Source organism: Spirosoma oryzae (assembly GCF_003002825.1).
Taxonomy (GTDB): Bacteria; Bacteroidota; Bacteroidia; order Cytophagales; family Spirosomataceae; genus Spirosoma; species Spirosoma oryzae.
In genome coordinates, this window is record NZ_PVTE01000008.1 from 57,672 (window position 1) to 115,342 (window position 57,671).

The following is a 57,671-nucleotide window of genomic DNA, read 5'->3' on the forward strand; positions in this document are numbered from 1 at the left end:
AACCAACCCATTCAGTATATACTCATATCGACCAATTTTATACTTGGTAACTATTCGCACTCAAAAACAGGTTACATCGACCTCAAAGTAGTTTTACAACAGCCTTTAGCAGACAGGCTATACATACTTTTACAAGACCGCCCGTAATGCATTTAGCAGTACGTTGATCGTTACCAGACGATCAGCGCATCGGCAACGACGTAACTTGTTACTTTTTTGAACCTATGAAACACGTGTACTCAATAAAGTACATGCAGCTACTAGTATGTCTGCTCCTAACGGTGCCCGTATTAAGTCAGTCTGTTGATCTGACCGAACTAAAAAAGGTAAAGTTGTCGGGAGGGCTATCGGTCAACACCCTCTACAACTCGTACAACCCAACCGGAGCCGATCCATTGAGCTACTTCGTTTCCGGCAACGTAAATGTACAGGCACTCGGTACCACCATTCCGGTTACGCTTTCCTATTCCAGCCGAAAGTTTACCTATAGCCAGCCCTTTTCGTACAATCAGATTGGCATTCACCCAACCTACAAGTGGGCGACGGCGCACATCGGCATGTCGAATATGACATTTTCGCCGTATTCGCTCAGCGGACATCAGTTTAGCGGAGTAGGATTCGACTTGGCACCCGGCCGGTGGAAAATCAGCACTATGTACGGTCGGCTTGTGAAAGCACAGGAAGCAACCGAAACCACACCGGCCGCTTTTCAGCGTACTGGCATGGGTTTCCGAGTAGGGTGGCAGGGCGATAAATTAAGAGGTGGCGTAACGACCTTCTACGCCCGCGATAATCCAAACTCGGTTACGATTCCGGTTCGTCCTGATACAGCAGCGCCTTTCGAACAGCCAACCCCACTGGCAAACCTGGTCGTGGGCATCAATTTTGGTGCGACACTGTTCAATTTTCTTCAGTTTGACGTCGAGTATACAAACAGTGTATTGGAGCGCAACCGAACGATTACGGCGAAAGGAGCGCTCACCGCACCAGCGGCTCTGTTATGGCATCCAAACGCGACGGCGGAATCATATGGTGCGGTAAAAAGTACGCTGAACGCCGTCATGAAACGTACGAACACGGTCATTGGCGTAGGCTACGAGCGTGTCGATCCAAATTACCTAACGCTGGGCGGGTATTTTTTCACCAACGATTTCACCAACGTAACGCTGAATTTTTCGCAACCTTTCTGGGGCGGCAAAATCAACAGCAGCGGCTCAATTGGGGTACAGTGGGATGATTTGAAAAATGTAAAAACTAGTTCTCAGCGCCGGCTGGTGGGTAACCTGAACGTCATTGCCACCCCTTCCCCCCGACTGAACCTGAGCGCCAGTTATTCCAGTTTTCAAGCGTACACGTTTATCAACAATTCGATCCAGAACATTACGCGACTATCACCCCTGGAGCAGATCGACACGCTGAATTTTACTCAGATTACTCAGAATGCGTCGCTCAACGCGGTCTATCAACTCCGAACGACCGAGTCGAACGTACAAAGCCTTATGGCTAACGTTACGCTGATGGGTGTAGCCAACAAGCAAGGCGATATGGTTCGTCGGGGGCAACTGTCGGAAATTTTCAACGGTACAGTCAGCTATTCGTACGGATTACCCCGGCAGGCGCTGACGCTGACAACCGGCGTCAACGTAATGGATAGCTACATCAGTCGTAACCGGTTCAACTCCGTCGGCCCGACGGTTGGCCTTAACAAGGCGTTCCTGAACAATACCCTGCTGGCCGCCCTGACCAGTTCGTATTTGTACGCTACGGCAGAAACGTCGACCAGCGAAATTACCAACGCCCGGCTAACGCTGAATTATACGGCCCTACAACGGCACAACTTCACGTTTCTGCTGGCTAGTCTATGGCAGTCGACCCAATTGACTGCCACCGGCAATTTTATCACGGCAACGCTCGGTTACACCACCCGCTTCTAACGGCTTCCACGCCAACACACCGGCTGGTCCGGTCGTGACTTCATGCCCCTACACAGATGAGACGTACACTTCTACCGTACCTGATTAGTAGCCTTTTGTTACTAGCCTGCCTACCCAGTCATGGCCAGAACTACCCGGTACAGATACAGGCGCTGGCGAAACCGCCCTACACAACGTATCTGGCCGATCTGTCGAGCCCGACCAGCGAACAGCTTTATGTAACGCTGATGTTAAAAGACTTACAGCTGGCCAATCGGCAGGTCCGACTGAAAACGTCTATCGAGGGACCCGGTACCCGGATCATGGGAATGGACAACGTGGCCGCCCCACCGATCAACTTACTGCCCGGTTCGATGATTCAGCTGACAGGCAGCGACCTGGCCGTGTATTTCCGGCCTGAGAACCTACAGATTCAACCCGCACAGTACGCCCGACCCCTTCCGGAAGGCCTGTACCGCTTCTGCTTTACCGCTTTCGATTACCAGACGAATCAGCAATTGTCGGCAACGGTCTGCTCCAACTATGCTTGGCTACAGCGCAGCGATCCACCCCTCGTAGTGCTGCCCTCCAGCACGCAACCGGTTCCGGCTCTACCCGCCCAGCAGGTGCTGTTTCAGTGGATACCCCGCCATAGCCAAGTTAGCGCGGTCGACTACGAGGTAACCCTGACCGAGATTATCATTCCGCAGGGTTTCGGCGGTAATCCACAGAACCTGTTCTTCGCGCAGCCACCCTTTTTCACCACCCGCACGTCGGGCACTACCTTCCTGTACGGTCCGGGGAGCCCTCCGCTTACACCCGGTCGACTCTACGGATACCGGGTGCAGGCCGTACCTAAACCGGGGCAGGAAGGCCGGGTAGCCTTTGTGAATGATGGCTATTCCCAGGTTGGTTTCTTTGCTTACGGTGCCAGTGTTACCCAGAACGCGTTTACAACTCTCCAGAATTTACAAAAGCAATACACCAAGCCAACCCCTCCCGAAAGCATTGCCAAAACCATGAAGGGCCGGGTAGTCTGGTCATTCAAAAAAACCGAACTCGAACCCGATACCGCTCAGACAGACTGGGTCGTAAAAACAGCGGCCCGGGCCTATGGCGAAGTGACGCGCCGGGTGGCGTCGCCCGGCGAAAAAAGCAGCGTTGCCAACCCACTCGAAAACGCACAGGTAAGCGTACTAGCCAACGGTCGACTCATCGGCACCGCCAAGACGGACAAAGACGGCAACTACGTACTGAATGGATTCAACCCCGACGTGTTGGCGGGCGTATCAACACTGACGGTACGGGCTACATCAACGGACGATTTCGCCCCCCTCACTCGCATCGTATCAATTCAGCGTGGACAGGCTAACTATGATCTGGGACAAAGCACGCTGATTGCACAAACTTTTCGGTTTGCATCGCAACTGGTGTCGGCCAATATTCCCAAGGAAGACCTTAGTATACGGCTGCTGCGTCGGAAGGACATCGTTGCGCGCCTGCCTTACTTGGTCAGAGAAGGCAGCGACAGCCGTGAGGACGTAACATACAACGGTCAGTCGTACGTCAGCATCGCGACATTGACCTCGGCGCGGGCGGCCCGGCGTATCTTCTACAATACCACCGGGGGCGATCAGTTGGTCGTGCAGGTACAGGCCAGAGGAAAGTCGCCAATGTATTTTCCGCTGAGTCCGTTCAACGAAACGGCCGGGCCAGACGGCAACAAGCCCTTGCTGTATCTGAAGCGGAACTACACGTATAAAAGCACGATAACACTGGCGGGTAAAGTGGGCACGCGATCACCCAGTTTCGTACCCCGTGAAGGCGTTCGCGTTACAGTCACCATCGCGCAGGCCGACCGGCTTGATGGACTCAAAGGCGACTTTACGAAAACCGTCACGACCGACCGAACGGGACAGTATACACTAGCTGAACTACCCTTGCTTCGGAAAAACGGGCAACTAGCCCTCCAGGCCGTCGACAATACACTGTCGCCGACCCCGCAGACCGAAACAATGTCCTTCACGGGTAATGAGATACTGGAGAAAGACATTACCCTACGTTCGACGGTTTCGCTGGTAGCCGGTGTGCTGAACGATCAGTACGGCAAGCCCGTCAGTGGTGGTCTCGTCAAGGTACAGGCAACGGGGCAACTCATCCGTACCAACGAATACGGCTTTTTTATCGTCAAAGCCTACGGCACCAGCCCTGTATCGATTCAGTTGGCGGCACCCGGCTTCGATCAGCAATCGGTAACGTACCAGGCCGGACGATTCAGTTGGAACGAGCGTAATCCCGGCGAGAACAGCCGCACCTGGGAACGCACGCTGGGCGGCTACAAAAGCGTGAGCCAGCTATTAAACGCTGCCGGCGCATCGACATTATCGGCCAGCCTGCTGGGATATGGCGACGAAACAGTAACCAGTGTGTACGAGCGGCTGGTGCTACCCAACGAACAGCTGGGCAGTATGACCGATGCTGGCGTTGTCACGATTCGGAATCAACAGGGGATCGTCCAATTCGTAACCACCCTGAACGGTAGTCCTACAGCGGCCCGGATCGAAATCAGTGATGGTAAATCGGGCGAAACCGGTGCGAACGGCTGGGACTATTCGGGCGCGGGCGATGTCATCCGCTACAAGGTTGTACCCGTCAGTAATCTGACGCCTTACCTGCCCATATCGGGTGAAGTGACGGTTACGGCCGGCGAGAAAAAAACAATTACTATCGCGCTGGAGAAAGCGGTCGTTCTGAAAGGAACGATCACGCAGAAAAGCGACAAGAAACCGGTTGCTGAGGCTACAATCGAAGTCGATGAGCTACCCTACAGCACTACGTCCGGTGCCGATGGTTCCTACAAACTATACCTGCCTTATAACCGCGAAATGCGGGTCAAGGCAAAGAGCAAAACGCACAATACGACCGCTTTTTCGACAACGTTGCTCGACACGCGCAACTACGATTTCGTACTGGACGAGCGCGACACGACGCTGCCTGAATTAAAAACTATTCTGGGCTACACCATCGACGCGGAGAAGCTGGAACGTATCTCGGAGAAGACGGTCAGAGTCTCGGGGAAGCTTACATTGCCCACGGGTATGGCGTTCGAGTCCGCCGGTGCAAAAACACTGACCTTTACCAACGTCCTTGTCGACGTCGACGAGGAAGGCGACAGCCGTCCCCAGCGAGAGATTGTCTTCAAGGAGACAGAGCTGGAATTGAAAGCGTTCAAGTTTGCGCCGGTTATACTGGAAAGCCGGGCCGGATTGACCCTTCGACGCTTCGTAGCGGAGGAAACGGTCGGTTTACTTGGCGGTAGCCGGCTGCGCCTGAATACAGACCGGCTTCAGGATGCTGGTGGGTTTACGCTTAATCTATTACCCCGTACGACACTGACGTTTGTCGACCCCAACGACGAGCGGGGCAAACTCAGTGAATTACTGGCCGGTGAGCTAAAGGACTTTGCCCCGGCTTTCTGTAATCTCAAATCATTCCCGGCCGTGCTGTCGTCGGCCAAGTACAAGCTTGCGTTTGACCTGAAGACAACCCCGATTACCGGTTTATCCAAGGAAGCGAAAGACCGACTCGAAAAAGATAGCGAGAAGTTTTTCCCATTTCAGGTCACGTTTCTGACCTTTCTCTTCGACAAAGAGAAGTGCGCGCTTACGGAGAAAGGTATTGAGTTTGTTGGTAAGGTGCGGCTTCCGCAGGCAGCTAGATTTAAGTGGCTGAACGACGATGTCGAGATCGAGAAACTCACCATCGGCACCAAACTCGAACTTAAAGAACTAGCACTTAAAATCACCGACAAATCCCCCCTGGAAGCCAAAATGGGCAGTTGGCGGGCCCGGCTTAACCGACTGATTATCTACGACAACTTCAAGGGCGTTGGTTTCGGCGGCCGCATTGCCACAACCGACAACAAGGATAACGACCTGATTATCGACAAGTTGTACTATGTAAATCAAGGAAGCGGCCTTAAGATCGGGGGTAAGATTACGCTCCCCAAAGACGGCTATAAAGTAAGTTCACTGAAGTTCACGACGCCGAAAGGCTTCGAAGTAGCGTACCTGTCGGCGAAGAAAGCGTTCGAGATCGACGGCACACTTAAAATCGACTACACCGGCACCGCCAAAAGTTCAATCTTTACGCTGTTTCCGCTGGAAGTACAGCGCTTTACATACCGGAGCAGTCAGGAAATGCTGGTGGCGATCAAGGCCAACGCCAGCCTGATGCTGGGTCCGGTGAAGGTTAATATCCGGCGGTTTCTGTTTAACCGGGGCATAAAGATGACCGTCGATGAGATGAACACGCTCATGCAGCGGGACTCGACGGAAAACGCCAGTCTGGCCAGCAACAGCCGGTTCAGCGCCCCGGAATCGAGAGCCAGGGACGCGGTTGGCGAAGAAAGCCTGCAAGCGTTCGACGAACTAGGGGCCAAAGACGAAGATCGGGAAGTACCCTTTGCCGAATCGCAGGTGTCGTGGGGCATTGGTGTGGCCGGGGGCGTTGAACTCGATGTCCGATCGATGCAGGTTAAAAGCGACGCGTCGGTACTGGTTGTCGACAACGCCGGTTCCGTACAGGTTCGCGTCAACGAGTTTTTCTTCCTGATTGATAACAGCAGTTTTAAAGCCGAAATCCGCGCTAAAACCGTCAACACCGACGTTCGGCAGGGCTTCGAAGGGTCGGGCAATTTCGAAACTCTCTCGCGCAAGTTTGCCTGTAGTTTCAAGTATTACAAAGTGGGCCCGGCGGCATCCGACCTCGAACTCGGACTGGCCTTGATTGCCTCAACGCAGATTCCGATGGGCTCGGTTACCTGGACACAGCTCGGCGGGGCCATCGACTTCAACATCCGGGAGAAAAAGTACTACGTCGCACTCATGGGGGCCCTGACTCCTACCGGCGTCGACAAGAAGCTGGTTGAGTTCGACCGGGTTAAAGTCAGTATTCTGTTCGACCTGATCGAATGCGGGGCCAAACCCGTCATCAAAGGATCGGCCGGGGCTAAAATCAACCAGACCGACTGGGGCGTTGCCACTGTCACGCTTGATTTCTGCCGGACGCGCCTGATCGTGGACCTCAACAGTGACGTCGAGATTCTGAAAGGGTTCGCCAAGCTGCGCGTCAATGCCTTGCTGTACGCGAAAACCAACATGGCGTTTTTCGGCTGCAACGCCCGGCTTAACATCCCTAAAATCGGCGACGCTAACGTACTCATTGCGATCGGCATCAGCGCCCGCCGGGATCAGATTCCTGAAGCCGCAGCCATCTGGCGGCAGGTATCCAGTTACGCACTCGACGACAATGGGCAGTACTTCAACGGAGTCAATGTCCGGGGCGACGCCAAGATTGCCCAGCAGGAAGGCGGCTACAGTATCAATCTGGGTATCGGCGACGCCAGCTTCCGGTACCGGTACTGGGCCGACGCGTCGCTGGAGTTTTACGGGCGCTTCGCACGGGCTGAGTTTGGTGTCTACGGTCGCGTTCGGGCCGGCGGCAGTGCTTCGGTCAACCTGCTGGGGGCCGGTTTCAATGGTGGAGCCGACGCGAGTGTCGAAATCAGAGGGGGCTACGGCGAATCGCAGGGCTGGTATTTCAATGGCGAAGCCATGCTCCGGTTCTACCTCGACAACGACAGCGGACGGGGTTGTAACTCCGCCGGGATGCGCTGGTGTTCGAAAGAAATCTGCGTCGGCTATCCCTGCGGTTGGGGCGATTGGTGCCATAAATGCTGGGGCGTCCCCTACCCCTGCGGTTTTTCCTTCAAACTCTGCCGCGATGTCAAAACCTCTTTCAACTGGCATTCACGGTAATCATCATTCTCCGGACCGAGTAGTATGCGAACACGATTCATTTTTTTTATAGGATTACTCCTGCTGATGAGCCCAAATCTGCGGGCACAGAACAGCGACACGAAACAGGGGCTGTTGATTCTTCCTTCACCAAGAGGCAACTACCTGGTCATAACGTCAATGCAACCCAAACGTGAGGACGCATCGCTGCTGGCCAGTACGGCTTATTTTCAGATCGAGCGCACGGAATTGACCAACAAAATACTGGAAAAAGGGGCCACCAAGGGGAAGGAACTAGGTTCCGATACCGTGGGGCGAAACCCGACCCGTGAACTACTGAAAACGCAGATGATCACGAAGTTCAGCCGACCGAAGACGATCGCTGACCTGCGCCGGCTGGTGGGTGACGAATACCTGAAACTCCTCCGGGAGGCAACAAAAACGACCACCGATGAGGCCCTGCTCGCTTACCTGGCAACCCACGGCAATCCGGAAGACTACAGCTGGCTAGCGGGTAGCATCGACCTGCAACTAGTGCTGGGCACGGTGTTTCTGGACAAGGACGTCAACGCCGGGCTGGTCTATTACTACCGCATTACGCAGGTCGACAAATCGGAAAACCGGCTACCCTGGAGCGAAGGGTTTACCGTAGCCGGGGCCGAAAACACGGCGCTCAAACAACTCAAGGCCCAGACAACGCAGATCGTCGGGCAGGACAGCCTGGTGGCTATGACCTGGAAACTACCCGTCAACCAGTTCAAACCGGCGCAGCCCGCTACGATACCCACAACCATCAACGTCGATGATCCGCAGTTTCGCCAGGCCATAGCCGTCCACCTGACGTCCCCGGAACTGGTACGTGCCTCGGTTCGGATGTACACGGGTACCGAGTGGAAAGCCGGGCCAACCCTGATCCCGACGCTGACAGCCAAGGGTGATACGCTGGTTTTTTACTGGCAGAAAAACTGCGTACCGGAAGAAGCCGTACGCGCCTGCATCATTCCGCAGGATCTCGTCTACAACACCGGATCGCCGTCGGATACGGCGACAGCCGTCGCTATTAGCCAACAGAACCTGGTGTTGCTTTACGCAGCTAAATCGCTGGACACGACCGACGCCGTTCGGGTTAGCTGGGCCCGACTACCGCAGAAACCGTACTACACGGGTATTGAACTGATGCGCGACAACGGAGCCGACAGCACGTTTTCGATCGTGGCCCGGCTAACGGCGCAGGATTCGCTTTTCTACGATTATACCGTACGGCCCGGTATTAACTACACCTACCGCCTACGGCCGCTATTTATTCCACTACAAGGCTTAGAGCAGTCTGTTGCGGCCGAAACCGTGGGTTCTTGTACCAAGTTCAGCCGACCACTGCCCGTTTCCGATTTACAGGTTCGTACCGAAGGGCCGCACGTACGGGTGACCTGGAAAGGAGCCACCAGCCCCAGTCTGTTTGGCTACTATGTCTACCGGGGTACCGCGAAAGACAGGTTGTCGCTGGTTAGCGGAACGATTCGCAACGCCACAACCTACCTCGACACGGCGGGTGTACTGAGCGGTCGAACGGAGTATTTCTACAGCGTGATGACGATGAATCTGACCCAGGATACCAGCAACCTGGTCCCACCGGTATCCATTCGGCCTACGCGGTACATCGAAACGACATATCCTAAGATCGTCGATGCATCACTGATTAACAAAGCAGCCTGGCTGAGTTGGAACGACGTACGGACGCAGGATAATATTCTGATCGGCTTCGTCGCCCAACGGCGAATCGGATCGACGGGTGCATTCCAGTCGGTGAGCAGCCAGCTATTGACCCAGCCCTCCTTTACGGACACCACGCTACAGGCCGGCCAAACGGTCTGGTATCGGGTAGCGGCCGTGACAGCATTCGGCGATACAACAACGTTCTCCGAGCCAACGGAAGTCGTCGTTCCCCGCCCGGCTCCCGATCCGGTCTTTACGTTCTACGCCCGCAATGTCACCCAGGGCGTAGAAGTTAGCTGGCCCGGCGTATCGAACGGATTGCGGCAGAAATACGGCATCTACCGCCGGAATGCCGATAGTGATGACTTCGTCAAGATTGGCGAAGCCGAGGGCAGCAGCACCCTCTTTATTGATACTCAGGTGAATAGCGGGATCAAGTATGTGTACTCAATCACGGCCATCGAAGCCGCCAACCGTGAAAGCAAACGCGTGAAATCAGTGGCCGTAATCCGGGACTAGTCCCTCAGTCAGCATCATGAAAAAACTAGCTACTTATCTCTGCCTGTCACTTCTGGCCCTGTTGCTGGCCCTACGCTCGTCGTACGGACAGGTAGCGCTACCCGCCGAAATAACCGAGTCAAACTGTAAGGCTAAACTAGTCCCCGACAAAACGTACACGCTATTCAACCAGGACGTTCGGTTTCGATTTTTCTTTCCTCGTAATGGCAATAACAATCAGTTGTCTTTTGCGGTGACGTCCAATATGTTTTTTGTCAAGGTGTCAAAGGGGGGCTCCATCACCATGACACTTGACGAGGCAGACAACCCCAAAAAAAATAACCTGGACTATATACTGTGGGGGCCCTACGACAATTTAACTGATCCCGGCACTAAGGTACTCGACAAGCCGGTCGATTTTGTCAGTTCGTCAACTTACCCGTACAACAACGGAACCAGCGTACAGACATTCAACCTGACACCCCGTACGGGCCAATACTACCTGCTGTTCGTCGACAATGTCGACAAACTGGCGCGTACGTTTAAAATGACCTACGCATCCGGTGATGGAGGGGCTATCGATACCAGTCCCATCGGCGATACGCCAACCATCAGTGGTCAGCCCAATGCTGGTGCCGTTTGCGCCGGAGGCACCTTATCACTGGCCGTTACGGCAACCAACGCCACATCTTACCAATGGCGATTGAATAATAACGTCATCAGCGGAGCGACCGATGCCACCTATACCAAAACTAACTTTACTAACAGCAATGCCGGGCAGTACGACGTAATTGTCTACGGTAGCACAGGTTGTTATGCGCTCAGCAACGCCATCACCGTCAATACGACGACAGGCGGGGTACCGTCGATTACGAGTCAGCCGGGGGGCATCAACACCTGTACAGGGCAGTCGGCCACGTTCAACGTCACGGCCAGTGGCAGCAACCTGACGTACCAATGGCGCAAAAATGGCGCGCCGATCAGTGGCGCAACCAGCGCCAGTTATTCACTGGCTGGCGTTACCACCAACGATGCGGGTCAGTACGACGTAGTCATCAGTACGGCCTGTGGTACCGTCACCAGCAGTTCGGCAACGCTCACCGTACAGGCAGCAGCGGTCATCACGAGTCAGCCCACGGCGCAGCAGCGTTGTTCGGGCGAATCGGCAACGTTTCAGGTTGTCACATCGGGCAGCGTAACGGGGTATCAGTGGCGCAAAAACGGCACACCTATCGAGGGGGCAATCAACGCGACCTATTCGCTCGCGAACGTTACCAGCGATAATGCGGGGCAGTATGACGTACTAATCAACGGCCCCTGTGGTACACAGAACAGCAGTCAGGCCAGCCTGACCGTCCGTACCCCCATTTCGATTGCCAACCAACCCGCGTCGCAAGCCGTCTGTCCAGGAGGTTCGGTAACACTTCAGGTAACAGCTACGGGCGAAATCACGGGCTACCAGTGGCGCAAAAACGGCAACCCAATCAACGGAGCAACGGCTTCCTCGTTAGCATTGTCCAACCTGACCAACAACGACTCGGGATCGTACGATGTCATCGTTCAGGGCCCCTGCGGGACTGTGACCTCGTCGGCCGCTACACTTACCGTTCCCACCGACCTACAACTGACACCAACGGCAACATCGGCAACCTGCTTTCAGGGTAGCAATGGACAGGCCAGCGTAGTCGTAAGTGGAGGAACCAGTCCGTACACGTATCGCTGGAACACGAACGCAACAACAGCTGCCATCGACGGCCTGACCGCCGGCACCTACTCTGTCGTCGTTACTGACGGAATCGGTTGCTCGAAAACAGCTAGTGTAGCTATCGGTCAGCCGACGCAACTGGTTCTGGCGACGACCAGCACGGCCATTAAATGCGCGGGCGGTACTGACGGTAGCGCCACCGTCACAGCCACCGGTGGTACCGCTCCCTATACTTACCGCTGGAATAACGGGGCCACCACCGCTACCGCCAGTGGACTGATCGCTGGGGAGTATCAGGTTATCGTCACTGACGCCAACGGTTGTCAACAACAGATCAGCGCGTTCATTAGCCAACCCAGCCCACTGGTGCTGACCACGACCAGCACCGCCATTAAGTGTTTTGGGGGCAGCGATGGCAGCGCCACCGTCACGGCCACCGGCGGTACCGCCCCCTACACCTACCGCTGGAGCAACGGAGCCACAACACCCACCGTCAGCAACCTCACCGCCAGCGACTATCAGCTTGTTGTCACCGACGCCAACGGCTGTCAACAGACAACCTCGGTAGCCGTTGCGCAACCCGCCACGCTGCTAACGCTGACCAGTGCCAACAGCCCAGCCAAGTGCTTCGGCAGCAGCGATGGCTCAGCCACCGTCACCGCCACCGGGGGCGGCACCACCTATTCTTACCAGTGGAGCACCGGGGCCACCACCCCCACCACCGCTGGACTAGCCGCCGGCACCTATCAGGTCTCCGTCACCGACAACAACGGTTGCCTAAAGACCACCAACGTCACCATCGCCCAGCCGACGCAGCTGGCTCTGACCACAACCAGCACCGCTGTCAAGTGCTTTGGCAGCAACGACGGCAGCGCCACCGTCACGGCCACCGGCGGTACCGCTCCCTACACCTACCGCTGGAACAGCGGAGCGACTACCGCTACCGCCAGTGGACTGATCGCTGGGGAGTATCAGGTTACTATCACCGACGCCAACGGCTGTCAGCAAGCCACCAGTCTACAAGTTACCCAGCCGACTCAGCTGGTGTTGACCACTAGCAGCACCGCTGTCAAGTGCTTCGGGGGCAATGATGGCACAGCCACCGTCACAGCCACCGGTGGTACCGCTCCCTACACCTACCGCTGGAGCAACGGAGCCACCACCGCTACCGCCAGTGGACTGATCGCTGGGGAGTATCAGGTTACTGTCACCGATGCCAACGGCTGTACAAAAACAGCCAGCGTCACCGTCATCCAGCCGACTCAGTTGGTGTTGACTACGAGCACTACGGCCGTTAAATGCTTTGGCGGCAGCGACGGCAGCGCCACCGTCACAGCCACCGGCGGTACCGCCCCCTACACCTATCGCTGGAGCAACGGAGCCACAACACCCACCGTCAGCAACCTCACCGCCAGCGACTATCAGCTTGTTGTCACCGACGCCAACGGCTGTCAACAGACAACCTCGGTAGCCGTTGCGCAGCCCGCCACGCTGCTAACGCTGACCAGTGCCAACAGCCCAGCCAAGTGCTTCGGCAGCAGCGATGGCTCAGCCACCGTCACCGCCACCGGGGGCGGCACCACCTATTCTTACCAGTGGAGCACCGGGGCCACCACCCCCACCACCGCTGGACTAGCCGCCGGCACCTATCAGGTCTCCGTCACCGACAACAACGGTTGCCTAAAGACCACCAACGTCACCATCGCCCAGCCAACGCAGCTGGCTCTGACCACGAGCGCTACAGCCGTCAAGTGCTTTGGCGGCAACGACGGCACGGCAACTGTCACGGTCACCGGGGGTACCGCTCCCTACACCTACCGCTGGAACAACGGAGCGACTACCGCTACCGCCAGCGGACTGATCGCTGGGGAGTACCAGATTACTGTCACCGATGCCAACGGCTGTCAGCAAGCCACCAGCCTACAAGTTACCCAGCCGACGCAACTGGTGTTGACCACTAGCAGCACCGCTGTCAAGTGTTTCGGGGGCATTGATGGCACAGCCACCGTCACGGCTACGGGCGGTACCGCCCCCTACACCTACCGCTGGAGTAACGGAGTCACCACCCCCACCGCCAACGGTTTGACTGCCGGCCCCTACTCAGTTACCGTCACTGACGCCAACGGCTGTACCAAACTCATCGATGTACAAGTTATCCAGCCGACTCAGCTGGTGCTGACTACGAGCGCTACAGCTGCCAAGTGCTTCGGGGGTAACGATGGCAGTGCAACGGTCACGGCCACCGGGGGAACCGCCCCCTACACCTACCGCTGGAGCAACGGGGCTACTATCCCCACCGTCAGCAACCTCACCGCCGGCCCCTACTCGGTTACCACCACCGATGGTAACGGTTGCGCAAAAACCAGCACTATCGACGTTGCGCAACCCGCCACGCTGCTGACCCTAACGACCAGTACTACAGCTACCAAGTGTTTCCTGAGTCAGGACGGCAAAGCGACGGTCGCCGTCGCAGGTGGTGGAACGAGCTACACCTACCAGTGGAGCACCGGGGCCACCACCCCCACCGTCGAAGGGTTACCGGCGGGAACGTACTCAGTGCAGGTAACCGACAATGTAGGTTGCGTCAAGACGGCCAGCACCCAGATCAGTCAGCCGGCAGTACTCGTGTTAACCACCGCCAATACCGCTGTCAAATGCTTTGGGGGCAACGACGGCACCGCGACTGTCACCGCATCGGGTGGTACCGCTCCCTACACCTACCGCTGGAGCAACGGGGCAACAACGGCGAGCATCACTAGCCTGACAGCAGGCAGCTATACCGTGCGGATCAGCGACGCCAATGATTGTCAGCAGACCGTCACCGTTACCGTTAGTCAGCCAACGAAAGTAGGGTTGACGCTGCAAAAAGACGACGTCAAGTGCTTCGGGGGCAGTGATGGCGCGATAACGTCGGCACCCACGGGCGGTACCGGCGCATACAGCTATGCCTGGAGTACCGGCGCAACGACACCGACCCTGAATGGGCTGGTAACGGGTGCTTATCAACTAACTATCACCGACGGAAACACCTGTGTACAGACAGCCGGCATACAGGTTGACCAACCGACCCTCGTTGTTCTTACCAGCAGCAGTACGCCCGTCAAATGCTTCAACGGTAGTGACGGCGTAGCAACAGTGGTTGCGACGGGCGGCAAAGGTGACTACACCTACCGCTGGAATAACGGCGCGACCGTAGCGGCAGCGAGCGGTTTAGCCGCCGGTACCTACTCGGTCAACGTAGCCGATGCCAACGGTTGTACCAAAACCACCAGCATCGACGTTACGCAGCCAGCCGCCATCACCCTGACCCCCACCATCACGGCTGCCAACTGCTTCAGCAGCAGCGACGGTAGCGCAACCATAGTGGCCACCGGGGGCGTGGGCAACTACACCTACCGCTGGAGTACGGGCGCTACCACACCGGTACTCCGGGAGGTGTCGGCGGGTACGTACTCCGTGGTCGTAAGCGACGGCAATAGCTGCGTAAAAACGACCAGCATCACCGTCACCCAACCCACCGAACTCATCCTGACAATTGCCAGTACCGCTGTCAAGTGTTTCGACGGCACTACCGGCACGGCCACCGTCACGGCAGTCGGCAGCGTGGGCAATTATACGTACAGCTGGAACACGGGCGCTACAACGAGCGCCATTGCGAGTCTTACGGCCGGCACCTACCAGGTTACGGTTAGCGACGCCAACAATTGTCGACAGAAAGCCAGCGTCGAAGTCAAGCAACCCGACCAATTGCGGTTTACACTGCAAAAAGAAAACGTCAACTGTTTCGGTGGTAGCGACGGTACCATTTCGCTCAGCGCCAAGGGCGGTACCGGTGCTTATCAGGCCCTTGTCAACGGCACAGCGACTGCGTTCTCGGCGGGCGAACAGCACCGGATAACCGGACTGGTTCCGGCAACATACCAGCTGACTGTGGCCGATGCCAATGCCTGTCAGACCACCGCACAAACGGCCCTCATCGAACAGCCCAAGCAGCCAGTAACCGTCGCCCTGACCACCGCCACTAATCCACGCGGCTTCGGCCTGACCGACGGCTCGATCAGCGTAGCCATTGCGGGGGGAACCCCGCAGTATCAGACCCTGTGGACAGCAGGTGCAGGCGGTAGTGCCGGAGCCGGTCAGTCGACAAACGGTGGTACGGTTAACACGATCACGCAAATCGGCGACGACACCTACACAATTACCGTACAGGACGCCCGGTACAGTGCAGCTACCCAGAAAGAAGGCTGCATGGCAACGCTGACCCAACGGCTCACTCAACCGCCTAAGCTGACGCTGACGCTGACAGCGACGCAGCCCGTTTCCTGCTTCGGCCGGCGCGACGCCCGGATTCTGGCGACCGCTGATGGTGGCGTACCGTTGGCAACAGCCGACAAGTACACCATTCGGTGGCAGCAGATTGCCGGTGGTACGACTGTCCCACTCAATACGGAGGGATTAGCTATTCAAAATCTACCCGCCGGTACATACCGGTGCATCATCGCGGACAAAAATGGCATTACCCAACAGGCGGACCTCGTACTGACTGAACCAGCCAAGCTGGTCGCCGATGCGACGGGTATTACCAACAACCTGTGCTACAACGACCAGAAGGGCACGGCTACGGTACAGATACAGGGGGGAACCTCACCGTACCGGGTCGACTGGAGTACGGGGGCGACGGGTATATCGCTCACTAGTCTGAAAGCGGGCCGTTATCTGGCTATCGTCAGCGATCAGAATGGCTGTTCGGCCGAAGTACCGGTTCGTATTCAAGAGCCCACGGCGCTGGCCGTCTCAGTTCTTGATAAGCTAAACCCTACGTGTGCCGGTCGCTGCGACGGGCGCATTCAGACAACCGCTAAGGGCGGAGTACTACCGTATACGTTTAGCTGGAACACGGGCCCGGCAACGGCGTCGCTGGTAAACCTCTGCGGGGGTGACTATGCCCTGACGGTGCGCGATGCCAACGGCTGTCGGGTAACGACGCCAACCGTGGCACTGGTAACACCGGCCTCTAAGACGCTATCGGTATCGGCCGATCGCACGATCTGTGAGGGCCAAACGCTGCAACTTAACGCTACGCAGCCCGGCACGAACACTTACGCCTGGACCTTACCCAACGGAACGACATCGGCCAACCCCCGACAAGCCATTGCGCAGGCAGGCCCGTACCAGATCACTGTGACTGATAGTGTGGGCTGCTCAGCCAGCAACGCCTTCACCGTTCGCGTAACGCCGATGACGGCGCAACTTACGTTTATCATCGCCAGTCAGGGCATCGTCGGTGACACGATTGTGGCCGTCAACGTCAGCGACGGCAACGCTCAGTTTGAGTGGATTCTGCCCGCATCGGCACGTGTACTAAGCAAGACCAGTTCACTGGTCACGTTCATCTGTACGCAGACTGGGGCTTACCAGATCGGCCTACGCGGATCAAACGGCACCTGCGAAGCGGAGGTGTACAAGACACTCACGATCAAACCCGAATCCGGCCGCAGGGCCGCGCCGGCCGAGCCAACCCCGACGGCAGTCATCGTGTACCCTAACCCAACCGCCGGGCAGTTTCGGGTACAGGTCGATTTCGGTAGCGTCACGACGGCGCGCCTGTCGGTAATCGACTTACGGGCGGGCCAGTCGGTCTACACTACACAGTTGGCCGGTCAGTCGACGTATGATCAAGCCATCGACCTGCCCGACCTGCCCGCCGGCTCGTATATCGTCCAGATCAGCACGGCTACTCAGCAAGTCACCAAACGTATTATTATCAACCGCTAGACGGTTCCTCATTTATGAAAGCTACCCTGGGTTTTTGGCTCCTGAGTCTCGCTGCGCTAACCAGCAGTGCCTGTTACCGGGAAATGAGTATTCCTGTCAAGGCCGACTTTTCGATAAAAGCGACCAACGATAACTTCACGCCCCCGGCGTCGATTCAATTCACCAACCTAACCACTGGAGCGGATGCCTACCAATGGACGTTTCCGGGGGGAACTCCCGGTACGTCGACGGACAAAACACCCGCCCCTATCCGGTACACAACTGCCGGCTCGTACACGGTAAAGCTGGTTGTCTCCAACGTCGACGGTGAGCAGGGCACGAAGGAACTGACGTTGAAAATCGGGGATAAACTGGTACCGGCGTTCCAGGCCGAGGTGGTTGGCAATTTATACCCGCCCGCCACCATCAACATCAAAAACCGGTCGCTGGGGGGCGACCGGGTTGTGTGGACGTTCGATGGTGGATCGCCCGCGACATCGACGGATGCTAATCCCAGCGTGACGTTTGCTACCCCCGGCCCGCATAAAGTGTCGCTGCAGTTGTTCTACGGCAGCTTCGCCCAGCAAAAAGATACGACCATTGTCGTGGCACCCGACCTGGCACCCGCCTTCACCTATCAGTTATCGCCCGAAGACTACGATGAAGAAGCCCCCCTGACACTGACAACGCAGAACCAAACGGTGGGCGGGACATCGTATACCTGGTCGGTGGAAGGCGGTACCGTTGCCAGCCCAACGGCTAAGGAAACGGCCATCACCTTCGCGAAAGAAGGCACATATACCATTAAACTCGACGCTGGCAATACCAAGAAAAACCAATCGGTCAGCCGTACGATCGTGGTGAAACCCAATCGTAACCTGTACACGCTGACTGATGTAAAATTGGGTATCAATGCGGCTCAGAAAACAATCGGCAGCTTTCTGTCGACGAGTCAGAACCGAGTTTTCAAAGCGGATGAGGTGCTGACGGCCAAAGACGGCGCATCGATTGACGTGGTATTTTTCGGCCTGAATCCGTCGTTTACCTACAACCGTTTCGTGTCGCCGACTGACGCAGGCAATCTGACGTTCGATGATATTCCGGGCGCGCAGGCCGTGCGGTTCGTCAACCTGCTGGAAAACTGTCAGACCTGTTCGACCATAACGGCGACGCAGTTTGAGCAGATGACTGACGATACGTGGCTACGGACGCTACCGATTCCTGAGCAGGGCGAAACGGTTGGCTTTTCCAACAAACAAGTTCCCCGGTTTGTGCTTTTTCAGACGCAGCAGGGCCGTAAGGGTATTATCCAGATCTCCCGATTTGTCGAAGCCGGGGAGTCATCGTACGTACTGTGTTCGGTGAAAGTGATGAAAGAAACCCGCTGACAGACGAGCGATGTTATACACGTATTGTACATTACAGCCTTATTAGCATACCATCATCTGCCCACCCGGCGCTCACCCTCATTCATGAAGTGGCTTTTACGGAGTACGCACATATTGTTGATCACCTGGCTGATGTCCTGCCAGCAGCCAGCCAAGCCCGCAGCGGATCAGCGCGCCCGTTTTCTGGCCGATAGTGCGACACAGCTACGGTTCATATGGGCGGGTAATGAGGAGTACCAGCAGAAAAAAGGCTTTGCGTCGTTTGCCAGAAGCCTTGCCTATTATGACAGTGCACAGGCCATTGCCGACCGCTGGAAAAATCGCCGGATGCTAGCCAGGGCCGTCAATGCCAGGGGCCGTGTGTACGATGCCTGGGACAAAGAGCCGCAACGAACGATCTATTACTACGGGCGGACATCCGAACTGTACAAGCCGATGGCCGACGAACGATACCGCTATCTGTACACGACTCATTTGTTGGCACACGCCTACGAAAAAGCGCGGGATACCCTCCACACTACGGCGGTGCTCAACCGCTTGTACGACGAAATGCAGAGCCAGGATACGGCCCTACTGAAGACCTACACCTTCATCCCGGAAATGGCCCACATCGCCACGGGTGTAGGAGCCTATGCGCTGGCGACCAAGATTCTGACGAACCTGACCCGTCGCGCCTGGATTGCCAATGATTCCTCGACGTATAACTTTTTGGATCATTATTATTTGACGCGGAGCCGAATCGATGCGTTTACGAAGCAGCGACGGTCCTCTCCGTACGTCGATTCGTTGACCAATGTATTCAGCCAGAGTCGTAACCTGCTCGACAGTCTTTACTACGCCGAAAACCTGGCACGGATACACCGGCAGCAGCAACACCACGAAGCAGCCAGTCAATACTACGCGCTCGTTAATGATCTTACCCATCGACTTAACAATTCGGGTGCCGTTGCGCAGATGCAGGACGCCCTTGTCAGCAGTGAACTGCTGGTAGAAAAAAACAAAATGGCTTACCAGACTGCCGTACGCGAGGCCCGATGGCAAACCATCTGGGTCTTATCTGTACTGCTGATAGTGATCAGCCTGCTGAGTTTCTACCTGTACCGCCGGAACAGACTGGTCGAAACGCAGGCGAAGCGGTTGTCGCAGTTGAATGAGCAACTCGACGAGCAGGTTGTTCAGGTTCAGTTGCTCAACAAGGAGATTCAGCACCGGGTGAAAAATAACCTGTCGATGATTTACAGCCTGCTGCGAATGCAGGAGCGCAATACCGACCACCCTGAAACCCTGATCCAGTTGCAACAGGCCCGGCTGCGGGTTGAATCCATCGCTACGCTCCACAGTCAGTTGGTCGGTGACGAAGGACCCGTCGATTTACACCGTTACATCAAAACGATGCTCGATTCCGTTGTGGGCTGCTACGACAAAGCCGTTACCACGAACTTCGCCATTGCACCGGTTTCGCTGCCACCCAAATGTTACCTGCCTCTCGCCCTCATCCTGACCGAATGGGTCACGAATTCGCTCAAACACGCGGTTCCGCGCAAGCCCATCGACACGCTGTATATTAACATCGCGCTCGATCAGGACAAAGATGCCCTACGGGTTGAGTATAGCGATAACGGACAACTCACTGGTCAGCCAGCGATGCCGGGCCTGGGTATGGACATCATCGGCTTGCTGGTTCGGCAGATCAAAGCGACGTTAACGACCCCACCCACCCACCCTTACCACTATAAACTGACACTCGTCTGTGGTTGATTCATTCGCAATATTGATCGTGGAAGACGAACTGCTGATAGCCGAGACGTTGCGTTACAGCCTGGAAGATTTGGGGTTCAGCGTCAGTGGCGTTGCCAACACGTACGATCAGGCCATTGCCTTTATCGACCAGTTCCGGCCAGACCTCACGCTGTTAGACATCAATCTTAATAGTGAGCAGCCCGATAACAATGGCCTTGCCCTAGCCAGTCAGCTAGCCAATCAGTACCGGTTGCCGTTTATCTTCCTGACGGCTTATTCTGACCGCGATACCATCTTGCAGGCCACCCGTCTACGTCCCAGTGGCTACCTAATTAAACCCGTTAGTCCGGCCGCATTATTTGCGACCATCCAGACAACCATTGAACATCAGCTTGTTCCTGCCCAATCGATACAATCAGTCCCGCAGCTGGGCGAACAACCTGACTTCTTTTTTGTCAAAGTAGGTAACCGCAACATAAAACTACACTGGCAGGACGTATACTGTCTGGAAGCCAGCAAAAATTACGTTCAGATTCGGGTCATCGGTACTTCGGTGACGTATACGATCCGGGGAACGCTGAACTTTGTTTGTCACCAGTTGATCCCGACCTCGATTCAGCCAGGTTTCCGGCAGTTTAATCGAAGCACCGTCGCCAACATCAAACACCTGACTCACTTCGACCAGGAAGCTGTCTATTACAATCAGTTCCGTATCACCAACACACGATTCAGCCAAAAGGAATTACAGTCGCTGCTCGCCTACAGCTGATCATCACCTCAGCGACAGCGTCTACGGTCGCCCCCATTACTTTAGCCCCTGATTCCCCGGCAATCGAACGCCGTACGGGAGTCAGGGGCTGACTTTTTTGGTTGTAAATCGTTATATTTGGTAAACTGACTGCTACCCATGGACCAGCAATTGCGCACGCTGCACCCACCGCACGACTACCGGTTTGACGACGAGTTCTTCTTTGCCCTTTGTCAGGCCAACGAAACACTCCGTCTGGAACGCGATGCCAGCGGAAACATCCTATTTATGCCACCCACCGGAACAGAAACAGGACGTTACAATCTAGAACTGGCTATAGAGCTGGGCATCTGGAATCGACAAAAACAATTAGGTGTCACCTTTGACTCATCCACAGGCTTCACGCTACCCAATTCAGCCGTGAGGTCGCCGGACGCGTCCTGGGTCGCTAAAGAACGATGGGATGCGCTGACCGAGCGTGAACGCCAGGGGTTTGCTCCCATTTGCCCGGATTTTGTGATTGAGGTTCGCTCAAAAAGCGATGATCTCAAGGCAAAAATGAAAGAATACCGGGACAATGGCACACGGCTGGGCTGGCTCATCGACCGGGCGGGGCAGCAGGTATTCATTTATCGCGAAAACGGCTCTATCGAGATTAAACAGGGCAGTTCCGTGACCCTGTCTGGGGAAGACGTTCTCCCAGATTTTTCCATTTCGCTGCCCCTGTAGCCCTGCCGAACAAATCCGAAAAACGCACTGTTCTCCTCCTGACCACGCCTTCTCCCTCATTCAATCATTCCAGCAGTCGACAACTCAATCATCGATACATGAAAGGCTTTCAATTTTCAGATTACGTACCGCCCGAACAGCAGGGGGGCAGTGACTTCGACAAGTTGCTGAACATATTCCAGCAACTGCTGCTGCTGACTTCAGGCGATGTTGAACAGGCAATGTCGTGGATGAGTCAGCTCGACCGGCAGTACGGCCTAACCGACGATAAATACGGTATCGGCAACTTCTTCGACGATTTGAAGGAAAAGGGTTACCTGACCGAGAAGAACGAAGAAGGCAAGATTATGATGACGCCCAAAAGCGAACAGACCATCCGTCGGTCGGCGCTGGAGGAAATTTTTGGCAAGCTCGAACGGTCGAAGTCGGGCGGTAATCACAACACGCCCTACACGGGTTCCGGCGACGAGCTGAGCAGCGACCTGCGGACGTATCAGTTCGGCGATACGCTGGAGCAGATTTCAATGACGGAATCCATCAAAAACGCGCAGATCAATAGTGGCGTCGATGAGTTCCGGTTGATGGAACGTGACCTGGAAGTCACCGAAAAAGAGCAGAAAACGCAGACTTCGACGGTGCTGATGATCGATATCAGCCACTCGATGATTCTGTACGGAGAAGACCGGATTACGCCCGCCAAAAAGGTGGCCCTGGCGTTGACAGAACTCATCAAAACCAAGTATCCGAAAGATACACTCGACATCGTCGTGTTCGGCAACGACGCCTGGCAGATTCAGGCCAAAGACCTTCCCTATCTGGAAGTCGGGCCCTACCATACCAACACAGTCGCCGGTCTGGAACTGGCGATGGACCTGCTGCGCCGTCGGAAGAACAAGAACAAGCAGATCTTCATGATTACAGACGGCAAACCGACCTGTTTGAAAGAAGGGATCAAATACTACAAAAACTCGTTTGGTCTCGACCGTAAAGTAGTCAGCAAGACGCTGACGCTGGCGGCACAGGCGCGCCGGCTGGAGATTCCGATTACGACGTTCATGATTACGTCTGACCCGTACCTGAAGCAGTTCGTACAGGAGTTTACGAAGGTCAACAATGGCCGGGCCTACTATAGCGGGCTACAGGGCCTTGGGAACATGATGTTCGAAGATTTTCAGCGCAACCGCCGGAAAAACATCAAGGGATAAGGCGTTCTCTGGTCTACATTATGGTCGCTAAACGGCGGCTAAAAACGGCAGGTAAGTCAGGCTTACCTGCCGTTTTTAGTTTCCTGACACAAACGCACCTAGATAGGCAACTATACCTTCACTTACCGGCAACTTTACCTATTTTTGTTTTGTTACCAACTAAATACAAGTTATGAAAGCGTCGAACCGCGTCGACAATACGATAATCAGGGATGTTCCCAGCCATATCAACGATGGTGAGGTTTTGACCTTTCTGTACACAAAGGACATCAATTGGCAGCATGTCAACGCGATAAAAACGCTGACCAATTTCAATGACGAAGTCATTTCGGACTGGCTCAATGTCAGTGTCAAAACATTTCGGGAATACAAGAAGCCACAAAACGTGTTTAGAGACAACGTTAAAGAACAGGTTCTGCTGTTGCTGTCGCTGATCAAACACGGACTGAATGTATTCGGCTCAGCACGTGCGCTGGACCAATGGCTAAATCAGCCCAATTTTCTCTTCGACAATCGTAGCCCCAACGATTACCTCAATACAGTGACAGGCATCAAGTTCGTCGACGACCGGCTAACCGCAATGGAGTACGGCGATAACGTGTAGTGCATGGAAGTTTTTCGCATTAGCAAAGAAATCCACGCGCAGACGCTACGGGCGTCCGGGAGTGCCAATCGCTGGAATGTACAGGGGCAATACGTCATTTATGCCGGTTCATCACGCTCGTTGGCCTCATTGGAATTGGCCGTTCATCGCGGTTCCGTTCAGCCCCTGAACAGTTACAAAACAATGGTTATCTCCATCGCGGACGAGGACTATTTATTCCGGCAAATTAGCCGCAACGAATTACCGGATAACTGGCGTACAGTGGCAGGTTACTCAGCACTGCAACGTATCGGTTCGGCCTGGTACACAACGCAGGAAACGTTGGTGCTCAAAGTACCATCGGCGGTGATTCCGTATGAATACAATTACATGATTAATACAGAACACCCTGATTTTAGCAAGTGCGTGCAGCTGGTACGTACGGAAGCTTACTTTTGGGATACCCGATTATTATAGGCTGTCATGCTATTCGTATCTGCGTTCGTTCAAAAAGTTAGAACGGCAATTCCGACTTTTCTTTTGGCGATGACACTGACCAGTTGTTTTGCACAGACAGATGCTGTTCTGACCAAGTCTGTTACTCCTTACCTGCACACCCTACCGGCGTCGGTAACGGTCAGTCTGGCCGTACAGTCACTGACGGATAGCAGCGTAGCCATGTCTGTAAACGCAGAAAGACCGGTCCCCTCGGCGAGTGTGATTAAGTTACCGATTATGGTCGAAGTGATGGAGCAGGTGAAAGCCGGAACGCTTGATCTGTCAGAAATTCATATTCTGACCGACTCGGAAAAGGCAGGGGGTGATGGTGTACTGAAAAACTATTCGCACCGGAGCCGGATCAGCTACGCCGACTTACTGCGCCTGATGCTGGTGTACAGCGACAACACAGCCACCAATATTTTTATCAACGAATTGGGAATGGCTGCCATCAATGCCCGCATCAGGGCTATGGGGCTGACTGGCACACGACTGAATCGGGTAATGATGGACACAGTAGCCGCCCGGCAAGGCCGCGACAACTACGTCACAGCAGCGGACATGAACCGCTTGTTGAGCCAGCTATATCGGCATCGACTGGCAACACCGGCACTATGCGAACAGATGCTCGACATCCTGAAACAGAATGAAGACACCCTGACCATTCCCCGGCTGTTACCCAAATCGGTTGTCGTTGCGCACAAAACGGGCACGCTTGCCTACGTCCGGGCTGATGCGGGCATTGTCTACGCCAGGCAACCTTTTTTGCTGACTGTACTGATTCAGGGCGCACCGACACCCGACGCGGAACGTATCATCGCGGAGCTGGCACTCATTTGCTATAATGCGTTTCGCTAACGCTTGTCCGAGCGTATCAGAATAGAAGTAAACAGGCGGCTGGCACCAGAACTAGCGAGATGATCGACGAGAACGTGACGAGGATCGACGCATCTTCGGTTTCGGTGTCGATGTAGGTGGCAAAGACAACGAGGTTAGCGGCAATCGGGAATGTCGCCATCAGCAGCATCAGCTTCTGTTCGTCACCTTCCAGTTGTCCGATCACAAGTGATTCAAGCCAGACAAGCAGGCCGAGGATAAGCGCAGCCGCCACATAACGTACAGCCATTATCTTGCTGAACTGAGCGTAGGCAACGTTTTTCACGTCAACGGCTGTCAGCGTGACGCCAATAATGATCATACCCAACGCCGACAGTGTCCAGCTGGCTCCTTTCATCACTGGCTCCAGCGATTCGGGCATTTTTACGCCATACGCATTGGCAATGATGGCGGCAATCAGCGCATAGATGGCCGGAATCTTCAGTACGTTTTTGATCGAGTCCTTGACATCCATGTCTTTGCTGCGCGAGACCAGGTAGTACCCCACCGTGTCGCCATACAGTACGTTGCCCATGTACGCGCTGATAATCAGCGGCATCTTGGCTTCGCCAAACAACGCCATGACGACGGGAATCCCGAACCAGCCGATGTTGAAGTACGAAAACGAGCAGCGCACTAAGTCGGGGTGAACGTTGCTGCCGAAACGCCGGTTGACCAGTGCCGCCGGAATATTCATCAATGCAGCCAGCAGAAAAACGATCGACATAGCCGTCGCCAACTGAGCCGGTTCGGCTTTCAGGATATTGTCGAAGATAACGACCGGAATCAGCACGTACAGCAGTAGGCTGGAAATAGGCTTGCTTTTCAACCCGAGCCACCGACTGGCGACATACCCAAGTATGATGAATCCGTACAGGGGTACGACGTTAGTGAGCAGCTCGTTCAGTACGTTCATGTTGGAGTCGTTTGATGATAGCGGTAGTCAGCGGATCGACGCGTTCGACGTTGAACCAGACGGCGTTGGTATCGAACAGTTCCCCGACAAGAACATGGCCAATGCCATACACCGGTGCGTCTTCGATCTCGGGTACGCAAAGCTGCATGGTGTTGACATCGGCCTGAAAACCACCGGCTTCGCAGGGCAGCAACTGCTCTTTTTCGAGTAGCTTTTCCAGAATGGGCACCCGCATTTTATCGGCTTTCGTAGCCGGGCCGGTGGCGTTGATTACATAGTCGGCCGTGTCGACATAGCCTTTTTCAGTCGTCAGGGTATACGTTTTAGTCTCGTCATTCCATTCCACCTTGTCCGAATAGGCCGTTACCGATAGTTGTCCGGAGGCCAGCAGGTCACGAATTTTCTCGCCGTTTTTGAGTGGCATGGCGTGGCGGTTTATATCCGAGTACGGCTTCAGCCACTTGGTGAACCGGATTCGCTCGTCCGGCGGCAGCAGTTGCCAGATAGCAAAGGATATATGTCGGGTTGAGTACAGGATGTTCTGGAAGATGCTGGCGTACCGTTTCGCCAGTTCGATGTCCTCCGTCAGCAGATCGAGCTGATTTTTGCCAACGCGCTTAAACGATTTCCAGTCCTGCGGACCGATTTCCCGCTCGACTTCGGCCCGGAACAGGCGGAACAAATCACTGGCTCGTAGCGTCCGTTGCTGCTCCCGCATGATTCTTCGCACATTGGCCATCGTCAGCACCTGCCGCTCGAACGGCTTTTCTTCGGGCGACTGCACACGCGGGATAAGTCCGTCTTTCGAATACAGCTTGATTGGCCCCTGATGCCCGTTGTTGACCAGCGTAATCACCGCGTCGATAGCGGTCAGACTAGCCCCCAGCACGCAAACCGACGCGTCTTTGTCGGTGATCGTTTTCAGAATATGACCAGCGGGCCAAGGCGAATCGAGGTAGTTAGGCGACGATTCGAGTTTGTTGAAATTATTGGGCTTGGGTGTACCCGTTGCCAGCACCAGCACGTCGGCTTCGATGCGCTGCCCGGATTCGAGCGTCACAGTAGCGCCTTCTTCGGTGATCGTTGCGTCGACGGCCAGTTCGTTGTATAAATCAACCGTCATGCCGTGCTGCCGGGCCAGATCGACGTATTCTTCAAATACGCTGTTGAGGTAGATGCCGTACAACTCACGCGGTGGATAACTGTTAGCGTTGATAGCTGTATCGGGGTACTCACGCTCGACGATGTCGCGGTGTTCGAGCATCCAATCGACAAAGTGGTTGGTTTCTTCAGCGAAGATGCCCATCAGGCCAGCCGAGGTATTGAGCAGGTGCCCTTTCTGTCCGGTATCGTAGGCCAAACCCGGACCGATTTCGTCGCGCGGCTCGATAACGGCAAACGCGATTGGTTCCGGCTCCGGCGCAACAATCAGTTTCAAGACAAGGTGAATAAAGGTGGCCGTTCCGCTCGCCCCCCCTCCTACTATCGCAATCGTTCGTTGGTCCATTAGTACGTTAAAGAAAGGGGGTATCAGACCGGCGTCGGCCCGCCCACCCCCTTTCTTTAACCTCGTTTTAATGGTAATGTTACGGCCTTTTTGCTCCCGCGACATTCATTTTCAGCGTGTATATCGATTTCGACGCGGTGATAAACAAGGTGCGCTGATCGACATCGGCGAAACAGATATTTCCGGTCCATTCTTCATCGACCGGAATCTGGGCGATCTTCTCACCAGTCGGGCTGTAAACGGTCACACCGTCGCCCCCCGTCAGGTACAGGTTACCGCGCTCATCCAGAATCATCCCGTCGGACCCCTGCTCGACAAACAGCTGTCGGTTGCTCAGACTAGCGTCGGGATTGATGTCGTAGCGGTAGGTTTTGTCGGCACCGATATCGGCTACGTACAATTGTTTCCCGTCGGGCGTGCCGATGATACCGTTTGGCTTTTCGTACGCTTTATCAATGACTTGCGGCTGCGTGGCTTCTTTGGGTAGAAAATACAGGTATTCGCCGAACACCTCCGGTCCGCCATGCCACCAGTATTTGCGCTCGTAGAAAGGATCAGTAAAATAAATGTTGCCCTGTGCATCGACCCACAAATCATTGGGGCCATTGAGTCGGCTTCCTTCGTGATCGGTCATCAGCACGATTACCTCACCCTGCGGGCTGATCGACCAGATTTCGTTTTTCTCGTCAGCACAGGTTACCAGGTTTCCGTCGGGATCGAAGTACATACCGTTCGACCGGCCAGCCTGCTCCATGAAGACAGACAGCGATCCATCGGTACCGTACCGCCAGATTTTGTTGTTTGGCTGATCGGTGAAAAACACGACACCGTCCGCATCAGCGGTAGGGCCTTCGGTGAAATCAAACTGATCGGAGACGCAGGTTAGAACGGCACCGGGTGCGATAAGAGTAGTAATATCGAACGCAGTAAACGTCGCTTTTTCGGATTGGGCCATCGTGGTTTAGCTTAGTAGTACGTGTGCAGAAACAACCGACCCAACTGTCGGCTTGTTCACAGGAATACACTTAACATGCTATTTATAAACCACTTATCGCCAACATTATTCGTCTAGTTTATCCATGAATCCGGCTCACGCAACAGCACTAAAATCAGACGAAGCGAGTATAAGCGCTACGCCGTTTTGCTTCCCCTGTTAGTCCATACATATCCTTCCTCCACTATGAAAATTCTGCTAACCATCAGTGCGTTACTCCTCGTTTCCTGTGCGTTTGGTCAGTCGTTGAAAACGGTGAAAGCTAAAAGCCGCTATCTGCTGGAACAGTATGAAGTACGCGCCGACAACGATACGTTACGGACTGGCAGCTATCGAAAATACCTGCGTGACGGAAACGTTTTGCTGGAAGAAGGTACTTACGCCGATAATAAACGAACGGGTGTCTGGACCTTTTACGACGACAAAGGCAAGCCAGAACTCGTCTATGATTACTCAGCCAGTAAAGTCCTGGAAAATCACCGTGTGACAGCTGATAGTCTGGGCGTTGTTCAGCAGGATGGCAAGGCGACGATTGTTCGACTAACCCCGCCCCCGACCTTGTTGGCCAGTACGTATCAGATTTCGGCGATTCTGGTACGGGAGTCGCGGTTTCCAATGCATCTGATGCAGGCTGGCCTGCGGGAACTGTCGTACAAAGTAGCCGCAACGGTTTCACCTACCGGAACCCATTATCGGATTGTCGCATCGAATCCTGACAAAAAATTTACGCAGGACGCCCAGAAATGGACCGCCCTGGCATTCAAAGATACACAGTGGCTTCCCGGCTCGTACGACGGGCAAGCCGCAACCGCTATGTACCTGCTACCGGAAATCGTACTTGTCGGTTCGGCAGTTATTAGGTAAATAACCAGCCATGAAGACGTTCGCCGATAAAGCCATTGCCTATTACCAGTCGCTGACGGCTCCGTCCAGCCTGCCGCCGGGTGTGGGCGTTATGAATCCGTACGAGCAACCCGCCGTCCGGGCCATTGTCGAGCAGTTTTACACCCGCTTCTACATGGATACGCAGCCGCGCGTTTTCGTGCTGGGTATCAACCCGGGGCGGTTTGGTGCGGGCGTAACCGGCATCTCATTCACCACGCCCCAAAACCTGCGCCGGTACTGCGGCATCGACAACGACCTGCGTGACACCCCTGAACTGTCGAGTCGTTTTATCTACCAGGTTGTCGAGGCTTTTGGCGGAGCTGCTGCCTTTTACAACCGCTTCTTTCTGACGTCGCTCTTTCCCCTCGCCCTGACCAAAGAGACGACCAACGGTGGCACGGTCAACTACAATTTCTACGACGACAAACAAACGACCGCAGCGCTGTGGCCCGCGATTACGGAAGCCGTTCGCACACAAATCAGCTTTGGTGCCGACCGACGCGTGGCCGTATGCCTGGGTCGCAAAAACGAAACGTATCTAAATCGACTCAACGAGCAACAGGGCTTCTTTGACCGGATTGTTACGCTCGACCACCCGCGCTACATTCTGCAATACAAGAGCAAAGCCCTGTCAACCTATCTGGATCAGTATATCTCGACGCTGTACGACTGCCTAGCGAAGCCTTGACCTCGGCGCAGACCTGACAGGTTTTGGAAACCGGTCAGGTCTGTTGGACAGCGGTAATCTTAGTGTCACCAAAAGTAAAACCGAGTTGCGCATAGTCTTTATAGCGCAGTCAATTCCCCCATTCATCATGCGCATTCTTTCGCTGCTATTCGCCAGCCTGTTCCTGTCTTCGGCATGGGCACAAACCGGTTACCAACCCACTGCCGAGAACCTGACGGCTCGCAAAACCTTTCAGGACGACAAGTTCGGTTTGTTCATTCACTGGGGTGTCTACAGTCTGCTTTCGTCGGGCGAATGGGTGATGAACGATCGGCAGATTCCAGTCCACGATTACGAAAAGCTACCCGCTTTCTTCAACCCAACTGCCTTCGACGCAAAAGCCTGGGTATCAATGGCGAAGAATGCGGGCATGAAATACATTACCATCACGAGCAAGCACCACGACGGCTTTGCCATGTACGACTCGAAAGTATCCGACTACGACATTGTAGACCGGACACCCTACAAAAAAGACGTACTGAAAGCACTGGCCGACGAATGCCGGGCACAGGGAATCAAGCTGTTCTTCTACCATTCCCACCTCGACTGGCACAGCCCCGACTACTACCCACGCGGTCGTACGGGACAAAATCTCGGCCGGCCCGACTCCGGCGACTTCAACAAGTACCTGACGTACATGGACACGCAGCTCACCGAGTTGTTGACCAACTATGGCCCTATTGGTGGGATCTGGTTTGACGGCTGGTGGGATCAGCAGGCTGGTGACAAAGCTGACCCCCGCAAAACCAAACTCGACTGGCATCTCGATCGCACGTACTCGCTGATTCACAAGTTGCAGCCAGCTACTCTGATCGGTAACAATCACCATGTCGCCCCGTTTCCCGGTGAAGATTTTCAGATGTTTGAGAAAGATCTGCCGGGTCAGAACAAGACGGGTTTTAGCGCCGAGTCGGAAGTCAGTCAGTTGCCACTGGAAACCTGCGAGACCATGAACGGCGCGTGGGGGTTCAACATCAACGACCGCAAATACAAAAGCACCAAAGACCTGATCCAATACCTGGTGAAAGCAGCCGGACACAACGCCAATTTTCTGCTGAATGTCGGCCCCATGCCCGACGGACGAATACAGCCGGAGTTTGTGAAAACGCTGGGCGAAATGGGCCAATGGATGCAGCAGAACGGCGAAACCATCTACGGTACGCGGGGCGGTCCGGTAGCCGCCCACGATTGGGGCGTCAGTACAGCGAAAGGCAACAAAGTATACGTCCACATTCTCAACTGGCCGGATAAACAGCTGTCGATTCCCGCCCTGTCCGGCAAAATCAAATCGGCCCGGCTATTCGCCGACAAGCGTCCGGTCAAGATTAGTCAGTCAGCCGAAGGAATTGTCCTGACCATGCCTGCTGCCCCGGCCGACGACGCCATCGATACCATCGTTGAACTGGACATGTAATCTGTAGCCAACCTGCGTAGCCCAGATGTCCACATCTGGAGGGCGCGACAGCGACCAAGAAAGCTACCACGTAGCCGAGTTGGCCTGACGGCCTCCAGATGTGGACATCTGGGCTACACATTACTACACCCACCCAACACTATGACACTCCGACTAACCCGGCAGCTGTTTTGTCTGCTTTTGCTTATTGGTGCGTTCAGTTTTCGCGCCCCACAACAAATGACGTGGGTCGCGATCGGCGATTCGATCACCTACCTCAACGACCATCCCGAACAAACCGGCAACCGCATCACGAAAGGCTACATGACCCGCGTCGTGGAGAAGCTCCCGTATATCAAATTCGTCAATCAGGGGCACAACGGCTGGACAGCGATCCGCATCGCGCAGCAGATCGATTCACTGGGATTGACCAAAGCCGACATCTACTCCGTCTTTCTCGGTACCAACGACTGGTGGCACAGCAAACCACTCGGCCACTTCACCGACTATCAGCAAAACACCGGCACCGGCACAGTCTACGGCTCATTTCGCATCATCCTCGACAAACTCCGCCGACTCAATCCGCAGGCGCGTCTGTTGCTGATTACGCCCATGCCCCGCACTGATTTCGTGCAGATCAATAACCCGAAAAATAACGCCTACGGCTCGTACAAACCCAAGACCGGGCAGACACTCGAATCGTTTGCGCAGGCCATCGACTCCATTGGCCGCGCCGAGCAGATACCGGTCGTGGATCTGTACCACCTGCGCAGTCTGCGGGTGGAGAGGCTGGTGAAGTTCAAACGTCTGAAAAACCCCGCTACCGGTCAGTATGTCGACTACCGTTACCCGGATTATACCACTATCCCATTCAACCCGGCTACTGACGAGTACCCCTACCCGCCCGCTGCTATCGACCGTACCTACGACGGGCTCCATCCCTCCGACGAGGGGTACGAACTCATCACCCGGCAGTTAGTCAGACGGTTGAAAGCATTTCGATAGTCGAATTAAAAACCGGTAAAAAAATCCGGTAAGTTTCGCAAACGGCGTTGCAACTATTTAGAGCAGGTAGCTAGATTTACCAGTTTAGTAACAGCTGTTCATTTATCTATGCGCCAACTTTTTACCGCTTTATTCGTCTGTCTATTTTTATCCTCCGCCGTCGCGCAATCCATCGTTTACGTCACGCCGACCGGCTCCGGCAATCAATCCGGCGGCTCCTGGAGCGATGCTCTATCCGGAACGCAGCTACAAAGTCGCCTGGCATCTGCTTCGGCGGGAACGCAGTTCTGGATTGCGGGAGGACGCTATAAACCAACGGCTGGTACAGATCGAACCGCTAGCTTTGTCGTTCCTTCTGGTGTTCAGGTATATGGCGGCTTTATCGGTAACGAAAACACACTGAGCAGCCGAAAAGTAACCCGCCCCTACATCACCATTTTCACGGGTTATTTGGTCGCAGGTACCGATGAGCTTAGCAGTTATCATGTGGTAACGTTTCGCAACGCCAATGCAGACACCCGATTGGACGGCGTGAGTATTATTTACGGTCGGGCCAATGGTACTAGTAATTTCAACAATGTCGGCGCGGGTATTTACAACGATGGCAGCAATGGCGGACGGAGTGAGCCCCTTCTTGTCAATTGTGAGATCAGAGACAACAGGGCAGATTCGCACGGTGGAGGTGTGTACAACAATGGACAGAGCGGAGTATGCGCCAGCCGGTTCGTAAACTGCTCTATTGAGGGTAATACCTCTATCAGTGGGTACGGCGGAGGCATGTATAACAATGGTGTTCAGGGCGTTTGTAGCCCTCAGCTTACCAACTGTATTATTGCAAGCAATAGAGCAGTTCAAGGTAGCGCCATGACGAGTGATGGGTCGCAGGGAATTTCGTCACCCACGTTAGCAAACTGCGTGTTTAAATATAATCAGGGGGGAAGCGTTCTTCACGGCAGAGGATTAAATGGCAATTGTCAACCAAGCATTGTCAATTCTATTCTGTGGACTAATTCGCGGCCGTCGTTCTACAATGAATCGGCCAATCACACAGTCACATATAGTGATGTCGAAGATGGCTATTCGGGTACTGGCAACATTAGCCAAGACCCCCAATTCTTCAATTACTACACCAACGATTTTCGTTTACTGAAAACCAGCCCGGCCATCGACGCAGGTAATCCGGCCAGTACTACAACATCTGTCTCAGCTACTGATTATGAAGGTAAATCTCGATTTTATAACAACCGGATCGATATGGGTATCATCGAGTACGTTCCTAACTCAGTGACAGGAATCGTCAGAGTTACCATCACCGGCTCAGGGGACAATGTGTCAGGCAGTTCCTGGGACAATGCACTGAACGGGTATACGATGCGCGCAGCCTTATCCGAAGCCGCGCCAGGCACATCCTTCTGGGTAGCCACAGGGCGCTATTTCCCGTCGTTCACTGTTGGCGATCGTTCGTCTTCGTTCGTCATTCCACCCGGTGTAAAAGTCTATGGTGGTTTTACGGGTAATGAAACAAATTTCAGTAGCCGGGCGCTGACGCAGCCACTTAGTACAACATTGACAGGTGATGTCGGTGTTACCAATGATAACAGCGACAACAGCTATCGCGTCGTTGTACTGAAGAACGCAACAGCAGAGACAGTTCTTGACGGGTTTGTAATCACGGGCGGTAATGCCAATGGGAGCACTTTAGATAATCCCAGCAGTGGAGCAGGTATTTATTGTGACGGGCGTGGGCAAAACAACAAAAGTGAACCTAGAATAACTAACTGTCTCATTACTGGCAACGTTGCTCGTTACTATGGGGGAGGTATACACGCCGACGGCAACTTCGGCAATGCATCCCCAGTTCTAACCAACTGCCAATTCGTTCAAAATACAGCTTTATCGGGTGGCGGAGCTTTCAACGGTGGGTTGCCAGGAATATGTAGTCCCACGTACATCAACTGCACCTTTCTCAATAACACAGCAAGTGGTCAGGGCGGTGCCATCTATCACTACACTTATTTTAGACCAGCTGATAACACGCTTAGATTAGTCAATTGCAGGATTAGTCATAACCAGGCCAATGAAGGAGCAGGCCTTTACTGCGGAAATTCATCGGATGCATACCTAAGCCTACTACTCACAAACTGTCTGATTGATCGAAACACCGCTGTTGATCTAGGGGGCGGTATATCGCTGTACCGAGTCGGCCGCTCTACCATAGAAGCTGCCATTACAAATTGTACGATTGCGAACAATCGCGCAGGTAGTGCAGGTGACAATATTTTTAACCACACGGGTGCCGATACGAAAGGGCGATACAACATCAAAAATAGCATCGTCAAAAATGGCGGCTTTGGTTACCGTGACGATGGTAGCGGCAACACAGTTTATCCTCCCCTGGATATTACGTACTCTAACGTTCAAGCACTTGCTGTCGGCACCGGTAACATCGACGCTGATCCACAATTTGTCGATGCAGCCAACGGCGATTTTCGGCTGAAAGCAGGGAGCCCATCCATCAATACAGGTGATCCAGCTAGCACGACGGCGACGGTTTCGGCGACCGACCTGGACGGTAATCAGCGGGTTGCGGAGAACCGGATCGATATGGGCGCTTACGAGTTTCAGGTGTCGGCCGTGACAGGCTCAGACCTGAGTCTGCGGCTCAATGTCGACAGCCGGACGCCGGGTACCAATCAGGCAGTGACGTATCAATTGACGGTAACGAACGACGGCCCACTCAAAGCGACGGGCGTCACGTGGCAGAATCGCCTGCCCGATAACATGACGTTCGTAGGTGGCAGCAATCTATCGCTGAATAACGGCGTGCTCAGCGGTTACGTAGCCTCGCTGGAACCGGGGGCCTCCAACACGTTTACGTACCAGTTGCAGCCGACACAGACAGGGCAGTACATCAACGCGGCACAGATTACGACCGCCGACCAGCCTGACCCCGATAGCCAGCCGAACTCCGGCACAGGCGACGGACAGGACGATGCGGCTCAGGTCGATATTCGGGTAGGTGGTGCCAGTAGCCCGGTGTATGCGTCGGCCAACCCTAATCAGGTGCCGCTCCCACCCGTTCAGTCGAATCAGCCTACGCCCGACCCCAGCAAGGTAGACCTCGCGCTGAGTATGTCGGTAGATAACCGCGTTCCGAAAGTGGGTGATCTGCTAACCTACGTATTAACCGTCACCAATCAGGGTGGCGCTACGGCCTCGAACGTACGCGTCACGGCTTATCTGCCCGATGGTCAGCAGTTCGATAGCAGCGCCGATGGTATGAGCGTTAGCGACGGGGGCGTTTCGGGTGGTACGGCATCGATACCGGCGGGTGGCCAGACCAGTGTCCGGTTTACGGCGCGGGTGACATCGGCGAAGATGGGCGTTACGAAAGCGCAGATTCGTCAGGCCAGCCCTGCTGATGTGGACTCGACACCCGACAACGGAACCGACAACGGCGAAGACGATACCGCACAGGTCGATTTGCGGTCGCAGCCGGGGCTGTAACGGTTATAAATCGGGCGTTGGCTACTATCTTGCCGAAACAACCTTTTTCTTCTATGCTCATAACGACTACGTCTTCCGTTGAAGGCAAACGCATTACCCGCTACATCGGCATCGTCAACGGCGAAGCGATTATCGGGGCCAACATCGTCAAAGACTTTTTCGCGGGTATCCGCGACGTGGTGGGCGGCCGATCGGGCGCGTATGAGCAGGGATTGCGCGAAGCCAAAAGCATTGCGCTGAAAGAAATGACCGACCAGGCGATTCGGCTGGGAGCCAACGCGATTATCGGCGTCGACCTCGACTACGAAACCATCGGTGGTAATGGTTCGATGCTTATGGTTTCCGCCAATGGTACGGCTGTCGTGCTGGAATGACAGCCCGGCGCACCAGCTACTACCACGCCTTACAGCGTTACTCTTTTTTAATCACCTTTTCAGATAGCATAGCTAGACTTTTTGCTGTACAGGGGGTTATACCAACAATTCAACGTATAACTCAACATCATGAAAAAGGTCATCTTAACCAGTCTATTTGTGCTCGGCTTAGCAGCACTTAGCGCCCAGGCGCAAACGGGTTCAACAGCAACCGGTAGCAGCGGCAGCAGAGGCTCTAATTCGAGTACTGGTGCCAGCAACGGCACGATGGGTAGCAACAGCAACAACAGTGGCTCGGGTATGAGCACAACCGGTGGCAGCACGATGAGCAGCGGCTCGACAGACAATCAAAGTGGTTCTATGTCGGGCATGAAACGGAGTCGGAAGCAAAGCGGTTCATCAATGTCGGGTCAGTCAGGCAGTAACGACATGAACATGAACGGTGGAAGTGGTCGTCGTAACCGCAAGGGGGGCAGCAATTCGACAATGCCCATGAGCACAACATCGTCTCGGTAAGCTACAGCTGGCTTTCCATCAAAACGTCCTGCTTTGTTAATCAAGGCAGGACGTTTTGTTTACAGACGCTGCGACCGATCACTGGAATCGTGGTCGCGCTGAACGACCGGAATTAGTTCGGCCGATATAACTGATGTAGGAGTCAGTACTACCTGCCCGGTCCGTTTCAGCACACCCCACGACGCGACCTCACCCCGGATTGCATTCAGGTATGAACGCAGCAGCACCCAGAACAATAGGTACCGCCAGGCGATTCGTTGCGGCAACAGCCACCACAGCGTATGCAGGGACCGTTCTTCCAGCCTGTAAGCCAGTATCGCCACGAGCGCGTCGACACCCATAAACAGCAGGAAATAGGTCAGTACAACGCCCCAGGTACCGGTCAGAAACGAAAGCGCCAGTTGCAGCTCAGCGACTAGTGTAAGCAGCGGAAAGCCAAACTGAAACAGTACAAGGCTCGGTAAAGCCAGCCAGCCGACAGCCGCGCCGGCTCCCCCCGCCCGCCCCCGGCGAAACAGCAGGTCGCGGTGTTTCCAGACGGTCTGCATCACGCCGTAACACCACCGAACACGCTGTTTGATGAGCATTGGTACCGTTTCAGGGGCTTCGGTCACGGCGATGGCGTCGTTACAGGCATCGACGCGATACCCCTGTCGCAGCAGGCGAATCGTGAGGTCGCAGTCTTCGGCCAGCGTGTCGGTCGTAAAGCCCCCGACTGCCAGTAACGCCGATCGGCGGAACGCACCGATAGCGCCCGGCACAACGGTAATGCAGTTCAACACAGCATAGGCCCGGCGGTCGAAGTTCTGACTCGTCGTGTATTCGATGGCCTGAAAACGAGTCAGCCAGTTACGCTGATTACCTACCTGCACATTACCGGCAACGGCACCGACGATCGGGTCTGTAAAGCGGGCAACCAGTTTCTCAACCGCATCGGGCATCAGCTGTGTATCGGCATCGATACAAACGACTACGGCTCCTTTGGCCCGACTGATACCGACGTTCAATGCCGATGATTTCCCGCCGTTCGGTTTGCTCAGCACCTGCACGCGACTATCGCCAGCAAAGCGAGCCTCCACCATGTCGTATGTTCTATCCGACGACCCATCATCGACAAATACGACTTCCAGGTTGGCGTAGGTACTGGCCAGTAAGCTTTCGACCGTCAGAACCGCGCTCAGTTCTTCATTATACGCCGGCACAATGACACTGACCAAGTCCGTATACGGATTGACTACCGGCCGTTGCCGCTTTTTCTGCCACAACGCCAGACCAGCCAACAGTAGCACCCGGGCTATTGCCAGTAGAATGCCGACCAGAAATAGCCATGTCAGCGCGCACTGTCCGTAGTAAAGCAGTTGAACCAGCGACCGATCAGTGAGTAATGCTGCCTGTTGAATCGGTGCGGGCGGCATGAGTTCCCGGTCGGGTCGGTGCATCAGCTGGCTCAGCGTAGCGAACCGATACCCCCGTTGTTTATAGTAGTGAATAAGCGCCGGTAGTGCTTTTACGGTAGCTGAACGGTCGCCCCCGGCATCGTGCAACAGGATAATATTACCCAGACTATCCTGCTGCCTGACCCGGCTCAGTATCTGCTGTGGCGTTACGCCGGCCTGCCAGTCGAGCGGGTCGATCGATTCGCCAATGGTGTAATAATGCTGCTGTTCGGCCAGCGCGATCGGGCGCAGTTCACTACCCGAGTTAGGCTCACTGTCGGCATTGTACGGTGGCCGGAACAGAATGGTCGACCGGCCGGTGATACTCTCGATTAGCCGCCGACAGGTATTCAGTTCGAAGAATAACCGGCGCGGACTTACGTGCGTCAGGTCGGGGTGCAGCGTGGTGTGGTTGCCGATTTCATAGCCGGCGCGAGCCATCCGCTGTAGCAGCGGCAGGTTACGCTGGGCGTTCAGGCCGATCACAAAAAACGAGGCCGGTACGTGCTCGCGTTCGAGGATATCCAGAATCTGTGGCGTATACGTCTCGTCGGGCCCATCATCGAACGACAGGACCATCGTTTTGTCGGCCTTCCCTACTTTGCGAACCACGTACGACGTAGGCAATGTCAGGTACTGCTCCTCGCTGATAAGCTGATCGGTCGAATCGTACTCCAGTTTGAGTCGGCCATCGTGTGGGGTGGCTTCCACATCCAGAATATCGCCTTCGCCCTGATAGTCGACGCTGGGTAGTGCCGGTACATGCTGTAACTGCTGCCAGTCGATTGGTTGATGCGCCAGCGACGACGCCGACAGGTCGCGGGCGTAGTAGTCCCAGGTCCGGACGTCTTCCGATCCCAGTCGCCAGATAGCCGCACCCCCCGTTTCGTAATCTTCCGTTGCCCGCAGTACGTTGTACGCCGACGCAGCATCGTTGAACCAGACCGTATGGGGGGTACCGGCATCATCCTGATAGCGAAACGACAGGTTATAGGTCTGATTGTCGTATTGAACGGGCGTGGCCGATTTCCGGTTGGCGCGGGCCATGGCCTGCTGATACGTAATATCGACGCCCTCCCCTTTCTGCGGCCAGTCGTAGCCGTAGCCAGCTACCCCCACAATCACCTGCTCCGACGGGAGTTGCTTGCAGGTCTGCTCCAGTACATACTCGATCCAGGGATACGGAGCCACCGGGCCGGGGGCCGACGTACTGAAATGCTGATCGTACGCCATCAGCACGATATAGTCGACATAGGGCTGCAACGCGGGCAGGTCGTAGTCGGGATTAAGCGGAGCCGTGTCGATGGTTACGAGGTAGCCTTTTGGATGCAGAGCCGCGTGCAGTTCACGGACAAAGTCAGTCAGGGTCTCGTTGGTCTCCTCGTTCAGCTCTTCAAAGTCGATGTTGACACCCTGAAAGTGGTGTCTGTCGAGCTGGGCCGCGACCTGCGCGATAAATGCCCGTCGACGGATTGGGTTACTGAGCAGCCGATGCACATTTTTTCCCCGCCAGTTGCCCTGATAAAAATTCGAGATCATCGGTACAACGGCAACACCCGGATGCGCTTTCAGCAGCGAGTCGGCCTGCGCATCGATGTCGGTTTGTAACTCGGCCTTGTTTCCGACAAACAGCCATTCGGGCATGACCATGTTCAGTTGCCCGATATGGTCGCGCAGGGTCTGGTACGACTGCGCATCCCAGTTGACGTAAAAACCCGCCCGTACTGCCGGGCGTTTGGCGGTTGCATGGTGCGCTGGCAGATGCCGCCGGAATCCCGTTGGGACGCCCGAGCGGGTATCGCCATCGGCTTGACTGCTATCAACGACCGAGAGCGTACGAAACGCGGTTTCGTTGTCCTGTAGGCGGGGCAACGACGGAAACGACTGTTCGTCGACGCTCAGAATGGCCAATACTACCACCGCACTGAGGAGTAGCAAGCTCCCCAGTAACGTACCCCGGAAAAGCCGCCACCGATGGCGGGAGGGCGTGTAAAACACCTGTTTATCGGGCTTGTCCATGTGATGCAGGCAACTGAAGTGAATACGTGATTGTCGCGACAGCGTAGAAAAATGGCTTTGTTCGCTCGCCCGGCAGTGTGTTGTATGGCTGCGCTATACGCGGATCGACCAGCAGCGACCAGCGGGGCAGTTGCAGCGTGATCGGCAGATTGATCTCGGCGTCGACCAGTCCAAACGGTTTTGTATTCGAGGCAACTGCCTGGAGGGGACGCCCCCGCCGGTCGAACTGTGGCTGGTAAATACCGTTGACAAGCGTGTTCTGATTGGCAAACACCGCCTTTACCAGCGGCTCGGCAAACAGCGACCAGTTGTCGCGTTCGATCAGGCCAACGTACCGGCTCAGTTGCAGGTCGGTTTGCAGCAGCTTTTCGGAACCGAACATGTAGTACGTACCAATTGCCGGCGACCAGTCGTGCCAGTCGTAGGTCAGGTATATTTCGGTGAAATTGGTCAGCGGTTGCTGCTCGTCGGGCTCGGCGGCCGGAAAAAACCAGCGTTCGTACCCCAGCGTATACGCCAGGTGCTTACCCAGCGTACCTTCCTTCTCGACTCCTAAATCGATCTTGCCGAAGTTCGACTCCTGAAAGTTGTTCCAGATATAACCAACGCCATAGAAATGCCAGTTGGTCGCTGTCTGGTAGGTAAGCTGTGGCATCATACCAAACTGATGCACCCCAAACGTGCGGCCCCGGTAACTGACAGGATTCATATACGAATAGCTGAAGGAGAGCGACCGAACCGGTTTCTCACTGACGGAATCAGCAGCGGACGCAGTTTCGATGGGTTGTGCCAGTAGTGACGGACCCGCCAGCACTAGCCAGCCGCCAACCAGGAGTAGACAAAAACGGAAGTACATGGTACGGTTGATAGAGCGATCGGCGAGCCAGTCAGAACGTCATGCTGTTGATCTGTTTCTGATTGACGTAATCATACTGGTAGGTCGACAGGCTGCTGTCGTGCTGCTCTACCACCCGATACCCCCGGTACGCCGTTCCCCAGCTACTACCAAAGTGTGCGTCGAACAGCAGCGCTGCCTGCCCGTAAAACAGACCCATGTCTTTGGTATGATCGTGGCCATGAAATACCGCCCGGATGGCGGGGAAGTCGTTCAGTACGTTGATAATATCCCCGCAGACGTCGGTACCCTGCGCGTTATGAATGAACGGGATGTGCATGAACAGAAACACGGGAATTCCGGTCCTGACCGTGGCCATCGCCTTGCGTAACCAGACGGCATCACCACACAGATAAGCCCCCGTTTCGTCGGACGTGTCGAGCAGGACCAGTGTTGCCTTTGGTAACTCCACAACGTGATTGGTCGGGTATCCCCACAACTGCTGCCAGGTCGTCAGGCTCACCTGATCGTGGTTCCCGCGCGTGACATAATACCCAACCGGTAGCTTGTCGAGGTACGCTTTGGCCGCCGGCAACAGCCCGTTGTTACCCGTATGAATCAAGTCACCGTTGATGACGACGAAATCGAGCGGGCTGTTCTGGTGGAGCCTGGTCAGCGCGGCTACCAAATCCGTGTAGTAGGTATCGGATGGAGTGTTCGGCTCACCAAGGTGCCCGTCTGATGCCACGGCAAAGCGTAACGCAGGCACCGGATCGCTGGACTGACATTGGCTCAAAAGTCCAACAGCGGCACTGCCCAGCGAAATTTGTATAAACGTACGTCGGTCAATAGCGATCATGAGGGAGTACAGTTCGGATAAACAGGCCGACTGAACGCCCCCAAAGGACGTATTAGTACCTAAAAATGAAATTAATGGCTAGTTAAACGTCGATTAAGGGTCGCTTCACCGTACAAAAAAGAAAAGGCTTGTTTGTCAGCTAGTTGCCAACAAACAAGCCACGTTGTATAGCTACCCTACGGGTAAGCCTGCAACCGTTGCCGGCGGCTGTACTTACCTAGTAACGATCATCGTCGTCTTCCTCCTCTTCATCGTCGTCCTTGCCGAAAGCCGAGTCAGCATTGAACATCGATCCAAGCAAGTCTTTGAACGACTGACCAGTATCCATAGCCTTCTTGCCGACCAGCGAATGTTCGGCGAGCCCGTGCAACGCGAACTCCATCATAAACAGTTTTTCGCCTTTGCCCAGCCGTGGGTGGAACTGATCGACCAGGTCGTCGAGTCCGTCGATGGTCTTCATCCGGGCTTCGTAATCGCGGTTGCTCAGGTCGTTCAGGATATCCATCGTGTTCCCGTCGCCGAACCAGTCGGTGATTTTCCGGTACGGGTTCCCGCGCTTGTCTTTCTTTGCTTTCTCCGGATTGGGAAAATACTGCAAAAACTGATTCCGAATGGCTTTCCCGATCAGGCTCTGCGCAACGATCACCGGCCCTTCGACTTCGCCTTCGTATACCAGCTCGACCTTACCACAAATGGCCGGGACGACCCCGTACAGATCGGCCACGCGTACCTGCGTCTCTTTCTCGCTGTTGAGCAATGCCCGGCGCTCGGCCGACGACAGCAGGTTTTCGTAAGCCGAAATCGTCATACGGGCCGATACACCCGACTTGGCATCGACATACTCACTCTCGCGCGCTTCCATCGCGATCTGCTCAATCAGGTCGGTAACGAGTTCGTTGGTTTTCACCATGCTCTTCTGCTCATTTTTCACGATGGCTTCCTGCATGGTGATCTTCTTGCCGATTTCAATCGATTTCGGGTAGTGCGTTACGATCTGCGAATCGATCCGGTCTTTTAGTGGTGTCACGATGCTACCCCGGTTCGTATAGTCTTCCGGGTTAGCCGTAAACACGAACTGAATATCGAGCGGTAGCCGCAGTTTGAACCCCCGAATCTGAATATCGCCTTCCTGTAAAATGTTGAACAGCGATACCTGAATCCGGGCCTGCAAATCCGGCAACTCGTTGATAACGAAGATACAGCGGTTCGAGCGTGGAATCAGCCCGTAGTGAATCGTCCGCTCGTCGGAGTAAGGCAGCTTCAGTGTAGCCGCCTTGATCGGATCGACGTCACCGACCAGGTCAGCCACCGATACGTCGGGCGTCGCCAATTTTTCGGTGTAGCGGTCGTTCCGGTGCATCCAAGCGACCGGTGTCTGATCGCCTTTCTCCGCAATCAGGTCGATGGCAAAGCGCGACAGGGGTTGCAACGGATCGTCGTTCAGCTCTGAACCCGCCACGACCGGTATGTATTCGTCGAGCAGATTAATCATCTGTCGGGCGATCCGGGTTTTAGCCTGCCCGCGCAAGCCCAGTAGGTTGATATGGTGCATCGACAGAATTGCCCGCTCTACGTCGGGAATAACCGTATCTTCGTACCCCCAGATGCCAGGAAAAACCACTTCTTTGGCCCGGATGCGCTCAATCAGGTTGTCGCGCAGTTCCTGTTTGATGGTTCGCGACTGATAGCCCGCAGCTTTCAGTTCGCCAAGCGTATTGATCTTTACTAAATTTGAGGCTTTCAGGCTTCTGTAGTTCATTGGATATTAAGCAGCTAGGCGGATGATACTGTTGACAACAAGGCCGTTCGGACAGGCAACGCCGGTAGCCTGTGCCCCGTACTCATCCCATACAAAAGCTAACAGGCTTTATCTCTAAATGGTTTTTGGACCTCGAAATTGGCTACTTTTACCATTCATGCGCTGGACAAGACCGTCCGTTGCTGTCTATGAAATCTAGTTTACCCCGCTCCTTCCTCCCCGTCATCTGTGCGCTATTGCTGGCTGCATGTCGCATTCAGAAGGCCCCACCCGAACTACTCAGCGCTACGCCGGACTCTGTTTTTGTCGGGCAACCGATCACGCTGTCGGGCAACCAGTTCGGCTCCGAGCCATCCGTAACCTTCGTCAACGTTCGCGACAAGTCGTCACTGGCTGGGCGGGTCGTCAGTGCCACGACCAACACCATTCAGGTAACCGTACCCCTGATTGCACCCGGCCAGACATCCGTACGCGTGGGTAACGACCAGGGATCTTCCGACCCGGTGCCCATCACGATTCTTCAGCCGACACCAGCGCTGACCACCCTTACCCCCGCCAACGGGCTACCTGGTTCGACGGTCGTTATCACGGGGCAATACCTCAATCAGATTCGCACGATACGGTTCAATCAGCTCGCAGCCGTCATTCAGGACAGCACCGATACCAAGCTGACCTTGCAGGTTCCGTCGGGCATTCAGCGCGGGCCGACGTTTATCGTCGTGGATACCAAGGGGGGCTCCTTTTCGGTACCCTTCATCGTCGCCGGCACTCCGCAGATTACGGCGCTGTCGACCCGTCAGATACGGCCCGGTGCGGAGTTGATCGTGCAGGGTGTCAACCTGAGCGACGGTGTTGTCAGCATCAATGGCCTGGCCACAAACCGCGATCAGACGATTGTTCAGGATAACCAGATCAAAACCATCGTGCCCGAAAACGCGACATCGGGCAAAGTCACCGTAACGGTATTCGAGAAGCTGATTGCTACCAGTACCGACAGCCTGCGCGTCATCCGGCCGCCGGCTATCACGAGCATCAGTTCAAACGATGGTATCGCTGGCGACCGGATTCAGCTGGCCGGTCTCAACCTCAGCGACATCACCACGTTGACCTTCAACGCAACCGCTGTTCCGTTCCGGGTCCTGACACCGTCGTTGCTGGAAGCCACATTACCGGCCCTCGGCCAGGCGGGCAACTATACCATCGGGGTGAGCAGCGTGGGGGGCACGGCTCAGTTTTCCCAGCCATTTGTGTACTATGTTGCCCCCAGCAACCTGTCGCTCAGTCCGGCCCGCACTATCGCCGAGCAGAACATTTCTGTACTAGGCACCAGTGTTTATCGCATCACAGACGTCAGGATCAATAATCAGTCCGTACCGATCATCGGCCGTACCGAAGGATCGGCCGTACAAATCGGCATCCCGGCGGGTACAGTCAGTGGCCCCGTCACTGTCGTCAACCGGGCGGGTCAGGCGACGACAGCCGCCCCACTGACCATAGTCCAGCGCCCCGTCGTGACCAACCTGGTTCCCGCCAAAGCCCGGCCCGGCGAACGGGTCGTTATCACGGGCAGCTTCCTGCAAAACGCTCAGTTTTATTTCTTCAATACCAGCACTCCTGCGTCCGATGGTGGCAGAAACGAAGATAACGAACGCTGGATACTCGTGCCATCCAATGCACAGAGCGGCCCCATTCGCGTAACGAACATATCGGGCGAGAGTACGCAGACCGATGCTTTCACGGTCATTCGCCCCGTAACGATCACTGACTTTACGCCAAAGTCGGCCAAAATCGGGACAGCGGTAATTGTCTCGGGACAGAATTTGAGCAGCGTGACGAGCGTACGTGTCAATGGTGGGGTGTTGGCTGCGCCGTTCCAGGTATCAGGGACCAGTCTGGTCGTAACGATTCCATCCGGTACGGTCGTCGGGCAAATCTGCTTGACCAATGACGCTGGCACAACCTGCACCACGGCTAATTTCACGCCAATCAACTAGCCAAATACCGACAAGACAACGCCCCCGGTCGACACACTTTGTCGACCGGGGGCGTTGTCTTGTTATCACGCACCGATTATATGCCGAGCGTACCGCCCATGGTCACGTTGGTATGGGGATCGTCGGGATTGAAGTGTGGTGTCCGCCCCTCGTGATGACTACCGGGCGTTTCCTCTTCCTTCGCCTGCTGATTCACGAACGACTCGGCCAGCTCCGTCAATTTCCGGTCGGTTGCTTTTTCTTCTTCCAGGGTCTGCGCCAGCAATTCGGCCGATTGATTGAAGCCCAACACACGGGCCAGCGTCAGCAGTGATCCGTAGGCGGCAATCTCCAGATGCTCGGTTTTCTGCGCGACAATAATCAACGCAGCGTCACGCGTGAGCGAACCCTCTTCTGTATCGTTGATAACTGTTTGCGCGTCCTCGATAAGTCCATCCACGGCTTTACTGGCGTGCTGCCCGGCAGCGATGCTCAGAATGCGAAATATATCGTCGATCCGGCTAATCTGCTCACGGGTCTCTTCCTGATGCTGTAGAAAAGCGGCCCGTACCTCGTCGCTGGTTGCTGCACTGGCCTGCTTTGTCAGCGCATCAACGATCTGTTTCTCTGTGTAATAAACGCTCTTCAGTTCCGTAATGAACAGGTCGCGTAATCCCTCGTCAGCTGCGGAATCATTGCCGCTAAAAAAGGCTGTTATTTGATCGGTTAGCGATGCCATAAGCCATGCGTAGTTTGGTGTATCCAGGGTATCGCTGATCTTTCATAGCAAATCAAAGTCCACCTTCTGACTATCAACCACTTACCTAAAATACGCACTTGACATTGTTGCTATTTTTCTACGGTGTGTTTGGCTCCTCTACACCATAAATGCCCACAGCGCGTCATTCGCCTTGACACGTCAGGGCTGGACAGTGACGGCGAAACTGCACCCAAGGTTATAGTTCTGTCCGCCATCCGACGATACCTGTAGAATGGCGTTGTACGTTCCCGCGACTTTTGGCGTTCCGGCTCCTTTCAGTGTAACCTGTTGCGGTTTTCCTACCTGAGCCGTCGTAAATACCGTACTGCTGTTGACCAGCGAAAACGTATTCGATGCATCGGGGGCATAAACGATGCTGATGAAGTCATACTTACCCGCCACCTTAGGCACAATGGTAATCTGCTTGGTGTTACTCGTGCTATCGAGCGCCTGATTAACTTTATACGTTCCCTTCAACGGCGCACTGCAGTCGATGTAATTGTAGGCCGTCACACTGAAGCTACATACCTGATTCTCGACCGTTACCGAAAACGAGTTTGTTCCAGCGGCTTCCGGCGTACCGTTGCTCTGTAGTGTCACCGTCTGTGGTTTCCCTACCTGAGCCGCCGTGAACGATCCTGACGCGCTGAAGCTGTAGCCATTAGCAACGTTTGTAGTGGCAGAATACGTCCCCGCCGAACCAGGCGTTATGGTAATTTGCTTGTTGTTGCCAGCTGTCAGACTGGTATTGGTGTAGTACACACCCGCAGCCGAGGTCGTCGCTTTACAATCAAGTGCGCTGATGATCGTAGCACCGGGCAAGGGGCTTAATTTATTCCACTGAAAGTTGTACCAGTAGTACAGACCGGGCGTCACCGCATAGTTGCCAGTAGTTGTGGCGGTATTGAACACCAGCATACCATCCGAAGGCGTACCCGTTAAGGTCCATGTGGCATAGTTCGTCAGCGCAACGGTGGGCAGTAACATGCCCCTGTACGTGTTATCAGGATAAGGCCCTGACTTTACCTCAAGCGCAGCCGCCGTATTGAGCGGGTCTTTAGACGGAGCGCCAATGCGAATCTGCGCATGTCCTCGCAGGCATATCACGCAGATTATCAGCGTAAGTGACCAATAAAACAACCGATTAACAGGAGAGTAAATTTTTATCATAACCAAAGCGATATACTACACGCACTGGTACCAACTCCCGTGCCTGATTAACTTAAAAAGCCTAAATTTTTAGTAAAAAAAACGCAGACAGTGAGAAAGAGCTGAAGAACTCATACCTGCAACGAGCTAAACAACTGGGTTGTGAACGATACGGAAATGAAAATACCAGCAATAAAATACTGATTATCAGCACTATATTTTGAACTCAAGCAGACGTATTCGGGAAATAGAATTGGGAAGGTGTCTACATTGATGAGCGCTGATTCAACTTTCCGGCACGGATGGAGCTTCTGGGGCGTCTATGGCAGCGACTCAAACCACTTCTGTTCGTAACCAGTGCAGCAAGAGTGGCATACACTATTCATCACGCTTCAAAGTCGGGTTGCAGGTACTACTGCGAAGGTTTTGGCGCCATTGATCGATGTTGTACGTCGGTGGTAAATGACATGCCGACGCTACGGCACGCCACAAGTGTACCAGGTCACGACAACAAACACGTTACCGGGTGACGACGTAATTGACTGAATCAATGGTCAGCCCCACCTACCCCGCTGTAAATCCATCGTCAGCCGGCCACGTTGACCATTGATTCAGTCGATTTTTAGCGACTTTGACTGGTTTGCTCCGGTTCATCTGCCTAAGCCAGCCAGAACTCTATAATTCCTGCTCAGGCTGTACCGCAAGTGCATTTGTCTTCGGGAAGGTATGCTGTTCTTATCGGTCTAACGATACATCGGCAAAAACACCGTGTAGAACAATGGCGTAAGTGACTGATTGCAAGCATAAAACGCAAAAAACCCACCGGTGAGGGTGGGCTTCTGCTTGATCGTTAGGTGACCGATACGGGAATCGAACCCGTGTTACCGCCGTGAAAGGGCGATGTCCTAACCGCTAGACGAATCGGCCGTCTTTGTTGAAAGACCCACTCAGTTGCTTTTTTCAGCCGCTGTAGTGGCGAATCGTGGTGCAAATGTAGGGCGATCTTTTGACAATGCAAGCACACGGCAAAAAAAAGTTTTTCAAAAAACCACCTTTGCGCCTTTTACGCCTATTTTTGAGACAGTTAGCGATTCCCTTTTCATGAAAAAAATTTTATTGACGCTAAGTCTGCTAGGAACACTTACGATTTCCCAGGCGCAGACTTCCCCTTCATCGCCCACCGGCCAGCCCCTTCCGCAACAAACTACCGGCGTTCAGTCGCCCGAGCAGTTCCTGGGTTACAAAGTCGGACAGCATTTCACTACACATCGCGAGGTGATCGCTTATGCGGAGCAGGTAGCCCGGCAACTTCCTAAACGGGTACGGATCATCCCCTACGGTAAAACGTACGAAGGACGCCCCCTCGTCGTCGTCGCCATTGCTTCAGAAGCTAATCTCAATCGGCTCGATGAGATCCGGACAAACAACCTGAAACGAATCGGCATGCTGGACGGACAGCCCACCGCCGGTCCGACACCCGCCATTGCGTGGCTTAGCTACAACGTCCACGGCAACGAAGCCGTCAGTTCGGAAGCGTTCATGGACGTCCTGTATCAGCTAACCAATCTGTCGGACGCCGTAACGCAGAAGGTGATGAACAATGCCGTGGTACTACTCGACCCCGGCCTGAACCCCGACGGACATGACCGGTACGTAAACTGGTACAATCAGATGGTCGGTCAACGCCCTGACCCCACGCCGTCGGCCCGCGAGCATAACGAACCCTGGCCCGGTGGTCGTTACACGCACTACCTGTTCGACCCAAACCGCGACTGGGCCTGGCAAACGCAGGAAATAACCCGGCAACGCATGGCGCTGTACCAGCAGTGGATGCCGCACCTGCACGGCGATTTTCACGAGATGGGCGTCGAAAGTCCGTATTACTTCGCTCCCTCGGCCAAGCCTTATCACGAAGACATTACGCCCTTCCAGCGCCAGTTTCAGCAGATTATCGGGCAGTATTGCAGTAGGTATTTCGACAAGAACGGCTGGCTTTACTACACGCGTGAACGTTTCGACCTGTTCTACCCCAGCTACGGCGATACCTACCCGACCTACAACGGAGCCATTGGCATGACCTACGAACAGGGCGGTAGTGGCCGGGCCGGACTGGCGATCGAACGGGCCGACGGCGATACGCTGACGCTGCGGCAACGAATCGACCACCACGTAGCGTCGAGCATTGCCACGCTTGAATCGGTTGCCGATCGTTCTGCCGACGTGGTAAAAGAGTTCGGTCAGTTTTTCGACAAGGCCCGTACCACACCCATTGGCCCCTACAAGAGTTATGTCGTTAAAGCGGGGACTGATCCCGGCCGGCTGAAGGCGTTGCAACAGTTACTCGACAACAACAAGATTGCGTACGGGTATGCCGGTAAGTCGATGACGGTAGCCGGTTTTAACTACACCAATCACAAGAGCGAGAAGAATGTTGCAGTGGGTGCGGGCGACATGGTCATCAGTGCCTACCAACCGAAATCGACGCTGCTCAAAATTCTGTTCGAACCCAACTCGACACTGGAAGACTCGGCTACGTACGACATTACCGCCTGGTCGATGCCTTACGCGTTCGGCTTACAAACTTACGGTCTGACGACGCGGCTAACGCCCGCTACTGCACCGGCCGCTACAGCCGCTACGTCGGCAAGCGCCGTCAGTGGTACGCCATACGGTTACGTCATTCGCTGGCAGTCGATGCCATCGGTACAGATGCTGGCCGGGCTGTTGAAGCAGAAAGTACGGGTTCGGGTGGCCGAGAAAGCCTTTGAGCTGGAAAACAAAACCTACCCCACCGGCACGCTCATCGTAACGCGGGGTAACAACGACCATTTCGGGTCGCGGCTCGATGCCATCGTCCGGGCCGAAGCAGCGCGCACAGGAGCCGATATGACGCCCGTACAGTCCGGTTTTGTAGCCAAGGGGTCAGACTTCGGTTCCGACTTCGTCACGGGCCTGAAAGCGCCCCGTGTGGCGGTCGTGGCGGGCGAAGGCAGTCAGCCGCCGGCCGTGGGTGAAGTGTGGCATTTCTTCGATCAGGAACTGAACTACCCGGTCACGATGCTCGATGGCAATAGCCTGGGAAATATCGACTGGAGCCGCTTCGACGTGCTGGTGCTGCCGACGAATTACAACTATGGCCGCTTCCTGACCGATCGTGTACTGACACAGCTGAAAGACTGGATTCGGTCGGGCGGCAAGCTGATTGCAATGGAGCGGGCGGCTTCGTTCCTGGCTGGCAAAGATGGGTTCGACCTAAAAGAAAAGGCCGGCAGTACCGACACGGCTAAAGACCGTAAAGCTGTCGTGACCGACTCGCTGAAAATCTACGGCGACCGCGAACGCGTTGCCATCTCCGACGAAACACCGGGCAGTATCTACCGCGTCAACGTCGATGCCACGCACCCGTTGGGTTTTGGCCTGGGGAATGGCTATTACACGCTCGTTCAGAACGCCTACAACTTCGATTTCCTGAAAGACGGCTGGAACGTTGGCTACCTCAAGAACGATAACTACGTGGCCGGTTTTGCGGGGCGCAACGCGAAGAACAAACTGAAAAATACGCTGCTGATGGGCGTACAGAGCTTCGGCCGTGGCAACGTGGTTTACCTGGCCGATGATCCACTGTTCCGAGGCTTCTGGTACAGCGGCAAGCTGCTGTTCGGCAATGCCGTGTTCATGGTGAACTAACAAAATGTAGTGTTTCGACAGGCCCCGGCGACCCGATGCTGTATCGGGTCGCCGGGGCCTGTCAGTTTGCCGTAAATCGTTTGATCTCAACGGGCCGGGTTGCCCCGTCGACGGTCCAGTTCATGTCGGGATACTGACCCGTATTGCTTAAGACGAACGATACCGTTTTTACCGTGGCATGCGGCTGACGGCCGTAATCGTTAAGCTGCACCGTATACGTTCCCGGCGACAAATGCATCGAAAACGTGCCATCGGTGCGTGGCGCGATAGCCGCAATCGATTGCTGACCGCGTCGTACGTCGAGGCTGAACCGACTGAACTGGCAGGGCTGACGGTCGTACAGGCTATTCTGGCACCGCAGTTGCCCGGCCAGTCGAAACGTGCGTGGCAACGGAATCACCTTGTCGACGGACCGCGCGATGGTTAGTTGTTCCTGGTATAATACTGGATCACCCAACCGACCGGTGCTGATGGCCGAGATCGCGTACGTACCCGGTGGTACGTTGCGGTACACGACCCGGCCGTTGGCGTTGGTGAACAGCACGTTGTCATTAATTCGAACGAGTAGGCTATCCACCCATCGTTCATCCGCATCGCGACTGCCGTTCCCGTTGGTATCTTCAAAAAAACTTAGCTGTAGCCGACCGTGGCGCTTCGCCCCTAATTGGCCGAACCGCTGCATCACCTCCATGCGGTACTGGCTGTAGGCGAACTCCGGCTGCTGGCTGTAGGGCGTTCCGTTACCCGACAGATGCACCGACAGGTTCGGGGTAACGTCATACTGCACGCGACCCACCGCCGTGTACCGGGCCGCCATCGATGTCGCATCGTAGAGGTAGTTGATACCCACCGAGCCACCAAGCCGACCGTTCAGCAGCGCAAACGAAACCGTCGGCGTTAGTGAGGTGGTCGTAATCAGCCCCGGATAGGTCGTTTGCAGGTCGAACAGGTAAAAAGGGCCTTTCTGCCAATACCCCCACACGTTGAATCGGCCAATGCCCAGCGTCGAGACTATCCGCTGACTCATGATTCCGTCCGAAGCCCAAGTATCTACGTTTCCGTAAAACCGACCGACATCGTAACTCAATTCGAGGAACTGATCGGTACGCCGGCGGTAAGCGATGCCTGGCGCAATCCGGTAGGCATCGGCGCGCTGACTGATCGGGTTGGCTTTGTCGCGCTGCGAAAACCAGTACGGCCGGGCACTCAGGGTTAGCGAGCCAATCCGATGACTTACACTCAACTCAGCTACCGTGTTTCCAAACTGATGCCGCACCTGATCGACGGGGGACGTAAACGTAATACGGTCGTACTGAAACTGGTTGATTCGGGCCAGCAATGTCGTAACCGGAGCCGGTTGCCAGAACAGTTGGCTATACAGGATGGTGGCCCCCCGCTGCAAACCGGCATAGACAGGACTACTGCGGTACGAACGTACTTGCCAGCTAAAGGTCTCCCGCTGGTAGGTATAGTTCAATTGACCCGCCCAGCCCGTTACCCGCGCTGACGGGCTGCTGTGCCGGGCAAACTCGACACTCTGCGCGCCCATCAGTTGTAGCGAGTGTCGGTCGGTGCGGTTATATCGGAACGACGCGAACGTGAGGTAACCCGCCCGCTGCACGTCGGCCAGCGTGTAGTAACTGGTACTCAGCGATAAGGCAGCGCCCGGCAATTGGTTCAATTGGTAGTCGTACCGGGCCGAATAAATGTTCCCCCGCCAAGTATTCGCAGCATCGCTTAGCCAGTTCTGATTGGCGTTCACCGCCCAGAACGTCCACATCCGGTCGGTTTGGCCCGTACTTAGTTTCAGCCCCCGCCCGAAGAGTGGTAATTCATGAAAATCGTAAATACTTCCCAGCCGGAACGCCGTCCGGGCAGTCGTGAGGGCGATGTACGAATTTTGCAGCTGATGCAAATGATCGGCTCCGTAGTCGAGGTAGTGAATATGCATGTCGAGTCGGGCTTTCCCGATGGAATCGGTACCCCAGACCCGCGTTTCGCGCGCCCACTGATTCGTACTGAACCGGGTAAGCGCAACGCTGGCCCCGTAACCGGTATTGACTGGTACCAGTCCATTCTGGTACGCTTTATTGGTGACAGCAACGACCAGCTTACACCCCGCACTACCCACCACCGACTGCTGCCGGTTTTTTAACGTAACCAGCAGCTGATAGGGCGTATCAACAGCCCATTGCCGGATAGGCACCGCCGTTACGACGATTGTCGTGTCCTGCCGGGGCTTCAACCGGATGGTCATCGGAAAGATAGTCGGGTTGATTCCCTGCGGCAGCGCAGCTACTTCAATAGTATACGTACTGGTATCCGCTCGATTGTGGGTTATCTGCAAGGGTAACCGGGCCGGCTCACCAGCATTGTACAGCAAAATCGTTTCCTGCGGGATAGTCAGACTGGCGGGAGCGACAACACTGCCCTTAACCATCACCTGAAACGTTACCGATTGTATCGGTTTGCCGGCATCATCGGTCAACCGGAGGTAAACGGGTATGTTGGCGGCTGTAATCTGACGGTGCACCAGCCCCTTTATGGGCATGCGCATCGTCTCGCCGGGTGACAGATGCAGGTGAGTCGGCACGGCCGCCAGCATGTCGATCGATGCAGGTATATCAACCGTTATTTTTACGTCCTGCGGCTGATTAGTTGTGTTCGTTACAGCCAGCCTATTAATAAACGTAGCTCCTGTATTGACCACCACTGTATCGCGCCAGAACGATGCTGAAATTGATTGCGCAACACTCGAAAAAGAATAAGTTACAAACGTAATTAAATAGACGAAAAATCTAATATAGGTTACCATACAGTTACAGCCTAATTACTCACCATTACTCTCGTATGCGTCAGATAGGCCAACAAGTATTACACCATCGGTTCTAAGTCAATCTATTCACTGTGAACCACTTAATAAATGAATATATTTTCATAATATAGATAAATAATTGAGAATGAGTCAATAAGGATAATTTCTAGGTAGTAGATCGTATCGTTTACTAAAAACACAATTTTTTATAAACCAAATATTCTATTCTGGTAAGGCAATTGTATAGTATTTATCAGTTGTAAATATTAATTGTAACCTATTTTTTTATTAGAGTATCTTATGAAAACTTCTTTTAAAACAATTACCTCCACCGTGTTGTTTTTAGCGCTTGGCTTTTGCTTAAATGCTACGTCAGCGAATGCTCAGCTAACGAGTGGCAATACCGTTGTTACGGTGACCGTCGTTGACGTGCTGGCTTTAGTTGTCGCCGTACCAGCCGTTCCGATCTCGATGGGTTCGCTCACCGAGTTTCAGAATGGCTCCGGCTTTACCGCCCCGGCTCAGTTGGTAGCCAGTAGTAACCGGCCGTACGACATCAAGGTGAAATCAGATGGTGACCTGCAAGGGCTGTTGACGGCAGCGGGTAGCAGCATTCCCATCAGCAGCATTGCCGTACAGGCAGCCCCGACGCTCACGTCGACGTACACCAACGCGCTGAATCTATCGGCGGCCGATCAGGTACTGATTTCCAACGCCCCTAGTGCCATGGCGAAGGTCTACGATGTGAAATATTCGACATCGGGTGATAAGTCGGCGTTTTATGTGAAAGGGGGCGCCTATGTAGCCACACTGACGTACTCAATTTCCGCTCACTAATCGTTTCCCATGACTCAACCGTTCTCCCGCTCCATGAGCTGGCGACTGTTGCTGATGCTGTGCCTGGCCGAGCCCTTGCTTAGTCAGGCACAGATTGGTTTTCAGGTATCGCCGGCTAAACTGTATTTTAATCGGGCCAGTGCTGACAATCAGCCGCTCAGACTACACATAACGAACCCGATGGACACGCGGCTGGTGCTACAGGCAACCTGCGCCGACTGGCGACGGGATTCGGTAGGCGAGAAAGTGTATTACCCGCCCGGTACGTTGCCGACGTCAGGCTGCTCGCTGTTCAAGGTTATCCCTGACGTAATTGAGCTGGCCCCCGGCGAAAAGCGGGACGTACTGGTGTCGCTGATTCCCAATCAGCAGGCTCCGACCAATGCCATTCAGAACGCGATGCTGCTGCTGACACAATCGAACGAACAGGAAGTAGCCCGGCAGAAGGGTACGTCGCAGTTTATCATCAAGGCGCAGATTGGCGTGCATGTCTATGTGCTGCCCACTGACCATACGGAGCCGGAGGTTGCCATAACCGGTATGAGCCTTACGCAGGCAACCCGCCCCTACCAGGTTAACGTCAAGATTCACAATACCGGCAAAGCCCTCCTGGAGAGTCAGTTGCGTATGGAATACCTGAACATGAGTACGATGGAAGAAGTGAAGACGGAAGCCGTTCCCGTCAATACCATGCCCGACGAGGCCTTTCGGGTTACGACCAATGTCCCACCCAATCTGTCGGCGGGCAAATACCTGATCGTAGCCGTGCTGGACAGTGGACCAGGTCAGGCACTGAAAGTCGCGGAGCTAGAAACGGTATTGAAATGAACGGGCGCATCCTGTTACTTATCCTGTCGCTGCTCGTAGCGGGTCCGGTGATGGCCCAGCCCTCCCTACCCGACGAATCCAAGTACGCGAACTCCCTGATTGGCCTTACCATCCTGGGCAGTCCGGCGTTGGGTATGTCGTCCGTCAGCGACTATACCAACGGCGTGACGCTCAACCACAATACGCTGCAAATCAACGTATCGCTGGGGCTGACCTGGTCTATCCAGGTACGCGCGCTGGATGACCTTCGTTACCAGTCTTATTCGATACCGGCCTCGTCGATTGCCGTGCAGGCAACTGGGTTAGGGTCGCGCCCGGAAATCTTCCTACGCACGACGAATCAGACAGTGGCCTCGGGTCTGGCCACGTCGCTGCTCAGTGCGATCCTGCCCCTGCGTTACCGGGCAATCGGTGGAAGTACGTTCTTACAACCCGCAGGTTCGTATACCACAACGCTGCTCTTCTCGTTCTCCGCGCAGTAGCCAGGCTGTCGGAACGGTACAGCTGTATTTATTTTAGGTTAAAAATGGGCCTAAATCGCGTGCCAGCGACCTATTGACTCAGTAGGCGGACAAACAAAGCAAAGCGAAGCCGGTTTAGAATGCATCCCGTCACACTGGTGACCGTTCACTCACTGATTCTACTCTAAACTGACTAGTCTATGAAAGCGCTTCTTCGTTTTGCCCCCACGGCCGCTGTATTTATGCTGCTGCTGACACTGATGACCAGTTGTGCGGCTATCGGCGACATTTTCAAGACCGGCGTCTGGACGGGCGTCATTCTGGTTGTCGTCGGTATCGGCGTTGTCATCTGGCTCGTCTCCAAACTGTTTGGTGGCGGGGGTGGTGGCCGCGTGTAATCCGCTTACGAACTAATACAGGAACGGCCCGGCATCTTGCGAGATACCGGGCCGTTCCTGTTAGTGAGCTATCGCAGTTTAGTGCGTCACGAGTTCGAGCAAACCGTCGCGCTGTAGCACGGCGCGCTGACGCTCGATGAGGTCGTCGGAAGCTTTCATCAGGGGCAGACGAACCTCGTTTGAAATCAGGCCCAGTGTCTGCATCAGGCTTTTCACACCGACGGGATTGCCTTCTTCGTACAGTAGCGGATCGATACGCAGGAACTGGTACAGTTCTTTTTGCGCGACGGCGAAGTCGCCGTTCAGGGCGGCATCGATCAAACCCGAGAACTTTGCCGGGAAGGCATTGGCGATTACCGACATAACGCCTACCCCGCCGATGCTGATGATGGGCACCGCCTGCACGTCGTCGCCGGAGATCAGCAGAAAATCGTCGGGCTTGTCGCGGGCAATTTCCATGCATTGCTCGATCACGCAGGACGCTTCCTTCACCCCGATGATATTCGGGTGCTGCGCCAGTTCGCAGATCGTTTCAGCCGTCATGTTGATACCCGTGCGGAACGGAATGTTGTACAGAATAACCGGTACCGGGCAGGCATCGGCGATGCGCGTGAAATGCTCGATCACCCCCCGTTTGCCCGGCTTGTTGTAGTACGGACAAACCGACAGGATGGCATCGACCCCATCGAAGTCGATGTCTTTCATCCCGGCTACGACCTCACTGGTGACGTTGCCACCGACGCCGTAGACGATGGGCAGGTTTTTCGGGTTGTTTTCCTTCAGGTATTGCAGCAGCTGTTTCTTTTCGGCCTTTGTCACCGTGGGCGATTCGCCGGTGGTTCCCTGAAGAACGATGTATCGAACGCCCCCCTCCGAGACGTGA

36 protein-coding genes and 1 tRNA gene (1 of these 37 only partly in view) are annotated in these 57,671 nt (G+C 54.9%); 25 read left to right on the plus strand and 12 right to left on the minus strand.

The window, feature by feature from the left end; genetic code table 11:
- Positions 1 to 251 precede the first annotated feature (251 nt).
- The 12 genes from CLV58_RS10960 to CLV58_RS11015 all read left to right on the plus strand — a co-directional run bounded on the left by CLV58_RS10960 (position 252) and on the right by CLV58_RS11015 (position 25,130).
- Positions 252 to 1,934 carry a hypothetical protein gene (locus CLV58_RS10960; RefSeq protein WP_106137854.1) on the plus strand — a complete coding sequence of 561 codons (1,683 nt, stop codon included), beginning with the start codon at positions 252 to 254 and terminating at the stop codon, positions 1,932 to 1,934.
- Positions 1,935 to 1,990: 56 nt separating this feature from the next.
- Entirely contained in the window at positions 1,991 to 7,732 is a 5,742-nt protein-coding gene (locus CLV58_RS10965; RefSeq protein WP_146141409.1) for a hypothetical protein, read from the plus strand.
- A gap of 24 nt (positions 7,733 to 7,756) precedes the next feature.
- Positions 7,757 to 9,943, plus strand: a complete 2,187-nt coding sequence (locus CLV58_RS10970) for a fibronectin type III domain-containing protein (RefSeq protein WP_146141410.1) — start codon at positions 7,757 to 7,759, stop codon at positions 9,941 to 9,943.
- A gap of 16 nt (positions 9,944 to 9,959) precedes the next feature.
- A complete protein-coding gene (locus tag CLV58_RS10975; protein ID WP_106137857.1) occupies positions 9,960 to 17,402 on the plus strand; it encodes a T9SS type A sorting domain-containing protein in 7,443 nt (2,480 codons plus the stop codon).
- Between the two features lie 14 nt (positions 17,403 to 17,416).
- Positions 17,417 to 18,769: a PKD domain-containing protein gene (locus tag CLV58_RS10980; RefSeq protein ID WP_106137858.1), complete on the plus strand. Its 1,353-nt coding sequence runs from the start codon at positions 17,417 to 17,419 to the stop codon at positions 18,767 to 18,769.
- Positions 18,770 to 18,853: 84 nt separating this feature from the next.
- Positions 18,854 to 20,527 carry a sensor histidine kinase gene (locus CLV58_RS10985; protein ID WP_106137859.1) on the plus strand — a complete coding sequence of 558 codons (1,674 nt, stop codon included), beginning with the start codon at positions 18,854 to 18,856 and terminating at the stop codon, positions 20,525 to 20,527.
- Positions 20,520 to 21,278: a response regulator gene (locus CLV58_RS10990; RefSeq protein WP_106137860.1), complete on the plus strand. Its 759-nt coding sequence runs from the start codon at positions 20,520 to 20,522 to the stop codon at positions 21,276 to 21,278. Before CLV58_RS10985 ends, CLV58_RS10990 begins: the two co-directional genes overlap by 8 nt.
- A 138-nt stretch (positions 21,279 to 21,416) precedes the next feature.
- Positions 21,417 to 21,986 carry a Uma2 family endonuclease gene (locus tag CLV58_RS10995; protein WP_106137861.1) on the plus strand — a complete coding sequence of 190 codons (570 nt, stop codon included), beginning with the start codon at positions 21,417 to 21,419 and terminating at the stop codon, positions 21,984 to 21,986.
- 98 nt (positions 21,987 to 22,084) lie between these two features.
- On the plus strand, positions 22,085 to 23,191 hold the full coding sequence (locus CLV58_RS11000; protein WP_106137862.1) for a vWA domain-containing protein: 1,107 nt from the start codon (positions 22,085 to 22,087) through the stop codon (positions 23,189 to 23,191).
- Positions 23,192 to 23,363: 172 nt separating this feature from the next.
- On the plus strand, positions 23,364 to 23,795 hold the full coding sequence (locus CLV58_RS11005; RefSeq protein WP_106137863.1) for an antitoxin Xre/MbcA/ParS toxin-binding domain-containing protein: 432 nt from the start codon (positions 23,364 to 23,366) through the stop codon (positions 23,793 to 23,795).
- Between the two features lie 3 nt (positions 23,796 to 23,798).
- On the plus strand, positions 23,799 to 24,251 hold the full coding sequence (locus CLV58_RS11010) for an RES family NAD+ phosphorylase (protein WP_106137864.1): 453 nt from the start codon (positions 23,799 to 23,801) through the stop codon (positions 24,249 to 24,251).
- Between the two features lie 69 nt (positions 24,252 to 24,320).
- Complete coding sequence (locus tag CLV58_RS11015) at positions 24,321 to 25,130, plus strand: serine hydrolase (RefSeq protein ID WP_106137865.1); 810 nt, start codon at positions 24,321 to 24,323, stop codon at positions 25,128 to 25,130.
- A gap of 16 nt (positions 25,131 to 25,146) precedes the next feature.
- Here CLV58_RS11015 and CLV58_RS11020 read toward each other — a convergent pair whose 3' ends face one another.
- The 3 genes from CLV58_RS11020 to CLV58_RS11030 all read right to left on the minus strand — a co-directional run bounded on the left by CLV58_RS11020 (position 25,147) and on the right by CLV58_RS11030 (position 28,526).
- Positions 25,147 to 26,064: an AEC family transporter gene (locus tag CLV58_RS11020; protein ID WP_106137866.1), complete on the minus strand. Its 918-nt coding sequence runs from the start codon at positions 26,062 to 26,064 to the stop codon at positions 25,147 to 25,149.
- Complete coding sequence (locus tag CLV58_RS11025; RefSeq protein ID WP_170108682.1) at positions 26,036 to 27,571, minus strand: FAD/NAD(P)-binding protein; 1,536 nt, start codon at positions 27,569 to 27,571, stop codon at positions 26,036 to 26,038. The genes CLV58_RS11020 and CLV58_RS11025 overlap by 29 nt, the downstream gene beginning before the upstream one ends.
- A 79-nt stretch (positions 27,572 to 27,650) precedes the next feature.
- The gene (locus CLV58_RS11030) at positions 27,651 to 28,526 is read right to left on the minus strand and encodes an SMP-30/gluconolactonase/LRE family protein (protein ID WP_106137868.1); all 876 of its coding nucleotides are present in this window, start codon (positions 28,524 to 28,526) and stop codon (positions 27,651 to 27,653) included.
- A gap of 225 nt (positions 28,527 to 28,751) precedes the next feature.
- Here CLV58_RS11030 and CLV58_RS11035 point away from each other — a divergent pair, with 225 nt between their 5' ends.
- From CLV58_RS11035 to CLV58_RS11065, 7 genes are all read left to right on the plus strand, one after another.
- Positions 28,752 to 29,429 (plus strand): toxin-antitoxin system YwqK family antitoxin, encoded by a 678-nt coding sequence (locus tag CLV58_RS11035; RefSeq protein ID WP_106137869.1) that lies wholly within the window; start codon positions 28,752 to 28,754, stop codon positions 29,427 to 29,429.
- Positions 29,430 to 29,439: 10 nt separating this feature from the next.
- Positions 29,440 to 30,138 carry a uracil-DNA glycosylase family protein gene (locus CLV58_RS11040; protein ID WP_106137870.1) on the plus strand — a complete coding sequence of 233 codons (699 nt, stop codon included), beginning with the start codon at positions 29,440 to 29,442 and terminating at the stop codon, positions 30,136 to 30,138.
- Between the two features lie 127 nt (positions 30,139 to 30,265).
- On the plus strand, positions 30,266 to 31,591 hold the full coding sequence (locus CLV58_RS11045; protein WP_211300846.1) for an alpha-L-fucosidase: 1,326 nt from the start codon (positions 30,266 to 30,268) through the stop codon (positions 31,589 to 31,591).
- Positions 31,592 to 31,732: 141 nt separating this feature from the next.
- Positions 31,733 to 32,575 carry an SGNH/GDSL hydrolase family protein gene (locus CLV58_RS11050; RefSeq protein WP_106137871.1) on the plus strand — a complete coding sequence of 281 codons (843 nt, stop codon included), beginning with the start codon at positions 31,733 to 31,735 and terminating at the stop codon, positions 32,573 to 32,575.
- A gap of 108 nt (positions 32,576 to 32,683) precedes the next feature.
- Entirely contained in the window at positions 32,684 to 36,082 is a 3,399-nt protein-coding gene (locus CLV58_RS11055; RefSeq protein WP_106137872.1) for a choice-of-anchor Q domain-containing protein, read from the plus strand.
- Positions 36,083 to 36,135: 53 nt separating this feature from the next.
- Positions 36,136 to 36,456: a heavy metal-binding domain-containing protein gene (locus CLV58_RS11060; RefSeq protein WP_106137873.1), complete on the plus strand. Its 321-nt coding sequence runs from the start codon at positions 36,136 to 36,138 to the stop codon at positions 36,454 to 36,456.
- 129 nt (positions 36,457 to 36,585) lie between these two features.
- Positions 36,586 to 36,972 carry a hypothetical protein gene (locus CLV58_RS11065; RefSeq protein ID WP_106137874.1) on the plus strand — a complete coding sequence of 129 codons (387 nt, stop codon included), beginning with the start codon at positions 36,586 to 36,588 and terminating at the stop codon, positions 36,970 to 36,972.
- Positions 36,973 to 37,031: 59 nt separating this feature from the next.
- Here CLV58_RS11065 and CLV58_RS11070 read toward each other — a convergent pair whose 3' ends face one another.
- The 4 genes from CLV58_RS11070 to CLV58_RS11085 all read right to left on the minus strand — a co-directional run bounded on the left by CLV58_RS11070 (position 37,032) and on the right by CLV58_RS11085 (position 43,880).
- A complete protein-coding gene (locus CLV58_RS11070) occupies positions 37,032 to 40,427 on the minus strand; it encodes a trifunctional glycoside hydrolase family 18/polysaccharide deacetylase/glycosyltransferase family 2 protein (RefSeq protein WP_106137875.1) in 3,396 nt (1,131 codons plus the stop codon).
- Complete coding sequence (locus tag CLV58_RS11075; RefSeq protein WP_106137876.1) at positions 40,411 to 41,283, minus strand: hypothetical protein; 873 nt, start codon at positions 41,281 to 41,283, stop codon at positions 40,411 to 40,413. The genes CLV58_RS11070 and CLV58_RS11075 overlap by 17 nt, the downstream gene beginning before the upstream one ends.
- Before the next feature lie 31 nt (positions 41,284 to 41,314).
- Positions 41,315 to 42,121, minus strand: a complete 807-nt coding sequence (locus CLV58_RS11080; RefSeq protein WP_106137877.1) for a metallophosphoesterase family protein — start codon at positions 42,119 to 42,121, stop codon at positions 41,315 to 41,317.
- A gap of 217 nt (positions 42,122 to 42,338) precedes the next feature.
- Positions 42,339 to 43,880, minus strand: coding sequence for a magnesium chelatase (locus CLV58_RS11085; RefSeq protein WP_106137878.1), 1,542 nt, complete (start codon positions 43,878 to 43,880; stop codon positions 42,339 to 42,341).
- Positions 43,881 to 44,068: 188 nt separating this feature from the next.
- Between CLV58_RS11085 and CLV58_RS11090 the strand changes: the two genes are divergently transcribed.
- Positions 44,069 to 45,874 (plus strand): IPT/TIG domain-containing protein, encoded by a 1,806-nt coding sequence (locus CLV58_RS11090; protein ID WP_106137879.1) that lies wholly within the window; start codon positions 44,069 to 44,071, stop codon positions 45,872 to 45,874.
- Between the two features lie 76 nt (positions 45,875 to 45,950).
- Here the strand turns inward: CLV58_RS11090 and CLV58_RS11095 are convergent, their stop codons facing one another.
- The 3 genes from CLV58_RS11095 to CLV58_RS11105 all read right to left on the minus strand — a co-directional run bounded on the left by CLV58_RS11095 (position 45,951) and on the right by CLV58_RS11105 (position 48,689).
- The gene (locus CLV58_RS11095; protein ID WP_106137880.1) at positions 45,951 to 46,592 is read right to left on the minus strand and encodes a YciE/YciF ferroxidase family protein; all 642 of its coding nucleotides are present in this window, start codon (positions 46,590 to 46,592) and stop codon (positions 45,951 to 45,953) included.
- A 180-nt stretch (positions 46,593 to 46,772) separates the two neighbouring features.
- Entirely contained in the window at positions 46,773 to 47,720 is a 948-nt protein-coding gene (locus CLV58_RS11100) for a hypothetical protein (protein ID WP_146141411.1), read from the minus strand.
- A gap of 897 nt (positions 47,721 to 48,617) precedes the next feature.
- Positions 48,618 to 48,689 (minus strand) — tRNA-Glu (locus tag CLV58_RS11105).
- Between the two features lie 174 nt (positions 48,690 to 48,863).
- Here CLV58_RS11105 and CLV58_RS11110 point away from each other — a divergent pair.
- A complete protein-coding gene (locus CLV58_RS11110; RefSeq protein WP_106137882.1) occupies positions 48,864 to 51,449 on the plus strand; it encodes a M14 family metallopeptidase in 2,586 nt (861 codons plus the stop codon).
- Between the two features lie 61 nt (positions 51,450 to 51,510).
- On the opposite strand, the gene CLV58_RS11115 is transcribed toward CLV58_RS11110, so the two are convergent.
- A complete protein-coding gene (locus tag CLV58_RS11115; protein WP_146141412.1) occupies positions 51,511 to 54,162 on the minus strand; it encodes a hypothetical protein in 2,652 nt (883 codons plus the stop codon).
- A 402-nt stretch (positions 54,163 to 54,564) separates the two neighbouring features.
- Between CLV58_RS11115 and CLV58_RS11120 the strand changes: the two genes are divergently transcribed.
- From CLV58_RS11120 to CLV58_RS11135, 4 genes are all read left to right on the plus strand, one after another.
- Positions 54,565 to 55,101 carry a hypothetical protein gene (locus CLV58_RS11120; RefSeq protein WP_146141413.1) on the plus strand — a complete coding sequence of 179 codons (537 nt, stop codon included), beginning with the start codon at positions 54,565 to 54,567 and terminating at the stop codon, positions 55,099 to 55,101.
- A gap of 9 nt (positions 55,102 to 55,110) precedes the next feature.
- Positions 55,111 to 55,929 carry a hypothetical protein gene (locus CLV58_RS11125; protein ID WP_146141414.1) on the plus strand — a complete coding sequence of 273 codons (819 nt, stop codon included), beginning with the start codon at positions 55,111 to 55,113 and terminating at the stop codon, positions 55,927 to 55,929.
- A complete protein-coding gene (locus CLV58_RS11130) occupies positions 55,926 to 56,411 on the plus strand; it encodes a hypothetical protein (RefSeq protein WP_106137886.1) in 486 nt (161 codons plus the stop codon). Before CLV58_RS11125 ends, CLV58_RS11130 begins: the two co-directional genes overlap by 4 nt.
- A gap of 179 nt (positions 56,412 to 56,590) precedes the next feature.
- Positions 56,591 to 56,788 (plus strand): hypothetical protein, encoded by a 198-nt coding sequence (locus tag CLV58_RS11135; protein ID WP_106137887.1) that lies wholly within the window; start codon positions 56,591 to 56,593, stop codon positions 56,786 to 56,788.
- Between the two features lie 78 nt (positions 56,789 to 56,866).
- On the opposite strand, the gene dapA is transcribed toward CLV58_RS11135, so the two are convergent.
- On the minus strand, positions 56,867 to 57,671 hold the 3' portion of the coding sequence (gene dapA, locus CLV58_RS11140; protein ID WP_106137888.1) for a 4-hydroxy-tetrahydrodipicolinate synthase. The gene runs 95 nt beyond the window's last position; only the last 805 of its 900 coding nucleotides appear in the window; the start codon falls outside the window, past its right edge; its stop codon occupies positions 56,867 to 56,869.

Bases quoted from the DNA above. Each gene is read 5' to 3' on its own strand.
- CLV58_RS10960 (WP_106137854.1), top strand. From the start codon at position 252: ATGCAGCTACTAGTATGTCTGCTCCTAACGGTGCCCGTATTAAGTCAG.
- CLV58_RS10965 (WP_146141409.1), top strand. From the start codon at position 1,991: ATGAGACGTACACTTCTACCGTACCTGATTAGTAGCCTTTTGTTACTA.
- CLV58_RS10970 (WP_146141410.1), top strand. From the start codon at position 7,757: ATGCGAACACGATTCATTTTTTTTATAGGATTACTCCTGCTGATGAGC.
- CLV58_RS10975 (WP_106137857.1), top strand. From the start codon at position 9,960: ATGAAAAAACTAGCTACTTATCTCTGCCTGTCACTTCTGGCCCTGTTG.
- CLV58_RS10980 (WP_106137858.1), top strand. From the start codon at position 17,417: ATGAAAGCTACCCTGGGTTTTTGGCTCCTGAGTCTCGCTGCGCTAACC.
- CLV58_RS10985 (WP_106137859.1), top strand. From the start codon at position 18,854: ATGAAGTGGCTTTTACGGAGTACGCACATATTGTTGATCACCTGGCTG.
- CLV58_RS10995 (WP_106137861.1), top strand. From the start codon at position 21,417: ATGGACCAGCAATTGCGCACGCTGCACCCACCGCACGACTACCGGTTT.
- CLV58_RS11000 (WP_106137862.1), top strand. From the start codon at position 22,085: ATGAAAGGCTTTCAATTTTCAGATTACGTACCGCCCGAACAGCAGGGG.
- CLV58_RS11005 (WP_106137863.1), top strand. From the start codon at position 23,364: ATGAAAGCGTCGAACCGCGTCGACAATACGATAATCAGGGATGTTCCC.
- CLV58_RS11010 (WP_106137864.1), top strand. From the start codon at position 23,799: ATGGAAGTTTTTCGCATTAGCAAAGAAATCCACGCGCAGACGCTACGG.
- CLV58_RS11015 (WP_106137865.1), top strand. From the start codon at position 24,321: ATGACACTGACCAGTTGTTTTGCACAGACAGATGCTGTTCTGACCAAG.
- CLV58_RS11020 (WP_106137866.1), bottom strand. From the start codon at position 26,064: ATGAACGTACTGAACGAGCTGCTCACTAACGTCGTACCCCTGTACGGA.
- CLV58_RS11025 (WP_170108682.1), bottom strand. From the start codon at position 27,571: ATGGACCAACGAACGATTGCGATAGTAGGAGGGGGGGCGAGCGGAACG.
- CLV58_RS11030 (WP_106137868.1), bottom strand. From the start codon at position 28,526: ATGGCCCAATCCGAAAAAGCGACGTTTACTGCGTTCGATATTACTACT.
- CLV58_RS11035 (WP_106137869.1), top strand. From the start codon at position 28,752: ATGAAAATTCTGCTAACCATCAGTGCGTTACTCCTCGTTTCCTGTGCG.
- CLV58_RS11040 (WP_106137870.1), top strand. From the start codon at position 29,440: ATGAAGACGTTCGCCGATAAAGCCATTGCCTATTACCAGTCGCTGACG.
- CLV58_RS11045 (WP_211300846.1), top strand. From the start codon at position 30,266: ATGCGCATTCTTTCGCTGCTATTCGCCAGCCTGTTCCTGTCTTCGGCA.
- CLV58_RS11050 (WP_106137871.1), top strand. From the start codon at position 31,733: ATGACACTCCGACTAACCCGGCAGCTGTTTTGTCTGCTTTTGCTTATT.
- CLV58_RS11055 (WP_106137872.1), top strand. From the start codon at position 32,684: ATGCGCCAACTTTTTACCGCTTTATTCGTCTGTCTATTTTTATCCTCC.
- CLV58_RS11060 (WP_106137873.1), top strand. From the start codon at position 36,136: ATGCTCATAACGACTACGTCTTCCGTTGAAGGCAAACGCATTACCCGC.
- CLV58_RS11065 (WP_106137874.1), top strand. From the start codon at position 36,586: ATGAAAAAGGTCATCTTAACCAGTCTATTTGTGCTCGGCTTAGCAGCA.
- CLV58_RS11070 (WP_106137875.1), bottom strand. From the start codon at position 40,427: ATGGACAAGCCCGATAAACAGGTGTTTTACACGCCCTCCCGCCATCGG.
- CLV58_RS11075 (WP_106137876.1), bottom strand. From the start codon at position 41,283: ATGTACTTCCGTTTTTGTCTACTCCTGGTTGGCGGCTGGCTAGTGCTG.
- CLV58_RS11080 (WP_106137877.1), bottom strand. From the start codon at position 42,121: ATGATCGCTATTGACCGACGTACGTTTATACAAATTTCGCTGGGCAGT.
- CLV58_RS11085 (WP_106137878.1), bottom strand. From the start codon at position 43,880: ATGAACTACAGAAGCCTGAAAGCCTCAAATTTAGTAAAGATCAATACG.
- CLV58_RS11090 (WP_106137879.1), top strand. From the start codon at position 44,069: ATGAAATCTAGTTTACCCCGCTCCTTCCTCCCCGTCATCTGTGCGCTA.
- CLV58_RS11095 (WP_106137880.1), bottom strand. From the start codon at position 46,592: ATGGCATCGCTAACCGATCAAATAACAGCCTTTTTTAGCGGCAATGAT.
- CLV58_RS11110 (WP_106137882.1), top strand. From the start codon at position 48,864: ATGAAAAAAATTTTATTGACGCTAAGTCTGCTAGGAACACTTACGATT.
- CLV58_RS11120 (WP_146141413.1), top strand. From the start codon at position 54,565: ATGAAAACTTCTTTTAAAACAATTACCTCCACCGTGTTGTTTTTAGCG.
- CLV58_RS11125 (WP_146141414.1), top strand. From the start codon at position 55,111: ATGACTCAACCGTTCTCCCGCTCCATGAGCTGGCGACTGTTGCTGATG.
- CLV58_RS11130 (WP_106137886.1), top strand. From the start codon at position 55,926: ATGAACGGGCGCATCCTGTTACTTATCCTGTCGCTGCTCGTAGCGGGT.
- CLV58_RS11135 (WP_106137887.1), top strand. From the start codon at position 56,591: ATGAAAGCGCTTCTTCGTTTTGCCCCCACGGCCGCTGTATTTATGCTG.